Consider the following 44,325-nt stretch of genomic DNA (forward strand, 5'->3'; position numbering starts at 1 on the left):
GGTGCGTGTTGTCGTAGCCCACCACGGAAAGGTCTTCGGGGACGCGCAGGCCCAGGTCGCCGGCGGCCGAGAGCACGCCGAGCGCCACCACGTCGTTGGCGGCGAAGATCGCCGTGGGCCTGGGGTCGCGGGTGAGCAGCGCCGTCGCCGCCTCCCTGCCGCCCTCCTCGGTCGAGTCCGCCGCCTCGACCATGATGTACGGCGCCAGCGAGTGCCTGCGCATCGCCACGAGATACCCCTCGCAGCGTGACGATCGCCGGCCCTCGATGTGCGCGATGCGCTTGTGGCCCAGCTCGACCAGGTGGTCGATGGCCAGGCGGGCGCCGAGCTGGTCGTCGTCGACCACGATGTCGACTCCGTCGAGCTCGATGTCACGTTCCCCTACGACGACCGTGGGGGTGTACGCGGTGGCCTCGATCAGCGTCTCGCTGGTCGGCGCGATGCCGAGCAGGACCAGCCCGTCGACCCTGAGTTCGAGGAAGGCCTCCACGGCCTCGTCCTCGAACGCCGGGTCCCACTGGCTGTTCCCGATCAGCATGCGCAGGCCGTCGCCGTGCAGGCTCTCCTGCAGACCGTCGAGGAACTCCGCGTAGAACGGGTTGTGCAGATCGGCGACGAGCGCGCCCACCAGGTGGGTACGCCCTTCGACGAGGCTGCGGGCGACCGCGTTCGGCCGGTAGCCGAGTTCTCGGGCGGCCTGCAGCACGGCCTGGCGCCGGTGCTCGCTCACGTGCGGGGATCCGCGCAGTACGAGAGAGACCAGCGATTTGGACACGCCGGCTCTTTCGGCGACGTTTCTGATGGTCGGTCTGGGCCGAGGCAGTGCGTCTACCTCTCTGAGCTGGATGGTTGAAGTGTTGACGGGCGGTCCTGACATGTGTCTCCCCCGCGATGCGGATATGGGCACCTGCCTGACCAAACGATCGAGTTAGCCGGAGGGTACGGCCTTCGTTACGGATTGGCCCAATGTTCCTCACCGAAGCGGGCATTCCGCTCGATCCCCGCGCGTCGGTTATTGGGCACGGCGTCGGTTACTGTGCAGAGGTGACACCCGGGAAGTCAGCCGAGACGGCACGGCCGGCACGGCGCAGGCTCAGCGTCGACCGGCGTCGGGAAGAGCTGATGGCGGCGGCGCTCGAGCTGTTCAGCACCCGCGACGCGGAAGACGTCTCGATCGACGACGTGGCCTCGGCGGCGGGGGCTTCACGGGCCCTGGTCTACCACTACTTCGGTGGCAAGCAGGAGCTCTACGTGGCGGCGCTGAGGAGTGCGGCCGAGCAGTTGGAGTCCCGGCTGCGGCCCCAGGAGGGCGGCAGGCCGATCGAGGAGCTGGCCTCGGGGCTCAGGCGCTATTTCGACTTCGTCGAGGAGCACGCGGCCGGCTTCGCCGCGCTCCTGCGCGGTGGCCCGGCCAACAGGACCGGCGAGGTCGGCGAGATCGTCGACGGTGTGCGGCGACGGCTGTTCCGCCTGATCCAGCGGCAGATGGGGGTGCCGGAGCCGAGCCCGGTGCTGCGCACGACCCTGCGGTCGTGGATCGCCTCGGTCGAGACCGCCGGCCTCGACTGGCTGGAGCACCGCGACGTCGAACGAGCGGCGCTCGAGAAGCTGCTCGTCGATCAGATGGTCGCGCTGCTCGGCGTCGCCGCGGCCAACGACGGCGAGGTCGCCGGTCTGCTGCACCGTCTGAAGTGAGGGCCTGACCCTGGTGCGCCGCCTGAAGTGACGGCCTGGCCCCGGGCGGCTGCCGTGACGAGGGCACGACGGGCTGAACTCCGGGCTGTCGCGACGAGCGTGACAGCCGGTGACGGCCGCCGCGACGACGGAGGGCTGCCGACGTGGTGGAGGGAAGAGTGGCGCCGGGCGGGCGGCGCCAACTTCCCGTGCGACGGCGTTGTCGTCACAGCGGTGGACCGGGCCCCTGTGGCGGCCTGGTCCACCCCTTCAAACCCCCCTGAGGTCGTGACGACCTTCCAGCTACTCCGAGCGCTGCTGCGGAATGCCCGCGAGCAGTGCCCGGACCTCGGTCTCCCGGTAACGCCGATGACCGCCGAGGGTACGAATCGACGTCAACTTGCCCGCCTTGGCCCACCGCGTAACGGTCTTGGGGTCGACCCTGAACATGGTCGCGACCTCAGCGGGCGTGAGCAGTGGCTCGGCCTCGGGTGTACGAGCTGACATTTGTGCGGCCTCTCCTCCGTGTGGACCGGCTTGCGATCCTGTGACTGCCTTTGCGCGTGTCACGGATGTCCCCCTATGGCACAGAGCGTGCGGCTTTTCTGAGCCATATGCGGCATCACCCGATGTGACCATACCGCCACGCAGAGCGATTGGCGAGCCCTTCTTCGACCCAACTGCCTGCCCCCGTGGCCATGTCACGCTCGGTGATTCTAGCGACACGGTTCGTGGTATCGCAGTGAAAACGGCAAACTACTCAGTTCGCAGAAGAGAGCAGCCGCGAGACGTGACCTACTCATGCAGGTCAGACAGCCGTATTGGGGCTCAGTTGGCAGATTCCAGCAGTTGCATTGACTTCCACCGCAGGACGACCCTCTGGTACATGGCGTAGGCAAGTTCTTCTTGACCCGTGTCCAGGCCCGTCAAAGCGGCAGAAAGCTCCGCAACCGACTGGTCGGCCTGCAGGGCGTCGTCGTCCATGAGGCGTACGAGCCCGCCGTAGTCGAGCTCCACCAGCGAATGCGGGTGGAACTCCTCCAGCCACCTGGCGATGTCCTCCACGTCGAAGTTGGCCGAGACGTCGCCCAGGTGCCTGCGCAGCACGTTGAGCGCCCGCGCGGCCCGCCTCCTGGCCTGTGCCATGGAGGTGACGTAGATGAGGTTACGCCCCGTAGTCGTGGTCACGTCTTGTCCCGGGTTCGCGGAGCCGAGCACCAGCCAGCGCTCATTCCCATCAAACGGCACGAACCACGATGGCGGCACATGCCACGCCGTGGTGCGGATGTGCGTGCGCAACGCCGCCGAACCGGCCTTCCTCTTGTACCGGTCGAAGTCGTCGGCGGTCTGCTCGGCGATCGTCTTCGGCACGAGGTGGTCCATCAGTTTCACAGGAGTGGTGCCACGAAGCCGTGAGAACGCCAGCCACGAGCGCAAACGGGTCTGCCAGGGGCAGACGTACAGGCGGTCCTCCACGCGCCGCAGATAGGCGTTGGGGCTCTCCTGGGCGGGAACGGGTTGAGGGGGCATGCCGAGAAGGCGCATCACGGACTCGCCGTGCTCCGCATTGAGCGCGTTCGCGCGGCGCGGGCGGTCACGTGAGTCGGCATAGTCGGCCCACACCTTGCGCTCGGACTCGGCGAACGCGGTCAGTGGCTCATAGACACGGAGGTAGGCGGCATAGGGCAGCACGGAGGCATCGTGTCACGAAGCGAACCTGCATGCACCGTTGTGGCTTACTACTCTGTGAGGTGATCTCCGCCGCGAAGGAGCGGCGGACCGGACAGGGAGTCACTACCGTGACCGACGTCTTCGGTGCGTCCCACAAGGACGTCCACGAGCAGGTCGTGTTCTGCGCCGACGAGCAGAGCGGCCTGCGTGCCATCATCGCCATCCACAACACGGCCCTGGGCCCGGCCCTCGGGGGCACCAGGTTCTACCCGTACGAGAGCGAGCAGGCGGCCCTGGCCGACGTGCTCAACCTCGCCAAGGGCATGGCCTACAAGAACGCGCTGGCCGGCCTCGACCTGGGCGGGGGCAAGGCCGTCATCATCGGCGACCCGGCCCGCGACAAGAGCGAGGCGCTGCTGCGCGCGTACGGGAGGTTCGTGCAGTCGCTCGGCGGGCGCTACATCACCGCCTGCGACGTGGGCACCTACAGCGAGGACATGGACCTCGTCGCCCGCGAGTCACGCTTCGTGACCGGCCGCACCCTGGCGCACGGCGGGGCGGGTGACTCCTCGATCCTCACGGCGTTCGGCGTGTTCCAGGGCATGCGCGCCTCGGCGGAACGCGTCTACGGCACGCCGTCCCTGCACGGCAGGAGGGTGGGCGTCGAGGGGGTCGGCAAGGTGGGCCACCGCCTGGTCGAGCTGCTCCGCGAGGACGGTGCCGAGGTGGTGGTCTGCGACGTCGACCCCAAGGCGATCGAACGGGTGCGCGTGCGTCACCCCGAGGTCGACTCGGTGCCCGACGCCCGCGCCATGATGACGTCCGACATCGACGTCTTCGCCCCCTGCGCGCTGGGCGGGGTGCTCGACGACGACTCGGTGACCTCGCTCAGGGCGAAGATCGTGTGCGGCGCGGCCAACAACCAGCTCGCCCATCCCGGGGTGGAGAAGCAACTCGCCGAACGCGACATCCTCTACGCGCCCGACTACGTCGTGAATTCGGGCGGCGTGATCCAGGTCGCGGACGAGATCGAGGGCTTCGACATGGAGCGCGCCAGGTCGAAGGCTGCCCAGATCTACGACACGACTCTGAAGATCTTCGGAATCGCGGCCGATGAGGGCGTTCCTCCCGCGGTCGCAGCAGATAGGCTGGCCGAGCGCAGAATGTCGGAAGTCGGGCGTATTCGGGCCATTTGGCTAGGCCACTGACGCCCCGCGCCCATACGACGTACCGAGCTGGGCACAAAACAGGTACGGTAATAGGCGAACGATAGGCTGACGCCCAAAGTCAGGCGGCGTCAGTGTGTGGTGCGTTAGCGACGAGGGGTCGGGGACGACCCCACACGAGGGGGTCGAGCCAATGGGGCGCGGCCGAGCAAAGGCCAAGCAGGTCAAGGTTGCTCGCCAGCTGAAGTACAACAGCGGTGGCACGGATCTTGACCGTCTTCGCGACGAACTCGGGGTCGGAGACTCCAGCAACGACGACGCCGACGACCGCAACGATGAGCTGGCGGATCGCTATGCCGATTACGCCGATGACTATGGCGCCGGAGACGACGACGATGGCCGTCCGTCCGGCCGTCGATAGCGGCTTCTCCTGGTCGATGTGAATCGGTCGACGTGAACCGAGGGCCCGGTGCGGAGATGGCCGGACCCTCGCTCACGCTCGTCGGGCCCCACGGGTAACCGTGGGGCTTTCGTCACGCGTGGGGGTTTTCGTCAGGTGGCCCGGCCGTCGTGTACGGCCGGGCCTCACGTATGCGATCCCCTGACGTATGTGATCTCTGACTTGGGTGATCCGGGCGGGGTCAGCGGTAGCGGGCCAGCCCGGTGCCGGGCACGACCTCGCCGAGCACCCACGCGTCCAGCCCGCGTCCTGCCAGCACGCGGATCGCCTCGTCGGCCGAGCCGGGAGCCACCACGGCGGCCATCCCGACCCCCAGGTTGAACGTCCGGTCCATGTCCTGCCGGGCGATCCGACCGTGGCCGGCGAGCACGTCGAAGATCGGCTGCGGCGTCCACGACGATCGGTCGAGCAGGGCGTCGAGGTGGCCGGGCAGCGAGCGCGAGAGGTTGTTCTCGACGCCGCCGCCGGTGATGTGGGCGTAGGCGCGCACCTCCACCGTCCCGGCCAGGTGGAGGCAGTCGAGCGAGTAGATCCGCGTGGGCTCCAGCAGCTCCTCGCCCAGCGGCCGGCCCAGCTCGGGCAGGACGGCGTCGAGCGAGAGGCCCGCCTCGCGCAGCACGTGCCGGACGAGTGAGTAGCCGTTGGAGTGCAACCCCGACGAGGCCAGGCCCAGCACCACGTCACCGGCGCGCACCCGCTCGGGCCCGAGCAGGGCGTCGGCCTCCACCACGCCGGTCCCCGCGCCGGCCAGGTCGTACTCGTCGGGGCCCATCGCCCCCGGGTGCTCGGCCGTCTCGCCGCCCACCAGCGCGGCCCCGGCCAGGCGGCAGCCCTCGGCCACACCGCCGACGATCTCGGCCACCCGCTCGGGCACCAGCTTGCCGCAGGCGATGTAGTCGGTCATGAACAGCGGCTCGGCCCCGCACACCACCAGGTCGTCGAGGACCATGCCGACCAGGTCGACGCCGATCGTGTCGTGCTTGCCGTAGCGCTGGGCGATCATGACCTTGGTGCCCACGCCGTCGGTGGAGGAGGCCAGCAGCGGACGCCGGTAACGCAGCAGGGCCGAGGCGTCGAACAGGCCCGCGAACCCGCTGGCGTCGTCGACCACCTCCGGCCGCCGCGAGCGCGCCACCTTGTCCTTCATCAGCGCGACGGCCCGCTCGCCCGCCTCGATGTCGACCCCGGCGGCCTCGTACGTACTGCCGCCACTGACGGTCCGCTCGCTCACGCTCTGCTCTCCAACACGAACTTGCCCACGTTGTCCTGGTCGATGGGGATCGGATATTCGCCCGTGAAGCAGGCTCGGCAGAGCCGGTCCGACGGGATGGTGGTGGCCTTGGTCAGGCCCTCCAGGGAGATGTAGCCGAGCGTGTCGGCCCCGATCGAGGCACGGATCTCCTCGACCGTCAGCGAGCCCGCGATCAGCTCGGCCCTGGTGGCGAAGTCGATGCCGTAGAAGCACGGCCAGGCCACGGGCGGTGACGAGATGCGTACGTGCACCTCGCGCGCGCCCGCCTCGCGCAGCATCTTGACGATGGCCCGCTGGGTGTTGCCGCGCACGATCGAGTCGTCCACGACGACGAGCCGCTTGCCCGCCACGACCTCGCGCAACGGGTTGAGCTTGAGCCTGATGCCGAGCTGGCGGATGGTCTGCGAGGGCTGGATGAACGTGCGGCCCACGTAGGAGTTCTTGACCAGGCCCTGGCCGTAGGGGATGCCGCTCTCCTGGGCGTAGCCGACGGCGGCCGGGGTGCCGGACTCCGGCGTCGGGATGACCAGGTCGGCCTCCACCGGGTGCTCGCGGGCCAGCTCGCGGCCGACCTCGACCCGGGTGACCTGCACGCCGCGACCGGCGATGGTGGTGTCGGGGCGGGCGAGGTAGACGTACTCGAACAGGCAGCCCTTCGGCTCGGCCAGCGCGAAGCGGCGCGACCTGACCCCGCGCTCGTCGATGGTGAGCAGCTCGCCCGGCTCGATCTCGCGGATGAACGTGGCCCCCACGATGTCGAGGGCCGCGGTCTCGGAGGCCACCACCCAGCCGCGCTCCAGGCGGCCGAGCACCATCGGGCGGATGCCCTGCGGGTCACGGGCGGCGTAGAGCGTCTTCTCGTCCATGAACACCAGTGAGTAGGCGCCCTTTACCTGGGGGAGCAGCTCGGCGGCCGCCTCCTCGACGGTGCGGGTGCGGTCCTGCGCGAGCAGCGCGGTCAGGACCTCGGTGTCGGTCGTGGCGCGGGTGGAGCCCGGCTCCAGGCGCTCGGCCAGCTCCGGGGTGTTGATCAGGTTGCCGTTGTGGGCCAGCGCCAGGCCGCCCACCTCAGTGGAGCTGAGCGTGGGCTGCGCGTTCTCCCACACGCTCGACCCGGTGGTGGAGTAGCGGCAGTGCCCCACGGCCAGGTGGCCACGCAGGGTGCTGAGCACCGACTCGTCGAAGACCTGGGCGACCAGGCCCATGTCCTTGTAGACGAGAATGCGGCTGCCCTCGCTGACCGCGATGCCCGCGGACTCCTGCCCGCGGTGCTGCAACGCGTACAGCCCGTAGTAGGTGAGTTTGGAAACTTCCTCGCCCGGAGCCCAGACGCCGAAGACGCCACAGGCGTCTTGAGGTGCGCGGTCGTGGGGGTCCAGGTCATGGCCGAGCCGGCCGTCGCCCTTCAGCACATGCCTCAGTCTAGGTCGGCGGCTTCCGTGCTCGCACACGCGGGGCCGACATCGGTGAGTACGGGCTGACCTGCCGCCATTCGTCCCGAGCCCGGATGCCCTCCTGGACGTGGGAACGCGCCGCCCGGACCCGGGCCTGCTTTGGCGCACGGTGACCCAAGAATGGGGCTCCTTTTACCCGTGTCGCGCGCTTTGGCGGATGCCTTCCGCGAAAGGGTGAAGTATCCGGCATACAGACCCGTCGGGAGACGCACACGTGACCACACCTCGGGACCCGAACGAGCCCCGCCCGGGGCAGGACCCACGCGAAGGCCGCCCGCAGGAGGGCGAGCCCGAGCCCGCGCGGCCCGAGCCGGAGCCCGGGTGGTGGAGCGAGGGCACGCTGCCCGAGGACGACCGGCCCCGGCCGCCCGAGCCGACCGCCGGTGAGCGGCCCAGTGAGCGGCCCAGTGAGCGGCCCAGCGAGCGGGCCGGTGAGCGGCCCGGTGACGGGCCCGGTGAGGCCGAGGGCGGGGAGCGGCGGTCCGGTGAGCGTGAGGGTGAGGGCGAGGAGCCGATCGAGCCGGTGCCGCCCGTGGTGCCGCCGCCCGACGTGCCGCCCACGCACGAGCCCAGGCCGGCCGGCGAGCCCACGCATCCCGATCTGCCCACCTCGCCCGAGACGCCGAGCCCGGCGGAGGGCGACGCCGAGGCGACCCAGGTGATCCCGGCCCCCGGGGCCACGCCGACGTACTCGAAGGAGCCGCAGGAGCCGCCGGGAGCCACGGGGAGCGACGCGGAGGCGACCCAGGCGTTCCCGATCCCGGGCGCCAGGCCCACCTACCCGGGCTGGGGCGGGACGCCGCAGGAGGAGGAGCCGCCCGCCCGGCCCTCACCCTCGCGCTACGAGCCCTCACAGTACGAGCAGGGCGACCAGCCGCGCTTCACACCGCCAGCCGGAGGAACGCCGCCCGGAGGAACACCGCCCCAGCCCGGCTGGGAACAGGGCGGACGGGAGTACGAGGGCCAGACGGAGCCGTTCCCGCGGGACCAGGAGCCGGTGGTGCCCGGCACCAGCCCCTCCAGCCCGTACGGCGGCCCGCCCGGTTACCCGCCGCCCCCGCCTCCTGGCACCCCCTACGGGGCTCCCACGCCCCCGTACGGCCACTACCGGCCGTCGCAGCCCGGCAGCGGCCTGGCCACGGCCTCGCTCGTTCTCGGCGTGGCCAGCCCGTTCCTGGTGTTCGTCTGCTTCACCGGCCTGATCACCGCCATCCTGTCGATCGTCTTCGGCTGGGTGGCGCTGGCCAAGCACGCGGGCAAGGGCCGCGCCATCGCCGGAATCGTGATCAGCATCCTGTCGCTGATCCTCTTCGCGATCGTGGCCATCTGGTTCTGGAACGTGGTGCAGGAATGCGCCCACCTGCCGGGGCAGCTCGCCGACCGGTGCTTCGAGGCGAAGTTCCCCTGGATGAGCGGGAGCCGTTAGAGCGGCAGGTGTGCCGACAGGTCCGCCCGTGACCCGCTGGCGGACACGGCTCCTCCGGCCATGGCCTCGTCCCAGGTCAGGCGGCCGAGGGCGAGCCGGATCCAGGTCTGACCGTCCATCTCGACCACGTTCGGCGGCGTGCCGCGGGTGTGGCGGGGGCCGGCGATCGCCTGGACGGCCGCGTACGGCGGCACGCGCACCTCGACGGTCCGGCCCGGCGCCGCGGTGGCCAGCCTGTCGAGCAGGTGGCGGACCGCCTGCCTGGCCGCCTCGCGCTCCGGCGTGAGCCCGCGGTCGTAGGCGGTCAGCACGGCGGCCACGAGCGCGTCGGGCAGGGTGGCGGCGGGGCCGTCGTAGGCGGGTTCGTCGAGGGCGACGAGTTGGGCGTCGAGGGCTGTTTTGAGCCGTTCGGGGTTGATCTTGCGTGGTGACACCTCATCATTGTCTCCCGGGAAGCGTTCACTGAGACGGAGGTCATCGTTCACCTCCGGTTTCAACGGTGTCCGTAGCCTCCCCGCCGTACAACCGCGCCCAAAAATGGAGGACCTGTGGCGAACCCCAACGCGGGACGGCGGCTGCTGCCGCTGCTTTCCACCCCGCACAAAGGCGGTCGTTCCGCGCTGACCTGTCAGTTCCGCTGTGGAAACGCGTGCGCGCATGACGTGGCCAACACCACGGAGAACGCCTACTTCGGCGACGTGGTGAAGGAGGCGCTGTCGCGCCGCGGCGTGCTGCGGGCCGGCGCGCTGGGTGCCATCGTGGCGGGCGTGGGCATGGCCGGTGCCGCGCCGGCTCTCGCGGACGAGCCCGAGGCGGCTGCCGCCAAGGGCGGGTCGCACGGCGGCGGCAACAGCAGTGATCTTCGGTTCACCCCCGTGGCGCCGAACAAGGAGGACGCGCTGAGCGTCCCGAACGGCTACAAGTCCTCCGTGGTCGTGCGCTGGGGTGACCCCGTGCTGCCCGACGCGCCCGCTTTCGACTTCGACAACCAGACCGCCGACGCGCAGAACAAGCAGTTCGGCTACAACTGTGACTACGTGACGCTGTTCCCCATGGGCCGGGACCGTGCGCTGCTCTGGGTCAACCACGAGTACACCGACGAGTCCCTGATGTTCCGCGGGTACACCGGCGGCGCCGCGGCGACCGAGGAGCAGATCAAGATCGCGCTGGCCGCGCACGGCGGCTCCATCGTGGAGATCGAGCGCTCCGGCAACAGCGGCGAGTGGAAGCTGGTCACCAAGGGCCGCCGCCGCTACAACCGGCGCGTCACCGCGCAGACCAAGATGAAGTTCAGCGGCCCGGCCGCGGGCAGCAGCCTGCTCAAGACGGCCGCCGACCCGCAGGGCGGCACGCCGGTCGGCATGCTGAACAACTGCGCGGGCGGCACCACCCCCTGGGGTACGGTGCTGACCGCCGAGGAGAACTTCGACCAGTACTTCGTCAACGGCGACAAGGTCCCCGAGGCCCAGAGGCCGTACATCACCCGCTACACGATCACCACCGGCACCCCGTCGTCCAGCCGCCGGTTCGACCGGATCGAGGAGCGCTTCGACCTGGCCAAGCACCCCAACGAGGCCAACCGGTTCGGCTGGATCGTGGAGATCGACCCGTTCGACCCCGACTCCACGCCCGTCAAGCGCACGGCGCTCGGCCGCTTCAAGCACGAGGCCGCCACGACGACGCTCTCCCGCGACCGCCACCTGGTCGTGTACATGGGCGACGACTCGCGCTTCGAGTACATCTACAAGTTCGTCTCCAAGGACCGCTACGTCTCCGGCTACGACCGGCACAACCGGAGTCTGCTGGACGAGGGCACCCTGTACGTGGCCAAGTTCACCGGCGACAGCCCGGCCTCCGAGATCGACGGGACGGGCAAGTTGCCCGCCGACGGCGGCTTCGACGGCTCGGGCGAGTGGATCCCGCTGGTCTCGGGCGACAAGTCGTTCGTGGAGGGCATGTCCGCCGAGGAGGTGCTCGTCTACACCCGTACGGCCGCCGACAAGGTGGGCGCGACGAAGATGGACCGCCCCGAGGACATCGAGCGCAACCCGGTGACCGGCGGCGTGTACGTGGCGCTGACCAACAACACCAACCGCACCCCGGCCCAGGCCGACGAGGCCAACCCGCGTTCCGCGAACAAGCACGGCCACATCCTGGAGATCGTCGAGCGGAACAACGACGCGGGCGAGAAGAAGTTCGCCTGGTCGCTGCCGCTGGTCTGCGGCGACCCGAAGGACCCCAACACCTACTTCGCCGGCTACGACAAGACCAAGGTCTCGCCGATCTCCTGCCCGGACAACGTGACGTTCGACAAGGACGGCAACCTGTGGATCTCCACGGACGGCAACGCGCTCGGCACCAACGACGGCCTGTTCGTGATGCCGGTCAAGGGTAAGGAGCGCGGCCACCTGCGCCAGTTCCTCACCGTGCCGCTCGGGGCCGAGACCTGCGGCCCGCTGGTCACGTCGGACCAGCGCAGCGTGTTCGTGGCGGTGCAGCACCCCGGCGAGCTCGACGGCGCCAGCCCCGAGAACCCGGCCAGCCGCTGGCCCGACGGCGACCAGCCGCGGCCGTCGGTGGCCGTGGTCTGGCACGGGCAGAACAAGAAGATCGGGTCTTGACCTCAAGTTAAGTTGATGTCATAGCGTCCACTTCCATGAGCATGGAAGTGACCGCCTGGCATCAGCTCTACTCGATGAACGACCAGCGGGAGCGTCGCCCCGTCTCCAGGGCGACGCTCCTGCGTATCGGCGCCTTCGCCCGCCCGCACCGCCCCAAGCTGACCCTGTTCCTGCTGCTCAGCGTGGTCATGGCGGGCCTGGCCGTGGGCGCTCCGCTGCTGGCGGGCCGGGTCGTGGACGCCATCTTCAACGCCGAGCCGATCGGCGTGGTGGTCACCGTGGCGCTGCTGATCGCCGCGCTGGCGATCGCGGAGGCGGGGCTCGGGCTGCTGAACCGCTGGCTCTCCGCGGGGCTGGGCGAGGACCTCATCCTCGACCTGCGTACGGCGGTCTTCGACCACGTCCAGAAGATGCCCGTCGCGTTCTTCACCAGGACCCGCACGGGCGCGCTGGTCAGCCGTCTGAACAACGACGTGATCGGGGCGCAGCGGGCCTTCACCGACACGCTGTCGGGCGTGGCGGGCAACCTCGTGACGCTCGCGCTGACGCTCGTCGCGATGATCGGCATCTCCTGGCAGATCACGCTGCTGGCGCTGGTGCTGCTGCCCGTGTTCGTGCTGCCGGCCCGGCGCATGGGCACCAGGATCGCCCGGCTGCGGCGCGAGGCGGCCGACCACAACGCGGCCATGGGCACGCAGATGACCGAGCGCTTCTCGGCCCCCGGCGCGACGCTGGTGAAGCTGTTCGGGCGGCCCTCGCAAGAGTCGGCCGAGTTCGCGAGCAGGGCCAGGCGCGTACGCGACATCGGCGTGCGCACGGCGATGACCCAGTCGGCCTTCGTCACCGCGCTGACCCTGGTCTCCGCGCTCGCCCTCGCCCTCGTGTACGGCCTGGGCGGCTTCTACGCCCTGCGCGACCAGCTCGCCCCCGGCTCGGTGGTCGCGATGGCCATGCTGCTCACCCGCCTGTACGCCCCGCTGACCGCGCTGGCCAACGCCCGCGTGGACGTCATGAGCGCGATCGTCAGCTTCGAGCGCGTCTTCGAGGTGCTCGACCTCGAACCGCTCATCCAGGACAGGCCGGGCGCCCGCGCGGTGCCGGAAGGCCCGGTGTCGGTCGAGTTCGACGACGTGCGCTTCGCCTACCCCGCGCCCGACAAGGTCTCGCTGGCCTCGCTGGAGGAGGTCGCCACGCTCGACTCGCGCGGCGGCGTCGAGGTGCTGCACGGAGTCTCGTTCCGGGCCGAGCCTGGGCAGATGGTGGCGTTGGTGGGCTCGTCAGGAGCGGGCAAGTCCACGATCGCGCAGCTCCTGCCCCGCCTGTACGACGTCGACTCGGGCGCCGTGCGGCTGGGCGGGGTGGACGTACGGGAGCTGAGCGCCGACTCCGTCCGCGCCACGCTCGGCATGGTCACCCAGGACGGCCACCTTTTCCACGACACCATCCGCGCCAACCTGCTGCTGGCCGCGCCGGAGGCGAGCGAGGAGGACCTGTGGGACGCACTCACCCGCGCCCGCCTGGCCGCGCTCGTCGAGTCGCTGCCCGACGGGCTCGACACGGTCGTGGGCGAGCGCGGCTACCGGTTGTCGGGCGGCGAGCGCCAGCGGCTGACGATCGCCCGGCTGCTGCTGGCCAGGCCCAGGGTCGTCATCCTGGACGAGGCCACGGCCGCGCTCGACTCCACCTCCGAGGCGGCCGTGCAGGCGGCGCTGGGCGAGGCGCTCGAAGGCAGGACCGCCGTGGTGATCGCGCACCGGCTCTCCACGGTCAGGGCGGCCGACCTCATCCTGGTGATCGAGGACGGGCGGGTGGCCGAGCGCGGCACGCACGCCGAGCTGCTGGCCGCAGGAGGCCGCTACGAGGAGCTGTACCGCACTCAGTTCGAGGAGCCGACGACGGCGGGGGCGGGGGTCTGAGGCTCGTCGGGGGCGCGCTCGGGGCGCAGCGAGTAGAGCGCGACCGGGATCGCCGCCAGCACCACGACCGCCGCGATGACCAGGGTGAACTGGTAGGCGTCGAGGAAGGCGGGCAGCGGCGGGAGGTCGCCCGCGCCCTGGCGGGAGGCCAGGATCGCGCCCGGCAGGGTGATGCCGAGCAGCCCGAACACCTCGCGGGAGACGTTGAGCACGCCCGAGGCCACCCCCGCGCGGGCCTTGGGCATGCCGTCGAGCACGGCCGCCGTCAGGGGCACCAGCAGGCCGCCGCCGAGCCCGTACAGGAGGAACCAGGGGGCCACGGCCGCGAAGTCGCCGTCGGCCCCGACGCGCGAGAGGAAGAAGATCGCGGCGCCCATCAGCGCCATCCCGAGCGCCACCGTGCGGCCGATGCCGAGCAGCGCGGCGATCCGCTGCGACAGCACCGCGACCACGACCATGACCAGCGCCATCGGCACGAACGACAGCCCGGCCTCGGTGGGGGAGAAGCCCAGGACGTTCTGCAGCCACAGGGCGCTGAAGAAGTAGACGCCGAACACGCCGAACGACCAGATCCCGCTGGTGAGCATCCCGCCGGAGAACACCCGTGACCTGAACAGCGACATCGCGATCATCGGCTCGGCGGCCCGCCGCTCGGCCAGCGCGAACGCCAGGGCCGCCGCCGCGAACACGCCGAACGCGGCCAGGATCGGCGCCGAGGTCCAGCCGGCCCGCTCGCCCTCGATGAGCGCGTACGTCAGGGCGAACAGGGCCAGCGCGGACGTGACCAGGCCGGGCAGGTCGAGCCCGCGCCGCGCCCGCTCGACCGACGGCCTGACGGCCCAGAGCGCCAGCCCCGCCGTCACCGCCCCGATCGGCACGTTGACGAGGTAGATCCACCCCCAGTGCAGGTTCTCGCTGATGAGGCCGCCCAGGGCGGGCCCGAGCGCCATGGAGAGCGGCCCGGCGGCGCTCCAGACGCCCACGGCCCTGCCGCGCTCGGCGGGGTCGGGGAACATCTGCCTGATCAGCGCCAGCGTGGTCGGCGTCAGCAGGGCCGCGCCGACCCCCTGCACGGCCCGCGCGGCGATCAGCGCGGGGCCGGAGGTGGCCAGCCCGGCGGCCAGCGAGGCCAGCGTGAAGACGGCCAGCCCGCCGAGGAACACGCGACGGGCGCCCAGCACGTCCGCGAGCCGCCCGCCGACCAGCATCAGCCCGGCGAACACCAGGATGTACGAGCTGACGATCCACTCCAGCCCCGAGATCGTCAGCCCCAGCTCACGCTGGATCGTGGGCAACGCGACGTTGCCCACGTTGTTGTCCAGATAGGTCATGAAGGTGCCCAAGGTCACCGCGACCAGCGCCCACCATCGCACGGCAAGATCCTCCTATACAGCGTACTTGTACGCCGTATAGTTGAACTTGTACGGCGTATAGTTGTCAACCGTGATGGGAAAACTGACCGCGCGGACGATCGCGGAGCGGGCCCTGGAGATCGGCGACGCCGAAGGGCTCGACGCCGTGACGATCCGGCGCCTGGCCACGGATCTCGGCGTGACCCCGATGGCCCTCTACTGGCACTACAAGAACAAGGAACTGCTCCTCATCGGCATGGCCGACCACCTGATCGGCGGGTTCGCGCCCAAGCCCGCCGACGAGCGCCCGTGGCAGGCCCAGCTCCGCGACCTGACCGAGGGCCTGATCAGGACGCTGCGCACGCACGCCTGCGCCAAGAGCGTGATCGAGCAGATCGACCCGGTCACGGTGCCGAACTTCCTGGCCGTCTGGGACCGGGCGCTCGGGCTGGCGCGCACGGCCGGGTTCGACGTGGAGAAGAGCTGCCTGATCACCAAATACCTGCTGCAGAGTGCGATCGCCATCGCCGACGCCCCGATCCACTTCCAGGCGACCGGCCGGTCGGAGGAGGAGACCGCCCAGATCGTCCGGGGCAAGCGCGCCGGCCTGCAGTCGTTGCCCGCCGAGAAGTACCCGCACCTGGTCGAGATGGCCGGGCCGATCACGAGCGGCACGTCACCCGACCTGTCCGACACCTTCGGCGTCGATCTCGTGCTGAGCGGCATAGAGGCGCTGGCGGCACGGGGATAGGGTCGTGGGCATGACCTTCGAGCTGATCTGCGAGATCGAACCCCCCACTCGGCCCGACCTCAAGCACGTCAGGCACCAGATCGGCACGATGAGCAAGATCGCGCACTCGTTCCTCATCCCCGACAACCACATCGGCCGGGCCACCGTGTCGAGCGTGGCCGTGGCGCACGAGGTCGAGGCGATGGGCGGGCGCGGCATCGCCTGCCTCAACTCCCGCGACCGCAACCTGCTCGGCTTCCAGCGCGACCTGCTGACGGCCGCCGCGTACGGGGTCGACCAGTTCCTGTTCGTCTACGGCGACAAGCCCACGAGCGGCAACCGCACCAGCGACCTGACCGTGCGCTCGATGATCGAGGGGGCGCGGGAGTTCTCGCCGGGCGTGCGCGTGGGGGCCGCGGCCGCGCTGCGCCCGCTGCCGGGCTGGAAGCGTACCGCCGACTTCCTGTTCTCCCAGGTCAGCTTCTCGGTGGAGGCGCAGCTCCGGTGGCGCGACGAGCACCCGGCCGACGTGCCGGTCTACGCCGGCGTCATGGTCCTGGCCAGTGTCCGGCACGCGCGCACCCTCGCCGCCGCGATCCCCGACATCGCGCTGCCCGGCGAGCTGGTCGAGCGGGTGGCCGCCGACCGCATGGCGGGGGTGGAGGCCGCCTGCGAGCAGGTGCTCGCGCTGCGCGACTCCGGCGCCTTCGCCGGGGTCCACCTCGTCCCGGTGTCCCGCTACCGCGACGTCGAGTCACGGCTCTCTGCGGCCCTCTGAGCCGCCGCGCCCTGAGCGCTCCTGTGCGGCCACGCCAGGGCGGCCAGGACGGCGCCCAGCACGGCCACGGCGAACAACACCGCGTACGCCCGCTGGAAGCCGTCCATGAGCTGTCCCACGGCCACGGGTGACAGGGTGGACAGCGTGCCCGCGTACACCTGGGCGCGCAGCGCGGGCCCCACCGAGGCGGTGAGCACGCTGAGCGACAGGCCGACGCTGATCACGATGCCGACGTTCATCACCATGACGCGAAAGCCGTTGACCACGCCCAGGCTCCCGCTCGGCAGGGCCCGCATGACCTGGGTGGTGTTGCCGGTGAGGAACGTCCCGCTGCCGCAGCCGGCCACGAACAGCCCGATCCCGATCACCCAGTACGGCGTCCCCGGGTCGGCCGTCAGCATCAGCGTGCCGAGCCCGGCCGCGCTCAGCACCGCGCCCCCGATCGACAGCGCGTACGGCGGCACCCGCCGCCCCAGCATGCCCACGACCGGCGAGGCCAGCCCGATGCCCACCGGCACGGGCAGCACGCTCAGCCCCGCCTCGAACGCGCCCACCCCCCTGGCCGCCTGGAAGTACAGCGCCACCACCAGGATCAGCGCCGAGCGGGCCAGCGCGTTGCAGAACGACGCCAGGTTCGCGCAGGTCAGCAGCCGCCCGCCGAACAATCGCAGGTCCAGCACCGGGTTACGGGAGCGCCGCTCGGCCACGAGGAGCAGCGGCAGGCACAGCGCGAACACGCCCGCCCCGGCGATCACCACGGGGCTGGACCACCCCCTGGAGCCTCCCTCCGACAGCGCCAGCAGCAGCGCCGACAGCGCCGCGAACACCAGCACGTTGCCCAGCGCGTCCACCGGCTCCTTGGGCCGCCTGGGCATCCTGCGTAAGACCGCCGCCCCCACGGCGAACGCCACCAGCCCGGCGGGCACGTTCACCCAGAAGATCCACTGCCAGCCGGCCGTCTCCGCGATCAGGCCGCCCAGGGTGGGGCCGGCGAGCTGGGCCACCGACAACGTGCCGATGTAGACGCCCATGCCCTGGCTGAGCCGGTCGGGCGGGAACGCGTCGGTGATGATCACGGTGCCGTTCGCGAGGATCATGGCCGCGCCGATCGCCTGTAACACCCGCATCGCGATCAGGAACCACACGCTGGGCGACAACCCGGCCAGCAGCGAGGCCACCGTGAACAGGGCGAAGCCCGCCAGATAGACCTCACGCCTGCCCAGCAGGTCGGCCACCCGGCCGAAGAGCACCAGGCTCGCGGTGTTGACCAGCAGGAACGCCAGCAGGATCCAGCCCGATTCGAGCGCGTCGGCGTGGAAGTGCCGCACGACCGTGGGCAGCGCCACGTTGAGCGTGCTGCCGGCGACGCCGATGAGGATGAGGCCCAGGCTGGTGACCGCACAGACCCGCCAGGCGTAACGGAGGCGGGCGTCGTTCCGGGGGGTGACCGCGACCATGCACTCCACTATGACGTACGACGTACGTCCGATTTGTCGCCAGGGGCGCCAGGGCTCACCGGGCTCGCCTGCGCAACCCCTCCAGGTCGTGGATCACCACGCGCCGCCTGCCGGTCTCGATCAGGCCCCGGTCGCGCAGCGTGCGCAGGGCCTTGCTGACGGCCTCGCGGGAGGCGCCCGTCCAGCCCGCCAGCTCGTCCTGCGACAGGGGCAGCGCCACGCGTACGCCGCTGGTGGTGTGCTCCCCGAAGCGGTCGGCCAGCTCCAGCAGGCGGGTGGCCACCCGGCCGGTGGTGTCGTACGCGCCGTACTCGATGCGCTTCCTGTCGGAGTCGCGCAGCTTGCCGCTGACGAGCCGCATGAGCAGGACGGCGATGCGCCCGTGGGCCTCGAGGAAGGCGATGAAGTCGCGTACGACGATGCCGGAGATCGGCTCCAGCGCGGTCACCGTGGTCGATCGGGGCGAGCCGTCGATGGCCGACAGCTCGCCGAGCAGCGCCCCGGGGCCGCGTACGGCCAGCACCACCTCGGTGCCGCTGTTGGTGTGCGAGGAGCACTTGACCCGGCCCTCCAGCAGCACGAGCACCCAGTCGGACGTGTCGCCCTCGGTCATGACGGTGGTGCCGCGCTCCCAGCGTCGCGGCCGCCCGGCCGAGCGCAGGGCCTCGACCTCCTCGGCGGTGAGCAGGGTCAGGAACTCACCGGGCTCTGGATCCATGCGCCGATTATGTCTGCACCTACCTCGCTCTTCTATGCCCTTCTACGGCATTTCGGTCAGCACGTAGGCCGCCACGCGCTCGTCCTTGCCCTTGAGGCTGAGCCGCCCCAGAGGGTTCGCGGAGACGCCGGCGCCCAGTTGCCGGTACGTCGTCTCGCCGATGACCACGGTGCCCGGCTCGGCGAGGGCCTGGAGCCTGGCGGCCACGTTCACGCAGTCGCCCATGGCGTTGAAGCCGCGCAGCTCGGGGCTGCCGATGTTGCCGACCAGCGCGGGCCCGGTGTTGACCCCCACCCGGAACGTCGGCCACTGCACGTCGTCCACCCGCTTCCAGGCCATCTCCTCGGCCACCTCGGCGGCGGCCCGCTGCATCTCCAGCGCGGCCCGGCAGGCCGCCCGCGCGTGCCCCGCCTGCGTGGCCGGGGCGTTGAACAGCGCCAGCAGCGCGTCACCGACGAACTGCACGATCGTGCCCCCGTTGTTCAGGATGCACGGGACGGCGGCCGTGTGGTAGCGGTTGAGCATCTCGACGATCTCGCCGGGCGTCACCCTCTCCGAGAACGTGGTGAAGCCCTTGAGATCGGCGAAGAGCGCGGTCAGCTCCCTCAGCTCGCCGCCCAGCGCCGCCTGACCGGGGTCGGCCAGCAGCGCGTGGGCCACGTCGGGCGACATGTACTGGTGGAAGAGCGTGTGCAGCTCCTGGTAGAGGCGGGCGTTCTCCAGCGAGATCGAGAGCTGGCCGGCCAGCGTGGCGGCCAGCGCCTCGTCCTGGCCGGTGCGTCCGACGGGCACCTCCAGCACGCCCGCCACGTTGCCCTTGACGGTCAGCGGGAAGGCCAGCAGCCGCTCGCGCCTGATCGGGTTGCCGTCGGTGAAGTGGTAGTCGCGCGAGCCGATCCTGGTCGCCCCGTCGGCCACCAGAGCGATCTTGACGTCGCCGTACGCCTGCCGCACCCGCTCCAGCGACGTCGTCAGCAACTGGTCCTCCGGGAGGCCGACCCTGGTCTGCGCGCTCACCGCCACCAGCGCGGCCAGCCGCTCCGACAGCTCCCGCTCGTTGGCCAGCGCCGCGCCGGCCCGGTCGAGCACCGCGGCCTGCCCCTCGTTCAGCCGGAACTTGTCCGACAACCGGGTCGCGGCCAGCGGCTCGCCCCTGCGTACGTGCTCGACCAGCTCCTCCAGCGCCTCGTCGTAGTCGCGCCGGATGCGGGCCACGGTCGCCGACAGCGCCACCGAGTCGAACAGCCCCGCGCTCGACCCCTCGCGCCGGAACTGCAGGTAGGCGCTGTAGGCCACGAAGACGAAGGCCAGGGTCAGCAGCAGGTGCCACTCCCACCACGACAGGTGCCAGTTGAGCTGCGACATCCCGGCGACCATCGACTCGGCCAGCAGCGCGTACGCGGTGATCAGGCTGATCAGCATGGCCGAAGGCCGCCGCCGGTGCAGCAGGAACATCATCACGCCGGCCGCCGCGTAGAGCAGCACGCCGGGCGCCGACGCCCACGCCAGCCAGTCGATCGGCGAGACCGCCGGCGGCTCGCTGAGCGGCGTCAGCCCCGGCACCAGCGACACCACGCCCCACAGCGCCATGATCCCGATGAGCACGCCGCGCACGAAGTGCTGCGACCTCAGCACGGCGTCGGCGGCCTTCTCGTCCAGCGCCGGCGCCGAGGCGAACGCGAACACCGACGCGATCGACAGCCCCACCTGCTGCCCGAGATCGAACCCGACCGAGCCGCTGGGCAGGATGAGCCCCGGCGTGGCCAGCCCGTGCAGGAAGAAGAACCCGGCGCTGCCCAGGAAGACCATCGAGACCAGGAACAGCCGCGCGTCCCGCCGCCGCCGCGACGCCTCGCTGATGAGCAGGCCGAGCCCGACGTTGACCCCGGCCACCAGGACGATCAGCCAGAAGTGGCTCGGGTTGTGCTGCCAGATGACGTTGACGTCGGGCTGCGAGAGCAGCAACCAGAGCCCCAGCAGGGGCAGGACCAGGTGGACGCCCCAGACCACCCCGCGCACGGGTTGGGTGGCCGGGGGGAGGTGAGGGGTGGAACCCGGCGTTGGCACAGACCGATTATCCACGGGACGTCGGAGACCGGAATGTGTCGTTTTACTCACTACGGTCGCCAACATCCGGTCAATCTGGTCAGTAACCCTCTGTTTCGTGACTAATACGTTATGTAGTCAGCGTCATCCTTTGGAACGTTTGAAGCGTGAAATCTCATGCACAACATGAGCATCACTCGTTCCTCTGGAAGGAAAACCGTGGCTATCAAGGTTCGCGGCGGGCGTACGATCACGCTCGCCACGGTCGGCGCGCTGGCCGTCTCGCTCCTCACCGTCGGCGGCGTCGCCACCGCCTCGTCGGCCGCCGCCGAGGTGCACGCGTGCGTGCACAAGAAGACGCGGTACGCCCGCATCGTCAACCCGTCGACGAAGTGCAGGAAGACGGAGGAGCGCATCCTCATCGGCGGCGGCGCCTCGACGACCACCGTGCAGACGGGGCAGCAGGGGGAGCGCGGCCCGGCCGGCCCGGAGGGCAAGCAGGGTCCCCAGGGCCTGAAGGGCGTGAAGGGTGAGACGGGCCCGGCGGGCCCTCAGGGCAAGCAGGGCCTCCAGGGCTCCAAGGGCGAGACCGGCGCCCAGGGTCCCAAGGGCGAGACCGGCGCGCAGGGCCCCAAGGGCGAGGACGGAGCCAAGGGCGAGCAGGGCAAGCCGGGCGAGCCGGGTGCCAAGGGCGAGCCGGGTGCCAAGGGCGAGCCGGGTGCCAAGGGCGAGCCGGGCGCCAAGGGCGAGCCGGGCGAGCAGGGCAAGCAGGGCCCGAAGGGTGACCCCGGCACCGGCGCCGCCTTCACGACCTACACCAGGTCCGAGACCATCAGGTCGACCGGCTCGAAGACCGCGAGCTGCGGCAAGGGCGACCTGGCGACCGGAGGCGGCTTCTCCTTCGGCACGCTCAAGAACGCCGTCGTGATGACCAGCGCCCCCGACGACGACGGCTGGACGGTCACCGTGGCCAAGGACGACAACGGCTCCGGCAACAACGGCCTGGCCACCGCGACCACCACCACCAGCACCACCAGCACCTCCACTCCCACCCCCGCTCCCGGCAAGGACGAGAAGACCTACGGCAGCAACAGCGGAGGCGGCGGCACGAGCGTCAGCGGCAGCGTCTACGTGGTCTGCCTCAAGAAGGCGTAACGGAACGCAGAAGGGCCGGTACGGACTCGCGTACCGGCCCTCCTGGACGAAAAGCGACTCAGCCGAACAGCGCGGGAAGCGCCGCCGCGTGCGTTTCCCGCAGCTCCTCGACCGGCACCTCGAACACGCCCTCGACCGCCAGCGTGGCCCCGCCGGTCACGCCGAGCCCGTAGCAGGGCACGTCGTGGCGGCCGCACAGCGCGGCGAGATCGGCGTAAGCCTCCGGCCGCACCGCCACGAGCGCCCGCGACGCCGACTCGCTGAACAGGTCGGTGAACGCGTCACCGGTCAGCTCCACCGACGCGCCCACGCCCCGCGCCAGGCAGGACTCGGCGAGCGCGACGGCCAGCCCGCCGTCGGACAGGTCGTGCGAGCCCTCCAGCAGCCCGCGGCGGGCCGCCTCCACCAGGACGATGGCCAGCGCCCGCTCCGCCTCCAGGTCCGCCCGCGGCGGCAGCCCGCCGAGGTGGCCGTGCGCGACGTGCGCCCACTCCGAGCCGCCGAACTCCTCATGGGTGTCGCCGAGCAGCACGATCTTCAGCCCGTCGGCGACGAACCCGGACGGCACCCGCTTGGCCACGTCGTCGATGACCCCGAGCACGCCCACGACCGGCGTCGGGTGGATGGCCGTCGCGCCGGTCTGGTTGTAGAAGGAGACGTTGCCGCCGGTCACCGGCACGCCCAGCGTCTTGCAGGCGTCGGCCAGGCCGCGTACGGCCTCGGCGAACTGCCACATGACCTCGGGGTCCTCCGGGGAGCCGAAGTTGAGGCAGTTGGTGACGGCCAGGGGCTCGGCCCCGGTCACGGCCACGTTCCTGTACGCCTCGGCGAGCGCGAGCTGCGCCCCCGCGTAGGGGTCGAGCCTGGCGTAGCGGCCGTTGCCGTCGGTGGCCAGGGCGATGCCCCGCGTCGTCGGCTCCGCGCCCTCCATGATCTCCGAGATGCGCAGCATGCCCGCGTCGGCCGGCTGGGCCAGCACGGTGTTGGCGCGTACGTAGCGGTCGTACTGGGAGGTCACCCACTCCTTGGAGGCCAGGTTGGGCGAGCCGAGCAGCCGCAGCAGCGTCTCGCGCAGGTCGGCGGGCCGCTCCAGCCGGTCGGGGGTGTCGGCGTTGAGCGCGGCCTGCCCGGCGGGCTCGTGGAAGGGACGCTCGTAGACCGGGCCGTCGTCGGCCGCGGTGCCCGGCGGGATGTCCACGATGACCTCGCCGTCCCAGGTCATGACCAGGCGGCCGGTGTCGGTGACCTCGCCGATGACGGTGGCGGGCACGTCCCACCTGTCGCAGACGGCCATGAACGCGGGGATGTCGTCGGGCCGGACCACGGCCATCATCCGCTCCTGCGACTCGCTCATGAGGATCTCCTCGGGCCTGAGCGAGGGGTCGCGGAGCGGGACGAGGTTGAGGTCGACGCGCATGCCGCCGGTGCCCTTGGCGGCCAGCTCGGTGGTGGCGCAGGAGACGCCAGCCGCGCCGAGGTCCTGGATGCCGACGACCACGTCGGCCGCGTAGAGCTCCAGGCAGCATTCGATGAGCAGCTTCTCCATGAACGGGTCGCCCACCTGCACGGCGGGCCGCTTGGCCTGCGACTCGTCCTCGAACGTCGCGGAGGCCAGCACGGACGCGCCGCCGATGCCGTCGGGGCCGGTGGAGGCGCCGAACAGCACGACCTTGTTGCCGGGGCCCGGCGCGGTGGCCAGCTTGATCTGGTCTTTGCGCAGCAGGCCCACGCACAGGGCGTTGACCAGCGGGTTGCCGAGGTAGCAGGGGTCGAAGACGACCTCGCCGCCGATGTTGGGCAGGCCCAGGCAGTTGCCGTAGCTGCTGATGCCCTCCACCACGCCGGGCAGCACCCGGCGGGTGTCGACGGCGTCGGCCGCGCCGAAGCGCAGGGAGTCCATGACGGCGATCGGGCGCGCGCCCATCGACATGATGTCGCGGACGATCCCGCCGACGCCGGTGGCCGCGCCCTGGTGCGGCTCGACGTACGACGGGTGGTTGTGCGACTCGATCTTGAACGTGGCCGCCCAGCCGTCGCCGATGTCCACGACGCCGGCGTTCTCCCCCATGCCCACGAGCAGCGCCTCCGACTTGGGCGCCTTGGTGGCGAACTGCCTGAGGTGCACCTTGGATGACTTGTACGAGCAGTGCTCGGACCACATGACGCTGTAGATCGCCAGCTCGGACCCGGTGGGACGGCGGCCCAGGATCTCTTTGACCCGGTCGTACTCGTCCTGCTTCATCCCCAGCTCGGCGAAGGGCATCGGCTCGTCGGGGGTCTCCGCCGCCCTTTTCACGCTGTCGGTCATGCGTTCACCAGGTTCTTCAGGATGGAGGCGAAGAAGCCGAGGCCGTCGGTGCTCGGGGCGCCGACCAGCTCCTCGACCGCGTGCTCGGGGTGCGGCATGAGCCCGACGACGTTGCCCGCCTCGTTGCGGATGCCCGCGATGTCGTTGAGCGAGCCGTTGGGGTTGCCGAGGTAGCGCACCACCACGTGGCCGCCCGCCTCGAGCGCGGCGAGGGTGTCGTCGGAGGCCACGTAGCGGCCCTCGCCGTGCTTGATCGGCAGCACGATCTCCTGGCCGGTCTCGAACGAGTTGGTCCAGGCGGTCGCGGTCTGCTCGACGCGGACCCGCTGGTCACGGCAGACGTAGTGGAGCGAGGCGTTGCGGGTCAGCGCGCCGGGCAGCAGGTGCGCCTCGCAGAGGATCTGGAACCCGTTGCAGGTGCCGATCACCGGCAGCCCCGCCCGCGCGGCCGGGACCAGCTCGTCCATGAGCGGCGCGAAACGCGAGATGGCCCCGCAGCGCAGGTAGTCGCCGTAGGAGAAGCCGCCGGGCAGGAAGACGGCGTCGACCCCCTTCAGGTCGCGGTCGGCGTGCCACAGCGGGACGGCCTGCCCGCCCGCGAGGCGAACGGCCCTGGCCGCGTCCTGGTCGTCGAGAGTTCCTGGAAACGTGACTACGCCCACACGGGCAGCGCTCATGGTGGTCGTCCCCTCCGAAGGAGTGCGCGCGTCACCGTCCCATCGGGGTGGACGGCGGTGTACTCAGGTTATCGGGTGCTCCCGCGTGGTCGGCATCGGCTCGTGCGATGCGCGGGCAGCCCGTGAACAACCACGGAGTGGCGCGGACAGGGGCAGGTCAGACCGCGGCCAGCTCGCGCGGACGGGCCTTGGCGGCGTCGTCGTCCCAGGCGAGCAGCTTGCGCAGGTGGACCGTGGTGCCCCGGCCGGGCGTGATGCCGAAGGAGATCTCGTCGACCACGGAACGCATGATGAGCAGACCGCGGCCGTTCTCGGTGTCGGGAGGCGGGAAGTGCGGGGGCATGGTGGGCACGCCGTCACCGTTGTCGGCCACGCGTACGTCGCACTGGCCGGAACCGATCGCCGCCGTCACTTCGTAGCGGTTGGCCGGCCCTCCGTGCCGGACCGCGTTGGAGCAGGCCTCGGAAACGGCGAGCAGCATGTCGGCGATGCACGTCTCGCTCACGTTGAGTGAACGCATGGCGTCGCCTAGCACCCGCCTGACCATCGGTATGCCGATCGCATCCCGAGGCAGTGCCAACGAGAACTCAATATCCACCGGACTCCTCCGGGCTCCGGAATGTCACCTGGAGTAGGTTTCCCTGAGAAAACGGGGCTAACCGCAAAATCACGTTGTTGTTATTTAGTGTTGGCAAGCCCGTGGCATTGTGGCACGTCAGAACCCCGCTTTAACCGTCCCGGGGGAAATCAGTGCACCAAATGTGACTTCTACCCCTCAACCCGGACGGTGTAGTCCTCAATCACGGTGTTGGCCAGAAGTGTCTCGGCCATCTTGCGCACCTCCTCCAGCGCCGCCTCGTCGGCCGGGCCTTCGAGTTCGAGCTCGAAGCGCTTGCCCTGACGCACGGCCGAGACACCGGAGAAGCCGAGCCTGGGCAGCGCCCTGGCGATCGCCTGGCCCTGCGGGTCGAGGATCTCGGGCTTCAGCATGACGTCCACGATGACGCGGGCCACTTGCGTTCCTCCTGGGAGCGGTGGGTGAGTGGGGTGGGAAGCACAGCCTACCGGCGCGTGTGGCTGTCCACACAACGGGAACGGGGAGGACATGGGGCTTGCGCACAGGGCTGTGACGTCTGCCACGATGGCCCCAAAAGCGTACGAACCTCCACCTCCCGGTTCGGCGCCAGGTACAAGGCCGGCAAGGTGGCAACCCCAGCGAACCGGCCCCCGACCAAGGAGTGGCACGTGACACTCGACGCCTCTCGTGGTGCTGACGCACCCCCGGAGCTCGTCCAGTTGCTCACCCCCGAGGGCGAGCGGATCGAGCATCCTGACTACGACATCGACCTGACCCCTGAGGAGATCAGGTCGCTCTACCGCGACCTGGTGCTCGTCCGGCGCATCGACCTGGAGGCCGTGGCGCTGCAACGCCAGGGCGAGCTGGGCATCTGGGCCTCGCTGCTGGGCCAGGAGGCCGCCCAGATCGGATCGGGCCGGGCGCTGACCGACTCCGACATGGCCTTCCCCACCTACCGCGAGCACGGCGTCGCGTGGTGCCGCGACGTCGACCCGGTGAAGCTGCTGGGCCTGTTCAGAGGGGTCAACCACGGCGGGTGGGACCCCAAGGAGCACAACTTCCACCTGTACACGATCGTCATCGGGAGCCAGACGCTGCACGCCGTCGGCTACGCGATGGGCATCCAGCGCGACGACGCCAGCGCGGCCACCATCGTCTACTTCGGCGACGGGGCGACCTCGCAGGGTGACGTCAACGAGTCGTTCATCTGGGCCAGCGTGTTCAACGCGCCGATCGTGTTCTTCTGCCAGAACAACCAGTGGGCCATCTCCGAGCCGCTGGAGAAGCAGACCCGCATCCCCCTCTACCAGCGGGCCTCCGGCTTCGGCTTCCCCGGCATCAGGGTCGACGGCAACGACGTGCTCGCCTGCCTGGCGGTGACGCGCAAGGCGCTCGAGGCCGCGCGTACCGGGCAGGGGCCGACGTTGATCGAGGCGTTCACGTACCGGATGGGGGCCCACACCACCACCGACGACCCGACGCGTTACCGGGTGGCCACCGAGCTGGAGGCGTGGAAGCTGAAAGACCCGATCGAGCGGGTCAAGTCGTACCTGTTCAAGACCGAGCAGGGTGACCAGGCGTTCTTCGACGCCGTCAGCGCCGAGGCCGACCAGCTCGGCGCGGACCTGCGCAGGCGCTGCCTGGCCATGCCCGACCCCGAGCCGCTCGCCATCTTCGACCACGTCTACAGCGAGCCCCACGCCCTGATCGACCAGGAGCGCGCGCAGTTCGCCGCGTATTTGGAGGGGTTCGAGAAGTGACCGTGCTCAGTTTGTCAAAGGCGCTCAACGAGGGCATGCGCAAGGCCATGGAGGACGACCCCAAGGTCCTCATCATGGGAGAGGACGTCGGCAAGCTGGGCGGCGTCTTCCGGGTCACCGACGGGCTGCAGAAGGACTTCGGCGAGGACCGCGTGATCGACACGCCGCTGGCCGAGTCCGGCATCATCGGCACCGCGATCGGGCTGGCGCTGCGCGGCTACCGGCCGGTGTGCGAGATCCAGTTCGACGGCTTCGTCTTCCCGGCGGCCGACCAGATCATCACCCAGCTCGCCAAGATGCCGATGCGGTCGCTGGGCGCGATCAAACTGCCCGTCGTCGTACGCATCCCCTGCGGCGGCGGCATCGGCGCGGTCGAGCACCACAGCGAGTCGCCTGAGGCGTACTTCACGCACACGGCCGGCCTGCGCGTGGTGGCCTGCTCCAACCCGGTCGACGCGTACACGATGATCCAGCAGGCCATCCGCACCGACGACCCCGTGGTCTTCTTCGAGCCCAAGCGCCGCTACTGGGAGAAGGCCGACCTCGACACCTCCTCGACCGACTGGTGGACGCCGCTGCACGCGGCCCGGGTGGTGCGGCCGGGGACCGACGTGACGCTGCTGGCCTACGGTCCCATGGTCAAGACCTGCCTGGAGGCCGCCACCGCCGCCGAGGACGACGGGCGCTCGCTGGAGGTCGTCGACCTGCGCTCGCTCAACCCGCTGGACGAGGCCGTGGTCATGGAGTCGGCCCGGCGTACCGGGCGGGTCGTGGTCGTGCACGAGGCCCCGGTCAACAACGGCTTCGGCGCCGAGCTGGCGGCCAGGATCACCGAGCAGTGCTTCTACCACCTGGAGTCGCCCGTGCTGCGCGTCGGCGGCTTCTCCACCCCCTACCCGCCGTCGAAGCTGGAGGAGCACTACCTGCCCGACCTGGACCGGGTGCTCGACGCCGTCGACCGGGCCTTCGGGTTCTGAGGGGATCTGCGATGCGACGCGAGTTCAAGCTCCCGGACGTCGGCGAGGGCCTGACGGAGGCGGAGATCGTCCGCTGGCACGTCAAGGCGGGCGACGACGTCAAGGTCAACCAGATCGTGGTGGAGATCGAGACGGCCAAGTCGATCGTCGAGCTGCCGATCCCGTGGGACGGGGTGGTGGCCGGGCTGATGGCGGCTGAGGGCGACACGGTCGATGTGGGCGTCCCGATCATCGCCGTGGACACGCCGGAGGACGGCCAGGACGCTCCCGCCGCGGCGGGCGCGCTTCCCGTGGGGGCCGACGACATGGTGCCGCGGCCGCCGGCGGAGGGCGCGGTGGAGCCGGGCGTCCACGGCAGCCCGGCGCCCAAGGAGGAACGCCAGTCGGTGCTGGTCGGCTACGGCGTCAAGACCGGCGCGACCAAGCGCCGGGCCCGCAGGCAGCCGTCCGGCCCGGCCGAGTCGTCCCGCCCGGCCGAGCCGTCCCGCGCGCAGGCGAGCGCTCCGCCCGCGACGGCGCCCGCGCCTGCGCCCGTCGCGCCCGCGCCCGCGCCCGTCACACCGGCGCCCGTCGCCCCCACGGCTCCGGTCGTCACCGTGCTGGCCAAGCCTCCGGTGCGCAAGCTCGCCAAGGACCTGGGCGTCGACCTGTCCACGCTGACCGGTACGGGCCCTCAGGGCTCGATCACCAGAGACGACGTCCAGGCGGCCGCGGCGGCGGGACCTCAGGCCCCCGCGCCCCTGGAGAGCCGTGGGGAGCGCCGCGAGGAGCGCGTCCCGGTCAAGGGCGTACGCAAGATGACCGCCCAGGCCATGGTCGCCAGCGCCTTCACGGCCCCGCACGCGACCGAGTTCCTCCAGGTGGACATGACGGCCACCATGGAGGCCGTGCACCGCCTGCGCACCATCCACGAGTTCGCCGAGGTCAAGGTCTCGCCGCTGCTCCTGGTGGCCAAGGCGGTGCTGACGGCGGTCAGACGCCACCCGATGATCAACTCCGCGTGGGACGAGGCCGCCCAGGAGATCGTGGTCAAGCACTACGTGAACCTGGGCATCGCCGCCGCCACCCCGCGCGGCCTGGTGGTGCCCAACGTCAAGGACGCCCACCTGCTCCCGCTCCCCGGCCTGGCCGCCGAGCTGGGCCGGATCACGGAGACGGCCAGGGCCGGCCGTACGCAGCCGGCGGACATGTCCGGCGGCACCATCACCATCACCAACGTCGGCGTGTTCGGCGTCGACGCGGGCACCCCGATCCTCAACCCCGGCGAGTCGGCCATCCTCGCCTTCGGCCAGGTCAGGGACATGCCCTGGGTGGTGGACGGCGAGCTGGCGGTGCGCAAGGTGACGACCCTGTCGCTCTCCTTCGACCACCGGATCGTGGACGGCGAGCTGGGCTCGCTGTTCCTGCGCGACGTGGGAGCCATGCTGGAGGACCCCCTCCGCCTGCTCGCCTGGAGCTGACGACGCGCACGGTGACCCAACGAGTACGGCGACCGCCGGAAGGACCCCTCTCCCGGCGATCGCCGTACGTCGGGTGACACCCGCACCCGACCCAGCCAGAGCACACGAGGCCCCGCTCAGATACATCGAGCCGGGAGATCGCTAAAGTTGCCCGCATGATTCGCCACATCGTGCTGTTCACCTGGACCGACGACGCGACCGACGAGCAGCGGGCGGCCGTCGCGACCGAGCTGCGGGGGCTCCAGGCCGTCATCCCGCAGATCCGCGCGTTCACGGTCGGCGACGACGCGGGCATCAACCAGGGCAACCACGACTTCGCCGTGGTGGCGGACTTCGACAGCATCGACGACTACCTCGTCTACCGCGACCACCCCGACCACCAGGCCGTGATCGCCGAGCGCATCAAGCCCATCCTCGCGTCGAGGGCCGCCGTCCAGTTCAGCTTCTGATCGGCCCCGTCACAGGTCAGGCCCCGTCAAAGATCAGGCGAGGCATGACAACGGCCGCCCGCCGTTGTACGCGACCATGTCGCGCACGGCGGCGGCCACGTCGATCGGCGCGCCCAGTGGCCGCCCGTCGAGTTCGGCGTAGGCGCGGTGCAGGTTGCCCACGAGGCGCTCCGCGTCCAGCAGCCCGGCCCACTCGCCCAGGTCCGTCTCCCCGGCCGTCTCCAGCGGCGTCAGCCCCGCCGCCCGGCCCCGCGCGGCCGTCTCCTGGACGAAGCGCAGGTAACGCTCGACCGGCTCGTACGCCCGCGGCCCGCACACCTCGCCGTGCCCCGGCACGACGGTCTCCGCCCCCAGCTCCCTGAGCTGCCCGAGTGCCCGCAGCGCCCCCTCCACCGAGCCCATCAGCACGAACGGGGTGCCTCCGTTGAAGACCAGGTCACCGGCGAACAGCAGCCGCCGCTCCGGGATCCACACGTACGAGTCGCTGGTCGTGTGGGCGGCGTGCCCCACGTGCCTGACCTCGCAGCGCAGGTCGTCGGAGTGCACGGTGACGCGGTCGGTGAAGGTGAGGAACGGCGGCGCGGGTTCGTGCCTGCCCCAGTCCACCTCGGACGACCAGGCGCTCCGGTAGGCGGGCACGCCCTCGGCGAGTATCTGGTCGCGTACGCCCTCGTGCCCGACGATCGTGGCCTCGGGGAACAGCCAGTTGCCGAACGTGTGGTCGCCGTGGTGGTGGGTGTTGACCAGCGTCGTGACCGGCCGGTCGGTGACCTCGCCGATGGCCGCGCGGAACGCCCGCGTACGCCGCTCGGTCGAGCAGGCGTCGACGACGACGACCCCGCGCCGCCCCGCCAGGAAGCCGGCGTTGTTGATCCACCAGCTCCCGTCGGGCTGCAGGTAGGCGTAGACGCCGTCGGACACCTCCTCGACGCGCGGCGGAGGCAGGGGAGGGGCGTGTGCGGAGCAGCTCATGCCGGGGACGGTACCCGTCCCGCGCCGCACACCCGGAGCCTCGCGGCCCACGACAGGACGACGTCTTCCGACGTCGCCCTGTCGGTCACCGCGGGCGGGGGCGGAGGAACGGGCCTAGAAGGCCGCCTCCGGGAGCTCCATCAGCTCCTGTCCGGTGGCGGCGAGCACGCGCCGCTCGGTGGCCAGCCGGGGCAGCACGGTCTTGGCGAAGAACGTGGCCGCCCCGACCTTGCCCAGGTAGAACGGGTCCTCGCCCTCGTCCAGCTTGGCCAGCGCCACCTCGGACTGGCGCAGCAGCAGCCAGCCGATGACCAGGTCGCCGAGCGCGAGCAGGAACCGGGTGGTGTTCAGGCCGACCTTGTAGACGTCCTGCGGCGTCTCCAGCGAGCCGAGCGCCCAGCCCGCCATGATGTCGCCCATGGCCTTGACCTCGGCGGCGGCCTCGGCGAGCAGCTTGCGCTCCTCCTTGAGCCGGCCGTTGCCCGCCTCGGAGCCGGCGAACTCGTTGATCTCCGCCAGCAGCGAGCCGACGGCCGCGCCCTGGTTGCGCAGGATCTTCCTGAAGAACAGGTCCTGGCCCTGGATCGCGGTCGTGCCCTCGTACAGGGAGTCGATCCTGGCGTCGCGGATGTACTGCTCGATCGGGTAGTCCTGCAGGTAGCCGGAGCCGCCCAGGGTCTGGAGAGAGCGGGAGAGCAGCTCGTACGACCGTTCCGAGCCGACGCCCTTGACGAGCGGCAGCAGCAGGTCGTTCATGTCGTGGGCGTGCCGGTCGTCCGGATCGATGATCACGGCGTCCTGGAACGTGGCCGTGTAGAGCACCAGGGCGCGCATGCCCTCCACGTACGCCTTCTGCAGCATCAGCTCGCGCCGCACGTCAGGGTGGTGGATGATGGTCACCCGCGGCGCGCCCTTGTCGGCCATCTTCGTCATGTCGGCGCCCTGCACGCGGGACCTGGCGTACTCCAGGGCGTTCAGGTAGCCGGTGGAGAGCGTGGCGATGGCCTTGGTGCCGACCATCATGCGGGCGTGCTCGATGACCATGAACATCTGCTTGATGCCCTCGTGCACCTCGCCGACCAGCCAGCCGACCGCCGGGTGCCGGTCGCCGAAGGTCAGCTCGCAGGTCGTGGAGACCTTCAGGCCCATCTTCTTCTCGACGTTGGTGACGTAGGCGCCGTTGCGCTCGCCCAGCTCGCCGGTCTCCAGGTCCACGTGGTACTTCGGCACCAGGAACATCGACAGCCCCTTGGTGCCGGGGCCGTGGCCCTCGGGGCGGGCCAGGACGAGGTGGAAGATGTTCTCGGACATGTCGTGCTCGGCGCTGGTGATGAAGCGTTTGACGCCCTCGATGTGCCAGGTGCCGTCGGGCTGCCGCACCGCCTTCGTACGCCCGGCGCCCACGTCGGAGCCGGCGTCCGGTTCGGTGAGCACCATGGTGGCGCCCCAGTTGCGCTCGATGGCCAGCTCCGCGAAGCGCTTCTGCTCCGGCGTGCCGACCTTCCACAGGGTGTAGGCGAAGTTGGGGCCTGCGGCGTACATGTACAGGGCGGGGTTCGCGCCGAGTACCATCTCGGCCGTGGCCCAGGCCAGGGAGCGCGGGATGCCCGGCCCGCCCAGCTCGGTGGGCAGGTCGAGATGGGCCCAGCCGCCCTCGACCAGCGCCTTGAAGGACTTCTTGAAGCCTTCTGGGACGGTCACGGAGCCGGTGGCCGGGTCGAACACGGGCGGGTGCCTGTCGCCCTCCTCGAAGGAGTCGGCGAGCACACCGGTGGCAAGACGGTTGACCTCGTCCAGGACGCTGCGGGCGACGTCTTCGTCGACCTCCGCGAAGGGCCCGGTGCCGAGGATCTCACGTCTCCCGAAGACCTCGAAAAGGTTGAATTCCAGGTCACGGACGTTGCTCTGGTAGTGGCCCATGGGCGTTGATCTCCTTGAACCGAGACTTCTCTACTCGCCAGTAACCTTACTCTGAAATGCTACCCGCGGGTAACCCGTGCCATGCATGGCATGCTCGTCTCCATGGACGCCGAAGAACTCGCCTCCCGGTGGCGAGAACGACTGGAATCCTGGGCGATTCCGGACGAGATCCTGGCCAAAGCGCCGACGGATCCGTGGGGTTACTCGCCCGAGAGGTTTGGCACCCGTACGGACCGGGCACTGGCCGAGCCCGACGACGGGCCCACGATGACGCGGCTGTTCGAGGCCCTTCCTGAGAAGGGCACGCTGCTCGACGTGGGCTCGGGGCCGGGAGCCGCCTCCCTGCCGCTGCACGGGCGCATCGGCCACCTCTACGCGGTCGACACCTCCGTCGCGATGCTGGAGGGTCTGACGGCCAGGGCCGACCAGCTCGGCGTGCCGGTGACCACGGTGGCCGGCACCTGGCCGGACGTGGCCGACCAGGTGCCGGTGGCCGACGCGGCCGTGGCGGCGCACGTGGTCTACAACGTCCCCGACCTGGCCGGCTTCCTGCGCGCGCTCGACGCCCGTACGCAGGGGCGGGTGGTGCTGGAGTTGCCCCACCGCCATCCCATGAGCTGGATGGCGCCGCTGTGGCGGCACTTCCACGGCGTCGACCGGCCGGTGCGGCCCATCGCGGAAGACTGCGTGGCGCTGGCGGCGGCGCTCGGCCTCAGGGTGCAGGTGGAGGAGCGGGAGGCGCCGCTGGAACGTTTCACGTCGCTGGAGGAACTGGCCGCCAGCGCGTGCCGGCGGGTGTGCCTCGACCCGTCGAGGGCCGACGAGGTGGGCGAGACGGCCCTCGAACTCGGCATGTGGCCGGTGCCGCGCGACCGATGGGTCACCATTTGGTGGGAATGATGGCCCTGCCTGCCCCGTTCTAGTAGGAGAGCCCGCGGGGCTCCCGGACGAGACGCGCCGTACCCGGAACGCCAAGACGACGCACCGAGTCAGTTCTCGTCACCAGGGGAGTCATCATCATGGCGTGGATCTTGCTGCTTCTGGCCGGTCTCTTCGAGATCGTCATGGCCCTGTCACTCAAGCTCAGCAACGGGTTCGGCAACCTGTGGTGGAGCCTGTCCTTCCTGGGCACCGCCGTGCTCAGCTTCGGCCTGCTCTCGTACGCGCTCAAGTCCCTCGACGTGGGCACCGCCTACGCCGTCTGGACCGGCGTCGGCGCGGCGGGCACCGCTATCCTCGGCATGGTCGCCATGGGTGACACCGTGTCGGCGGCGCGGATCGCCTCGATCGCCCTCATCCTGGCGGGCGTGATCGGCCTGCGAACCCTGGCTTGAACGCCGGTTCGAGCGCCGGGCCGGACACCTGCTTGACGTCTTAGCCGGTGTCGGGTTGGGTGATCGCATGATCGAAATTCATGCGATCACCATCGACGCGGCCGACCCGTACGAGATCGCGAGCTGGTGGAGCAGGGCCACGGGCCTGCCCTTGGGCGAGGGTGACAAGCCGGGCGACGACGAGGCCATGCTGCGTACCGAGCGGGACCCGTTCCTGCTGTTCATCCGCGTGCCCGAGGGCAAGACGGTCAAGAACCGGGTGCACCTCGACGTCAACGGCACCGAGGGCAGGACCCGTGACCAGGAGGTCGAGCGGCTGGTCGAGCTGGGTGCCACCGTCTTCGACGATCTCCGCCAGCCCGACGGCTCCGGCTGGGTGACCATGCTCGACCCCGAGGGCAACGAGTTCTGCGTCTGCAGGAGCCCGGCGGAGCGGGGCGTCCCGGGCTGAGCCGGGGTCACCGGCTCGATCGCACTCGTCCCCGCGTCGTCAGCGTCAGGACCGCGGCGATCAGGTAGACGAGCGCGCCGTGCCACAGGGCGTCCACGGCCGAGCCGAAGACCCCCTCGCCGTCGAGCACGAGCTGCACCGGATAGTCCAGCACGGCGGTGATGGCGGCGGGCAGCAGCGCGAACTTCCACGGGTGCCCCAGCGCCCAGAGGCGGGCCTGGCGGGTCACGCGGTCACCCACGTCCGGCTTGGACACCGAACCTATGGCGGCGATCAGGGCGAACAGGCTGATGCCCAGGCCCAGCGCCCACACGAGGTCGCCACCGCCCGTGATCAGGCCGAAACCGAAGCTCGCGGCGGTCACGACACCCGCACCGATGGCGGCGGCCTTCCAGGGGGCCCCGCGCAGTGCGGCGCCCGACAGGGAGATCTCATCGCGTCGACTGATTTCGTTCATGGCATCATGCTCGCTTTCGTCCCGCCCTTGAGACATCGGGGATGGACCCTGAGCCGTCCCTGACATGATGCGGGCATGACTGATGTGCGGATTGTGCAACTGGGGCCGGATGAGGGGGAGCGGCTGCGGGAGGTGCGGTTGCGGGCGCTGCTGGACGCGCCGGACGCGTTCGGCTCCTCGTACGGGCGGGAGATCGAATTCACGCCTGAAATCTGGTCGGAAAGGCTGAAAAATCCGGATTCTCGGTACTGGGTGGCCACGCGCGGCGGCTCGGACGTCGGCCTGGTGTGCGTCCTGCTGGAGGACGACCGGGACGACCCCGGCCGGCGGCGCGCGCACCTGCTGTCCATGTGGGTCGGCCCCGAGGCCAGGCGCGCGAACGTGGGCTCCCGGCTGGTGGACGCCGCCGTCGACTGGGCCAGGGGCACCGGCGTCGAGGAGATCGGCCTGTGGGCGGTTGACCTGAACCACGCCGCCCGCGCCCTCTACACCCGCAGGGGCTTCACCCCGAGCGGCCAGGTCATGGCCCTGCCGTCCAACCCCGCCCTGATGGAGTCCCACTACGTGCTGTCACTGCTGTTCCGCCCGGCCCGGCGGGACGACGTGCCCGCCATCGTGGCCATGCTGGCCGACGACCCCCTCGGGGCCGCGCGGGAGGGCGACCCGGACGACGAGCGGTACCTGGCGGCCTTCGACCGGATCGACGCCGACCCGTACGACGAGCTGATCGTGGCCGAGCGCGACGGCAAAGTGGTCGGCACGATGCAGCTCACCTACCTGGCGGGGCTGTCGCGGCTGGGGTCGGAGCGGTGCCAGATCGAGGCCGTCAGGGTCGCCGACCCGGCCAGGGGGCAGGGCCTCGGGCGCAAGATGATCACCTGGGCGATCGACCGGGCGCGGGCGCGCGGCTGCGCGATCGTCCAGCTCACCTCCGACAGGTCGCGTACGGACGCGCACCGCTTCTACCACTCCCTCGGCTTCACGGACTCCCACGTCGGCTACAAGCTGACCCTGTGACCCGCCGGATCAGGCGGGGTGGGGGCTCAGCTCGACCAGGTTGTCGTGGAAGGCGGGGCCCCGGCCCATGTCCGCGTCCCGCTCGGCCACCACGGCGTTCGGGTTGGCGCCGCCCGGACTGAGCTTGGGCCAGCGGCCCTTCGGTGAGGCCACCACCCCGGCCGACACCCGGTCGCTGATCTCCACGTCCGCCAGGAACCCGCCGCCGTCGTTGTGCACGCGTACGCGCTGGCCGTCCACCAGCCCGCGCGCCGCCGCGTCGGCCGGGTTGACCAGCACCACCGGCTCCTTGGCCCGCCGCCGCAGCTCCGGGTTGTTGCCGAAGGTCGTGTTGAGGAACGTGTGCGAGGCCGGCGTGACCAGCCGCAGCGGGTAACGGGAGCCGTCCGCGCCGGCCGTGTGGGGCGGCACGTACGCCTGTCCGGCCGGCGGGAAGCGCAGCCGGCCGGTGGGCGTCGGGAAGCCGTCGGCGAACGGCGTGAAGGGCTGCGGGTAGTTCATCCGCATCCAGCCCTCCTTGCGCAGCCTGTCGAGGGTGATCCCCTCAAGGGAGGGATGCCCGCTCGCCAGGAGCTGCTCGGCCAGCTCCAGATCCGAGTCGTACAGCGACGGCTCGGTCAGCCCCATGTGCGCCGCCAGCCGCCGGAACGTCTCCGTCGTCGACAGGCACTCGCCGGGGGGCGGCACGGCCTGCTCGTTCCACAGCAGGTACAGGTGCCCGTAGCCGGCGTGCAGGTCGTGGTGCTCGGTCTGCATGGTCGCGGGCAGCACGATGTCGGCGTAGTCGACGGTGTCGGTCGGGAACTGCTCCATGACGACCGTGAACAGGTCCTCGCGGGCAAGCCGGCGCCTGATCGCGTTGGAGTCGGGGGACGAGCCCACCGGGTTGGCCGCGTACACCCACAGGCACTTCACCGACTCGTCGAGCTGCGAGGCCAGCTTGGTCATGACCAGCGTGCGCACCGGCTCGGCCAGCAGGTCGTCGCGCCTGTCGACGGCGAGGTGCACGTGGTCGCTGGTGGAGAAGGCCAGGCCGCCGCCGGGGTGCCGCCAGTCGCCGGTGACGCCGGGGATCGAGGCGATCGTCCGCAGCGCCGCGCCGCCGCCGGCGTGCCGCTGCAGGCCGTGCGTGGCGCGCAGTGCGGTCGGGCGGGTGTGCGCGAGCCGCGTCCCCAGCCTGTGGACGGCCTCGGCCGGGATCCCGGTGATCTCGGCCACCTTCTCGACGGGGTGGCGCAGGATCTCCTCGCGGAAGGCGTCCCAGCCCTCGGTGTGCGAGGCCAGGAACTCCTCGTCCTGGGCGTTCTCCGCCAGCACGACGTTGAGCAGCCCGAGCGCGAGGGCCGCGTCCGTGCCCGGCCTGATCGCCAGGTGCTCGTCCGCCTGGTCGGCCGTCCTGGTGCGGATGGGGTCGATGGCGACGACGTACGCGCCGTCCGCTCGCGCGTCCTGGATGAACTTCCACAGGTGGTGGCCGCTGGTCAGCGTGTTCGTGCCCCAGAGCAGGATCAGCCTGGCCAGGGCGAAGTTCTCGGGGTCCATGCCCGCGGCGGTGCCGTTCGTACGGCGCAGCCCGGAGCTGCCCGCCGCCGAGCAGATGTTGAGCCAGTGCTTGGAGGCGCCCAGCACGTTCCAGAACCGCCGCCCCGCCACGCCCTCGCAACCTTGGAGGTAGCCGAGCGTGCCGGTGCCCAGGTAGGGCCAGATGGCCTCGCCGCCGTGCTCCTCGACGATGCCGCGCAGCCGTACGGAGATCTCGTCGAGCGCCTCGTCCCAGGTGATCCGCTCGAACCGGCCCGAGCCCTTCGGCCCGACCCGGCGCATCGGGTGCAGGATGCGGTCGTCCGCGCGCGTGTGCTCCAGGTAGCGGTTCACCTTCACGCAGAGCGCGCCCCTGGTGTACGGCTGGTCGGGGTTGCCGCGCAGCTTGACGGCCGCGCCGTTCTCGACGGTGACCACCCATGAGCAGGTATCCGGGCAGTCAAGCGGACATGCCCCCAAAACCCTCAATTCACCCGACATGGGGCAAATTCTACGTCCACGGGTCCTCTGCGAATCGGAGGTGAACGGGGAGAACTTCAGAGTGTAGCCTGCCCCGTGCGACGACTACGGGGACGATCGAGCAGACTGGGGGCCAGAGATCGTACGGTCCGGCACGGGAAGGTGCGGAATCGCTGTCGGTGGCCGATATCAGGGAACGAGATGACACGGAGGACCTCTCGGAGGGGGATCCAGCCGTGGCCGAACCGCGCGCGGAAACCGACGTCTACGTCGTAGAGCCGCTGCTGCCCCAGCGCCTGCGCCGCCCCTCCGACCTGCTGCGCTTCATCTCCACGCTCCTCGTGCTCGCCGCGGTGATCCTGCTCGCCCTCGTCGCCAAACAGACGCTCATCGGGCTCGAGGCCGACGTCAAGGAGGGCGCCGAGCTGGTGCCGCTGCTCAGCCGGGTCGCGGCGTTCCTGGGCGGCGCGGCGGTGCTCATCGTGCCCATGGCCTTCGCGGTCGAGCGGGTCTTCCACCGCGACGGGCTGCGGGTGGCCGAAGGGCTGATCGCCGCCATCGTGGGCATGGCCGGATCGTTCCTGCTCGGGCAGTGGCTCGTCGGCGGCAACGTCGACGACCTGCGCGTGCTGCTCACCGGCGACCGGACGATCGAGCCGGTCAACACGCTGCTCACCTCGGTGATCGCCTACTCCACCGCCGTCCGCGTCTCCCGCCGCCCGACCTGGCGGATGCTGATGTGGACCACCATCGCCCTCTACATCCTGGCGCTGTTCTCCGGCCGCCAGATCACGCTCCCCAGCGCCATCGTCACCGTGCTCGTCGGCATGGCCATCGGCTACGCCACCCTGTACGGCGTCGGCAGCCCCAACACCCGCCCACCGGGCAGCGCCGTCGTGGCCGCGCTGCGCAAGCTGTCGTTCGTCCCCGTCTCCGCCCGCCGCGTCGAGGACGACCACCAGGGCAGCCGCCGCTACGCCATCGGGCTCAAAGACGGCTCCAGCCTCGACGTCACCGTGCTCGACCGCGACCGGCAGGTGGCCGGGCTGCCGTACCGGCTGTGGCGGCGCATCAGGCTCAACTCCGAGACCAGGCGGCGGGCGATCAGGTCGCTGCGGGCCGAGCTCGAACGCGAGGCGCTCATGGCGTACGCGGCCCAGGCGGCCGGCGCCAGCACCCCGCGCCTGCTCGGCACCAGCGAGATCGGCACCGAGGCCGCCCTGCTCGCCTACGAGCACATCGAGACGCGCCCGCTCGACGAGGTGCCCGACGCGGAGATCAGCGACGAAGTGCTCGCCCAGATCTGGGAGCAGGTCGAGCTGCTGCAGATCCAGCGCCTGGCCCACCGGCGGCTCACCGGCGACAGCATCCACCTCGACCGCGCGGGCCGCGTCGTGCTCACCGACGCCCGCAGCGGCGAGGTCGCGGCCGGCGACCTGCTGCTGCGGCTCGACGTCGCCCAGCTCCTGGCCTACCTGGCGCTGCGGGTGGGCCCCGAGCGCTCGGTGCGCGCCGCGGCCGACGTGATGGGCCCCGACGCGCTCGCCGCCGCCATGCCGCTGCTCCAGCAGATCGCGCTCACCAGGGAGACCCGCTCCGCGCTGGCCAAGGCCAAGAACGTGCTGCCGGGCATCCGCGAGCACATCGTCGCGCTCAAGCCACAGGGCAAGCTCGAGGAAGTGCGCCTGGAGCGGTTCCGCCCCCGCACCCTGATCACGATCATCGCCAGCGCCATCGCCGCGTACATCGTGCTCTCCCAGCTCAGCCGGGTGAACGTCTACCAGGTCGTCACCACGGCCAACTGGGCCTGGTCGGGGCTGGCGCTGCTGGCCTCGTTCACCAGCTTCGTGGCCGCGGCGCTCATGCTGCGCGGGTTCGTGCCCGAGCGGCTGCCGCTGTGGCGTACGGTGCTGGTGCAGTTCGCGGCCTCGTTCGTCAAGCTCGTCACGCCCGCGGCGGTCGGCGGGGTCGCGATCAACACGCGCTACCTGCAAAAACGCGGCATCACCCCGGCCAGCGCGGTGGCCAGCGTGGGCGCGTCCCAGGTCACCATGCTGGTCTTCCACATCCTGCTGCTGGGCCTGTTCGCCTACATCACCGGGTCGACCACGGCCACCTCGTTCTCGCCGTCGCGCGGGCTCGTCCTGGTGCTGCTGGGGGTCGCGGTGCTGGTCGTGGGGGTGCTGGGCGTGCCGCCGCTGCGCCGGCTGGTGACCTCGCGGCTGCGCAGACTGTTCTCGAACGTGCTGCCCCGCCTGCTCGACGTGCTCCAGTCACCGCACAAGATGATCGAGGCGTGCGTGGGCACGCTCATGATCACCATGGCGTTCGTGGTGTGCCTCGACGCCTGCGTGGCCGCGTTCGGCGGCGACCTCAGCTTCACCGCCGTCGCGGTCGTCTTCCTCACGGCCAACGCGATCGGCTCGGCCGCGCCCACCCCCGGTGGGCTGGGCGCGGTCGAGGTGGCGCTCGTGGGCGGCCTGACGGTCGCGGGCGTCCCCGCCGAGCTGGCCACCTCGGCCGTGCTGCTGCACCGGCTGCTCACGTTCTGGCTGCCGGTGCTGCCGGGCTGGGCCGCCTTCACCTACCTCCAGCGGCACAAGGCCCTGTGAGCGTACGACGCGCCCGGATCAGCGGCCTGACGCGGCCGGGCCAGTGATCTTGTCGATGGCCTCCAGCTCGTCCTCGGTGAAGGCCGGGCCGTTCACGCAGCCCACGTTGTCCTCGAGCTGCCGCACGCTGCTCGCGCCGATGAGCACGCTCGTCACCCTCGGGTCCCGCAGCGTCCACGACAGCGCCATCTGAGCCAGCGTCTGCCCCCGCGTCCCGGCGATCTCGTTGAGGTCGCGCGCCAGGTCGCGGTCGATCCGGTCGGCGGTCAGGAACCTGCTGGTGGCCGCCCGCGAGTCGGACGGCACCCCGTCCAGGTAGCGGTCGGTGAGCAGCCCCTGCGCCAGCGGCGAGAACACGATGCAGCCCATCCCCGCCTCCTCCAGCGTGTCCAGCAGCCCGTCCTCGATCCACCGGTTGATCATCGAGTAGGACGGCTGGTGGATGAGCAGCGGCGTGCCCAGCTCGCTCATGATCCGGGCCGCCTGGGCGGTCTGCTCGGCCGAGTAGTTGGAGATGCCCGCGTACAGCGCCTTGCCCGAGCGCACCGCCCGGTCGAGCGCGCCCATGGTCTCCTCCAGCGGCGTCTCCGGGTCAGGCCGGTGGCTGTAGAAGATGTCCACGTAGTCGAGCCCCATGCGCCGGAGCGACTGGTCGAGGCTGGCCAGCACGTATTTCCGCGAGCCCCACTCACCGTACGGGCCCGGCCACATGTCGTATCCGGCCTTGGTGGAGATGACCAGCTCGTCACGGTACGCCGCGAAGTCCTCGCGCAGGATCGTGCCGAAGTTCCGCTCCGCCGAGCCGTACGGCACGCCGTAGTTGTTGGCCAGGTCGAAGTGCGTCACCCCGAGGTCGAACGCCCGGCGCAGGATCGCCCGCGAGTTGTCGATCGGACGGTTGTCGCCGAAGTTGTGCCACAGGCCCAGTGACACGGCCGGCAGCTTGAGCCCGCTGCGGCCGCTGCGGTTGTACGGCTGGCGCTCGTAGCGCCGCTCGTCGGCCTGATACGTCATGACGTGCCTCTCTCGATGATCCAGGACAGCGCGAAGGACTCTTCCCGCCAGGCGTCGTAACGCCCGCTGCGGCCGCCGTGTCCCGCGCCCATCTCCGTCTTCAGCAGGAACGGGCCGCCGCTCGCCGTCGCGCGCAGCCTCGCGATCCACTTCGCGGGCTCGTGGTAGAGCACACGCGTGTCGTTCAGGCTCGTGATCGCCAGAATCGGCGGGTACGGCCTGCCGTCCACGTTCTCGTACGGCGAATAGCTCTTCATGTAGGCGTACACGTCGGGGTCGTGCAGCGGGTCGCCCCACTCGTCCCATTCGATCACGGTCAGCGGGAGCGACGGGTCGAGGATCGTGTTCAGTGCGTCCACGAACGGCACCTCGGCCACGACCCCCGCGAACTCCTCGGGCGCGAGGTTCGCCACCGCGCCCATCAGCAGCCCGCCCGCCGAGCCGCCCCTGGCCACGATCCGCCCGCTCCACCCCGACGTCTTCAGATGCCTGGCCACGGCCACGAAGTCGGTGAACGTGTTGCGCTTCCTGGTCAGCTTGCCGTCCTCGTACCAGTGGCGGCCCATCTCGCCGCCGCCCCGCACATGGGCGACCGCGAAGACGAAGCCCCGGTCGAGCAGCGACAGCCGCGGCACGGAGAAGCTCGGGTCGATGGAGGTCTCGTAGCTGCCGTACCCGTACAGGACCGTCGGGGCGGGCCTGGCGGCGCCCTTCCGCTGGACGATCGACACGGGGATCTTGGTGCCGTCGTCGGCCGTGGCCCACTCGCGGAACTGCTCGTAGTCGGCCGGGTCGTAGCCGCCCAGCACCGGGCGCCGCTTGAGCAGGATGAGGTCGTGGGTGTCCAGCTCGTAGTCGTACACGCTGGGCGGGGTGACCATGCTCGTGTACGCCAGCCGCAGCCGCCTGGTCGTGAACTCCGGGTTGCCCGCGGGGCCGACGTCGTACAGGGGCTCGGGGAAGTCGATCTCGTACGCGTCGCGCTCCGACGCCTCGACCCGCTCGCGCCAGTCGCCCCCCGCCGCGCCGTACGGCAGCACGCGCAGCCCGGTCAGCCCGTCGCGGCGGAAGTGTGCCACGGCGTGGTCGGAGAACGCGTCGATCTCCAGCAGCCGGGTGTCGTCGCGGTGCGGGATCAGCGGGGTCCAGGTGCCCGGGGCGTCGAGCGGGGCCGTGGCCAGCTCGAAGTTCTCGGCGTTCTCGTTGTGCAGGATGTAGAAGAAGTCGCCCGCGTGCTCGACGCCGTACTCGACGCCGGTCTTCCGCGGACGGACCACCACGAACTCACCGGTCGGATCGGTGGCGTCGAGGATGCGCACCTCACTGGTGATCTTGCTGCCCGCGCCCAGCACGAGGTACCTCTCGCTGCGGGTCAGCCCGATGCCCACCCAGTAGCGCTCCTCGTCCTCCTGGTAGACGAGCACGTCCTCCTGGGTGCCGAGGGTGTGCCGGTAGACCTGGTACGGCCGCCAGGCGTCGTCCACCCGCGTGTAGAAGAACGTCGAGCCGTCGGCCGACCAGGCGCCGCCGTAGAAGATGTCGGTGATCTCGTCGGGCAGCGCCTCGCCGGTCTCGAGGTTCTTGAACTTCAGCGTGAAACGCTCGTCACCCTTGAAATCGGTCGAATAGGCCAGCATCGTGCCGTCGGGGGAGACGGAGCTGGTGCCGATCGAGAAGAACGGGCTGTCGCCGGCGAGTTCGTTGCCGTCGAGGATGACCTGTTCGTGGTCGAGCGGTTCGCCGGGGGTGATCTCCGGGGGCGCGTCGTCGTCGGCCGGGACCCGGCAGGAGACCGCGTACTGCTTGCCCTCCTCCGTACGGGCGAAATACCACCACGCGCCCTTGCGGCTGGCCACCGACAGGTCGGTTTCCTGGGTGCGGCCCTTGATCTCCTGGAACACCTGTTCCTGGAGCTCGGAGAGGTGTGCGGTCTGCTGCTTGAGAAAGTCGTTCTCCGCCGTCAAATAGGCGGTCGTGTCTGGATCTTCCTTGTTGCTCAGCCATGCGTACTCATCGATGACGATGTCACCGTGATGAGTGCGTTCGGTGGGGATCTTCTTCGCCACTGGTGGCTCGTTGCTGCTCACGTGGGGAGTCTATGTTCGGTTGTGATCGTTCCGTTGCCGGGGAACCTGGCGAACCGGCCCGAGGGGCCGAGAGGCGCTGCTAATCTTTAGAAGCCGACGCAGAGCGGCGCAACCCACATCCATCACTCAGGTGGCTCTCGTGTGTTGTGTCACGATCGTCGGCAATCCCTTCCGACCCGCGGGTCTGGAGATCGATTCGCAGATCGGTCTACGGGCTGGTAAGTTAGAGGGGTTGTCTCCGAAAGGGGGCGGGCTTAATTTCTGCAGGTTGTGCGAGTCGAGTCAATTTGACAGAGACTTGAACGGCTGAAAGACTTGAGTCACAACAGAAAGTGAACGGGAAGAGCGCCTCCGGGCTGGGTCTGCTGAATGTGGG

Annotated in this window: 38 protein-coding genes, 1 pseudogene and 1 riboswitch (1 of these 40 cut by a window edge); of the genes and pseudogenes, 19 read left to right on the forward strand and 20 right to left on the reverse strand. The window is 70.5% G+C overall.

From position 1 onward, the window contains the following. Positions 1-877, reverse strand: the 5' portion of a protein-coding gene (locus tag ACZ6S0_RS46725) for a LacI family DNA-binding transcriptional regulator (RefSeq protein WP_465926428.1). 170 nt of this gene lie to the left of the window's left edge; the window shows 877 of its 1,047 coding nt (coding positions 1-877); the start codon lies at positions 875-877; its stop codon lies beyond the left edge, outside the window. Between the two features lie 167 nt (positions 878-1,044). Here ACZ6S0_RS46725 and ACZ6S0_RS46730 point away from each other — a divergent pair, with 167 nt between their 5' ends. Beyond that, positions 1,045-1,695 (forward strand): TetR/AcrR family transcriptional regulator, encoded by a 651-nt coding sequence (locus ACZ6S0_RS46730; protein ID WP_465926430.1) that lies wholly within the window; start codon positions 1,045-1,047, stop codon positions 1,693-1,695. A 282-nt stretch (positions 1,696-1,977) separates the two neighbouring features. Here ACZ6S0_RS46730 and bldC read toward each other — a convergent pair whose 3' ends face one another. Then, a complete protein-coding gene (gene bldC / locus ACZ6S0_RS46735) occupies positions 1,978-2,181 on the reverse strand; it encodes a developmental transcriptional regulator BldC (RefSeq protein WP_013133571.1) in 204 nt (67 codons plus the stop codon). 321 nt (positions 2,182-2,502) lie between these two features. Continuing rightward, complete coding sequence (locus ACZ6S0_RS46740; RefSeq protein ID WP_344874869.1) at positions 2,503-3,366, reverse strand: DUF8083 family protein; 864 nt, start codon at positions 3,364-3,366, stop codon at positions 2,503-2,505. 107 nt (positions 3,367-3,473) lie between these two features. Here ACZ6S0_RS46740 and ACZ6S0_RS46745 point away from each other — a divergent pair, with 107 nt between their 5' ends. Both ACZ6S0_RS46745 and ACZ6S0_RS46750 read left to right on the forward strand, forming a co-directional pair. Further along, a complete protein-coding gene (locus ACZ6S0_RS46745; RefSeq protein WP_465926432.1) occupies positions 3,474-4,553 on the forward strand; it encodes a Glu/Leu/Phe/Val family dehydrogenase in 1,080 nt (359 codons plus the stop codon). Positions 4,554-4,704: 151 nt separating this feature from the next. After that, positions 4,705-4,932, forward strand: coding sequence for a DUF3073 domain-containing protein (locus tag ACZ6S0_RS46750; protein WP_465926434.1), 228 nt, complete (start codon positions 4,705-4,707; stop codon positions 4,930-4,932). Between the two features lie 220 nt (positions 4,933-5,152). Here ACZ6S0_RS46750 and purM read toward each other — a convergent pair whose 3' ends face one another. Beyond that, positions 5,153-6,202: a phosphoribosylformylglycinamidine cyclo-ligase gene (purM, locus tag ACZ6S0_RS46755; protein ID WP_465926436.1), complete on the reverse strand. Its 1,050-nt coding sequence runs from the start codon at positions 6,200-6,202 to the stop codon at positions 5,153-5,155. Continuing rightward, the gene (purF, locus tag ACZ6S0_RS46760) at positions 6,199-7,635 is read right to left on the reverse strand and encodes an amidophosphoribosyltransferase (RefSeq protein ID WP_465926438.1); all 1,437 of its coding nucleotides are present in this window, start codon (positions 7,633-7,635) and stop codon (positions 6,199-6,201) included. Before purF ends, purM begins: the two co-directional genes overlap by 4 nt. A 256-nt stretch (positions 7,636-7,891) precedes the next feature. Between purF and ACZ6S0_RS46765 the strand changes: the two genes are divergently transcribed. Next, positions 7,892-9,103, forward strand: coding sequence for a DUF4190 domain-containing protein (locus tag ACZ6S0_RS46765; protein WP_465926440.1), 1,212 nt, complete (start codon positions 7,892-7,894; stop codon positions 9,101-9,103). Here the strand turns inward: ACZ6S0_RS46765 and ACZ6S0_RS46770 are convergent. After that, positions 9,100-9,537: a sterol carrier family protein gene (locus tag ACZ6S0_RS46770; protein ID WP_465926442.1), complete on the reverse strand. Its 438-nt coding sequence runs from the start codon at positions 9,535-9,537 to the stop codon at positions 9,100-9,102. The genes ACZ6S0_RS46765 and ACZ6S0_RS46770 overlap by 4 nt on opposite strands. Positions 9,538-9,651: 114 nt before the next feature. Between ACZ6S0_RS46770 and ACZ6S0_RS46775 the strand changes: the two genes are divergently transcribed. Next, positions 9,652-11,724, forward strand: coding sequence for a PhoX family protein (locus tag ACZ6S0_RS46775; protein ID WP_465926444.1), 2,073 nt, complete (start codon positions 9,652-9,654; stop codon positions 11,722-11,724). A 35-nt stretch (positions 11,725-11,759) separates the two neighbouring features. Beyond that, positions 11,760-13,640: an ABC transporter ATP-binding protein gene (locus ACZ6S0_RS46780; RefSeq protein WP_465926446.1), complete on the forward strand. Its 1,881-nt coding sequence runs from the start codon at positions 11,760-11,762 to the stop codon at positions 13,638-13,640. Here the strand turns inward: ACZ6S0_RS46780 and ACZ6S0_RS46785 are convergent. Beyond that, complete coding sequence (locus ACZ6S0_RS46785; RefSeq protein WP_465926448.1) at positions 13,601-15,013, reverse strand: DHA2 family efflux MFS transporter permease subunit; 1,413 nt, start codon at positions 15,011-15,013, stop codon at positions 13,601-13,603. The two genes, ACZ6S0_RS46780 and ACZ6S0_RS46785, sit on opposite strands and share 40 nt — an antisense overlap. Before the next feature lie 73 nt (positions 15,014-15,086). Here ACZ6S0_RS46785 and ACZ6S0_RS46790 point away from each other — a divergent pair, with 73 nt between their 5' ends. Next, positions 15,087-15,743 (forward strand): TetR/AcrR family transcriptional regulator C-terminal domain-containing protein, encoded by a 657-nt coding sequence (locus tag ACZ6S0_RS46790; RefSeq protein WP_465926495.1) that lies wholly within the window; start codon positions 15,087-15,089, stop codon positions 15,741-15,743. A 10-nt stretch (positions 15,744-15,753) separates the two neighbouring features. Further along, positions 15,754-16,500 carry a methylenetetrahydrofolate reductase gene (locus ACZ6S0_RS46795; protein WP_465926450.1) on the forward strand — a complete coding sequence of 249 codons (747 nt, stop codon included), beginning with the start codon at positions 15,754-15,756 and terminating at the stop codon, positions 16,498-16,500. On the opposite strand, the gene ACZ6S0_RS46800 is transcribed toward ACZ6S0_RS46795, so the two are convergent. The 3 genes from ACZ6S0_RS46800 to ACZ6S0_RS46810 are packed head-to-tail and all read right to left on the reverse strand — an operon-like array spanning position 16,461 to position 20,742. Continuing rightward, complete coding sequence (locus ACZ6S0_RS46800) at positions 16,461-17,957, reverse strand: MFS transporter (protein WP_465926452.1); 1,497 nt, start codon at positions 17,955-17,957, stop codon at positions 16,461-16,463. The genes ACZ6S0_RS46795 and ACZ6S0_RS46800 overlap by 40 nt on opposite strands. A gap of 55 nt (positions 17,958-18,012) precedes the next feature. Beyond that, positions 18,013-18,675, reverse strand: a complete 663-nt coding sequence (locus tag ACZ6S0_RS46805) for a Crp/Fnr family transcriptional regulator (protein ID WP_465926455.1) — start codon at positions 18,673-18,675, stop codon at positions 18,013-18,015. 42 nt (positions 18,676-18,717) lie between these two features. Further along, positions 18,718-20,742, reverse strand: a complete 2,025-nt coding sequence (locus ACZ6S0_RS46810; protein ID WP_465926457.1) for an adenylate/guanylate cyclase domain-containing protein — start codon at positions 20,740-20,742, stop codon at positions 18,718-18,720. A 198-nt stretch (positions 20,743-20,940) separates the two neighbouring features. Between ACZ6S0_RS46810 and ACZ6S0_RS46815 the strand changes: the two genes are divergently transcribed. Further along, the gene (locus ACZ6S0_RS46815) at positions 20,941-21,876 is read left to right on the forward strand and encodes a hypothetical protein (RefSeq protein WP_465926459.1); all 936 of its coding nucleotides are present in this window, start codon (positions 20,941-20,943) and stop codon (positions 21,874-21,876) included. 58 nt (positions 21,877-21,934) lie between these two features. Here ACZ6S0_RS46815 and purL read toward each other — a convergent pair whose 3' ends face one another. The 4 genes from purL to purS form a co-directional block, all read right to left on the reverse strand. After that, complete coding sequence (gene purL / locus ACZ6S0_RS46820; RefSeq protein WP_465926461.1) at positions 21,935-24,184, reverse strand: phosphoribosylformylglycinamidine synthase subunit PurL; 2,250 nt, start codon at positions 24,182-24,184, stop codon at positions 21,935-21,937. Beyond that, on the reverse strand, positions 24,181-24,861 hold the full coding sequence (gene purQ / locus ACZ6S0_RS46825) for a phosphoribosylformylglycinamidine synthase subunit PurQ (RefSeq protein ID WP_465926463.1): 681 nt from the start codon (positions 24,859-24,861) through the stop codon (positions 24,181-24,183). The genes purL and purQ overlap by 4 nt, the downstream gene beginning before the upstream one ends. Before the next feature lie 157 nt (positions 24,862-25,018). Continuing rightward, positions 25,019-25,408, reverse strand: coding sequence for an ATP-binding protein (locus tag ACZ6S0_RS46830; protein ID WP_465926497.1), 390 nt, complete (start codon positions 25,406-25,408; stop codon positions 25,019-25,021). Positions 25,409-25,629: 221 nt separating this feature from the next. Then, positions 25,630-25,875, reverse strand: coding sequence for a phosphoribosylformylglycinamidine synthase subunit PurS (gene purS / locus ACZ6S0_RS46835; RefSeq protein ID WP_344874905.1), 246 nt, complete (start codon positions 25,873-25,875; stop codon positions 25,630-25,632). A 231-nt stretch (positions 25,876-26,106) separates the two neighbouring features. Here purS and pdhA point away from each other — a divergent pair, with 231 nt between their 5' ends. From pdhA to ACZ6S0_RS46855, 4 genes are all read left to right on the forward strand, one after another. Beyond that, the gene (gene pdhA, locus ACZ6S0_RS46840) at positions 26,107-27,198 is read left to right on the forward strand and encodes a pyruvate dehydrogenase (acetyl-transferring) E1 component subunit alpha (RefSeq protein WP_465926465.1); all 1,092 of its coding nucleotides are present in this window, start codon (positions 26,107-26,109) and stop codon (positions 27,196-27,198) included. Continuing rightward, positions 27,195-28,175 (forward strand): alpha-ketoacid dehydrogenase subunit beta, encoded by a 981-nt coding sequence (locus tag ACZ6S0_RS46845; protein ID WP_465926467.1) that lies wholly within the window; start codon positions 27,195-27,197, stop codon positions 28,173-28,175. The genes pdhA and ACZ6S0_RS46845 overlap by 4 nt, the downstream gene beginning before the upstream one ends. Before the next feature lie 11 nt (positions 28,176-28,186). Beyond that, positions 28,187-29,635 carry a dihydrolipoamide acetyltransferase family protein gene (locus ACZ6S0_RS46850; RefSeq protein WP_465926469.1) on the forward strand — a complete coding sequence of 483 codons (1,449 nt, stop codon included), beginning with the start codon at positions 28,187-28,189 and terminating at the stop codon, positions 29,633-29,635. Positions 29,636-29,790: 155 nt separating this feature from the next. Beyond that, positions 29,791-30,084, forward strand: coding sequence for a Dabb family protein (locus tag ACZ6S0_RS46855; RefSeq protein ID WP_465926471.1), 294 nt, complete (start codon positions 29,791-29,793; stop codon positions 30,082-30,084). A 33-nt stretch (positions 30,085-30,117) separates the two neighbouring features. On the opposite strand, the gene ACZ6S0_RS46860 is transcribed toward ACZ6S0_RS46855, so the two are convergent. Together ACZ6S0_RS46860 and ACZ6S0_RS46865 are read right to left on the reverse strand one after the other, a co-directional pair. Continuing rightward, complete coding sequence (locus tag ACZ6S0_RS46860) at positions 30,118-31,056, reverse strand: MBL fold metallo-hydrolase (protein ID WP_465926473.1); 939 nt, start codon at positions 31,054-31,056, stop codon at positions 30,118-30,120. A gap of 114 nt (positions 31,057-31,170) precedes the next feature. Continuing rightward, the gene (locus ACZ6S0_RS46865) at positions 31,171-32,976 is read right to left on the reverse strand and encodes an acyl-CoA dehydrogenase (protein WP_465926475.1); all 1,806 of its coding nucleotides are present in this window, start codon (positions 32,974-32,976) and stop codon (positions 31,171-31,173) included. Between the two features lie 102 nt (positions 32,977-33,078). Here ACZ6S0_RS46865 and ACZ6S0_RS46870 point away from each other — a divergent pair, with 102 nt between their 5' ends. The 3 genes from ACZ6S0_RS46870 to ACZ6S0_RS46880 all read left to right on the forward strand — a co-directional run bounded on the left by ACZ6S0_RS46870 (position 33,079) and on the right by ACZ6S0_RS46880 (position 34,761). Then, a complete protein-coding gene (locus tag ACZ6S0_RS46870; RefSeq protein WP_465926477.1) occupies positions 33,079-33,876 on the forward strand; it encodes a class I SAM-dependent methyltransferase in 798 nt (265 codons plus the stop codon). 25 nt (positions 33,877-33,901) lie between these two features. Then, positions 33,902-33,962, forward strand: a riboswitch (guanidine-III (ykkC-III) riboswitch). A 33-nt stretch (positions 33,963-33,995) separates the two neighbouring features. Further along, the gene (locus ACZ6S0_RS46875; RefSeq protein ID WP_465926479.1) at positions 33,996-34,310 is read left to right on the forward strand and encodes a DMT family transporter; all 315 of its coding nucleotides are present in this window, start codon (positions 33,996-33,998) and stop codon (positions 34,308-34,310) included. A gap of 67 nt (positions 34,311-34,377) precedes the next feature. Continuing rightward, positions 34,378-34,761, forward strand: a complete 384-nt coding sequence (locus ACZ6S0_RS46880) for a VOC family protein (RefSeq protein WP_465926481.1) — start codon at positions 34,378-34,380, stop codon at positions 34,759-34,761. A gap of 7 nt (positions 34,762-34,768) precedes the next feature. On the opposite strand, the gene ACZ6S0_RS46885 is transcribed toward ACZ6S0_RS46880, so the two are convergent. Beyond that, positions 34,769-35,218: a hypothetical protein gene (locus ACZ6S0_RS46885; protein ID WP_465926483.1), complete on the reverse strand. Its 450-nt coding sequence runs from the start codon at positions 35,216-35,218 to the stop codon at positions 34,769-34,771. A gap of 75 nt (positions 35,219-35,293) precedes the next feature. Between ACZ6S0_RS46885 and ACZ6S0_RS46890 the strand changes: the two are divergent. Together ACZ6S0_RS46890 and ACZ6S0_RS46895 are read left to right on the forward strand one after the other, a co-directional pair. Then, positions 35,294-35,725: pseudogene (locus tag ACZ6S0_RS46890) on the forward strand (GNAT family N-acetyltransferase); the annotation flags it as partial. Between the two features lie 42 nt (positions 35,726-35,767). Beyond that, positions 35,768-36,235, forward strand: coding sequence for a GNAT family N-acetyltransferase (locus ACZ6S0_RS46895; protein ID WP_465926499.1), 468 nt, complete (start codon positions 35,768-35,770; stop codon positions 36,233-36,235). 9 nt (positions 36,236-36,244) lie between these two features. Here the strand turns inward: ACZ6S0_RS46895 and ACZ6S0_RS46900 are convergent, their stop codons facing one another. Then, a complete protein-coding gene (locus ACZ6S0_RS46900) occupies positions 36,245-38,257 on the reverse strand; it encodes a molybdopterin-containing oxidoreductase family protein (protein WP_465926485.1) in 2,013 nt (670 codons plus the stop codon). Positions 38,258-38,472: 215 nt separating this feature from the next. Between ACZ6S0_RS46900 and ACZ6S0_RS46905 the strand changes: the two genes are divergently transcribed. Beyond that, a complete protein-coding gene (locus ACZ6S0_RS46905; protein WP_465926487.1) occupies positions 38,473-40,848 on the forward strand; it encodes a lysylphosphatidylglycerol synthase transmembrane domain-containing protein in 2,376 nt (791 codons plus the stop codon). A gap of 18 nt (positions 40,849-40,866) precedes the next feature. Here ACZ6S0_RS46905 and mgrA read toward each other — a convergent pair whose 3' ends face one another. Both mgrA and ACZ6S0_RS46915 read right to left on the reverse strand, forming a co-directional pair. Beyond that, positions 40,867-41,862 carry an L-glyceraldehyde 3-phosphate reductase gene (mgrA, locus tag ACZ6S0_RS46910; RefSeq protein WP_465926489.1) on the reverse strand — a complete coding sequence of 332 codons (996 nt, stop codon included), beginning with the start codon at positions 41,860-41,862 and terminating at the stop codon, positions 40,867-40,869. Next, complete coding sequence (locus ACZ6S0_RS46915; protein WP_465926491.1) at positions 41,859-43,949, reverse strand: S9 family peptidase; 2,091 nt, start codon at positions 43,947-43,949, stop codon at positions 41,859-41,861. Before ACZ6S0_RS46915 ends, mgrA begins: the two co-directional genes overlap by 4 nt. Positions 43,950-44,325: the final 376 nt, after the last annotated feature.

It is taken from the genome of Nonomuraea sp. NPDC051298, from assembly GCF_055586305.1.

Bases quoted from the DNA above. Each gene is read 5' to 3' on its own strand.
- mgrA (WP_465926489.1), bottom strand. From the start codon at position 41,862: ATGACGTATCAGGCCGACGAGCGGCGCTACGAGCGCCAGCCGTACAAC.
- purL (WP_465926461.1), bottom strand. From the start codon at position 24,184: ATGACCGACAGCGTGAAAAGGGCGGCGGAGACCCCCGACGAGCCGATG.
- ACZ6S0_RS46875 (WP_465926479.1), top strand. From the start codon at position 33,996: ATGGCGTGGATCTTGCTGCTTCTGGCCGGTCTCTTCGAGATCGTCATG.
- ACZ6S0_RS46750 (WP_465926434.1), top strand. From the start codon at position 4,705: ATGGGGCGCGGCCGAGCAAAGGCCAAGCAGGTCAAGGTTGCTCGCCAG.
- ACZ6S0_RS46780 (WP_465926446.1), top strand. From the start codon at position 11,760: ATGAGCATGGAAGTGACCGCCTGGCATCAGCTCTACTCGATGAACGAC.
- ACZ6S0_RS46805 (WP_465926455.1), bottom strand. From the start codon at position 18,675: ATGGATCCAGAGCCCGGTGAGTTCCTGACCCTGCTCACCGCCGAGGAG.
- ACZ6S0_RS46800 (WP_465926452.1), bottom strand. From the start codon at position 17,957: ATGGTCGCGGTCACCCCCCGGAACGACGCCCGCCTCCGTTACGCCTGG.
- purQ (WP_465926463.1), bottom strand. From the start codon at position 24,861: ATGAGCGCTGCCCGTGTGGGCGTAGTCACGTTTCCAGGAACTCTCGAC.
- ACZ6S0_RS46790 (WP_465926495.1), top strand. From the start codon at position 15,087: ATGGGAAAACTGACCGCGCGGACGATCGCGGAGCGGGCCCTGGAGATC.
- ACZ6S0_RS46850 (WP_465926469.1), top strand. From the start codon at position 28,187: ATGCGACGCGAGTTCAAGCTCCCGGACGTCGGCGAGGGCCTGACGGAG.
- ACZ6S0_RS46895 (WP_465926499.1), top strand. From the start codon at position 35,768: ATGGAGTCCCACTACGTGCTGTCACTGCTGTTCCGCCCGGCCCGGCGG.
- ACZ6S0_RS46795 (WP_465926450.1), top strand. From the start codon at position 15,754: ATGACCTTCGAGCTGATCTGCGAGATCGAACCCCCCACTCGGCCCGAC.
- bldC (WP_013133571.1), bottom strand. From the start codon at position 2,181: ATGTCAGCTCGTACACCCGAGGCCGAGCCACTGCTCACGCCCGCTGAG.
- ACZ6S0_RS46885 (WP_465926483.1), bottom strand. From the start codon at position 35,218: ATGAACGAAATCAGTCGACGCGATGAGATCTCCCTGTCGGGCGCCGCA.
- ACZ6S0_RS46900 (WP_465926485.1), bottom strand. From the start codon at position 38,257: ATGTCGGGTGAATTGAGGGTTTTGGGGGCATGTCCGCTTGACTGCCCG.
- ACZ6S0_RS46880 (WP_465926481.1), top strand. From the start codon at position 34,378: ATGATCGAAATTCATGCGATCACCATCGACGCGGCCGACCCGTACGAG.
- ACZ6S0_RS46855 (WP_465926471.1), top strand. From the start codon at position 29,791: ATGATTCGCCACATCGTGCTGTTCACCTGGACCGACGACGCGACCGAC.
- ACZ6S0_RS46830 (WP_465926497.1), bottom strand. From the start codon at position 25,408: ATGGTCAGGCGGGTGCTAGGCGACGCCATGCGTTCACTCAACGTGAGC.
- ACZ6S0_RS46860 (WP_465926473.1), bottom strand. From the start codon at position 31,056: ATGAGCTGCTCCGCACACGCCCCTCCCCTGCCTCCGCCGCGCGTCGAG.
- ACZ6S0_RS46870 (WP_465926477.1), top strand. From the start codon at position 33,079: ATGGACGCCGAAGAACTCGCCTCCCGGTGGCGAGAACGACTGGAATCC.
- ACZ6S0_RS46865 (WP_465926475.1), bottom strand. From the start codon at position 32,976: ATGGGCCACTACCAGAGCAACGTCCGTGACCTGGAATTCAACCTTTTC.